The organism is Bradyrhizobium sp., assembly GCF_047605465.1.
Taxonomy (GTDB): Bacteria; Pseudomonadota; Alphaproteobacteria; order Rhizobiales; family Xanthobacteraceae; genus Bradyrhizobium.
In genome coordinates this window covers 1-50319 of the sequence record NZ_JASGFS010000049.1, presented here as the reverse complement: position 1 = coordinate 50319, position 50319 = coordinate 1, and the positions used below count along the sequence as shown (strand labels likewise).

The window sequence follows — 50319 nt, the reverse complement described above, 5'->3', positions numbered from 1 at the left end:
GCCGGCCTCGCGGCGCGCGCGGGTTGCGCGCGCCGCTGCGGTCTCCGGGCACGGAGATAGGGTTCGCGCCCGAAACGATCGCGCGTCGTCACGCGATCTGCCGCGCATTTTGTCGTCGAGGAGAAGACATGGCCGAATATCTGATATCGCTCGCGCTCGCGGGCCTGGTTGCCATCGTGCTGTGGGAGACGTTGTCTTGAGCGGGGAGATCGAACGCGCGCCCGCGCGGGTGACCGCGGCCCGGAAGACGTCGACGGCGCGCACGCTCACCGAGATCCGTTCGCTGGCGCGCAGCCATACCCAGACGGCCATCCGTGTCCTCGTCGGCGTCATGCGCAGCGACGAGGCGACGCCGGCGGCCCGCGTCTCCGCCGCCAACGCCATCCTCGATCGCGGCTGGGGCAAGGCCGCGCAGCCGATCGAGAACGGCGACGACATGGCGCTGGAATTGATTCACCGGATCGAACGCATCATCGTGCATCCCGCAAGCGCGAGCGGCACCGACACCGGGCACGATGCCTGAGTGTTTCGCAGGAGCGCGCGATCACGCGTGTCGTGCGATCAGCGGTTTGACACGTCGGGCAAAACACCGGCAGAATGGCAACATCGAAACGAGTTGGTCGAGCCCGCGCCGTGCCATCGGTCCGCGGGCTTTTCGTTTCCGCCGGCTTTTCGTTCCGTCGTTCCTTGACCGGGGTCGGCCGGTTTTCGCTCGGCTTGCGGGCAGGATATCCGGTCGATCAGTATTCGTTGAGCAAGTCGGCCGAACCTGCGGTCCGCGATGTGGCGCAGGCGTACGGGTCTGCTCCAGGCGAGCGAGCGCATGCATTGTCCATCCTGAAAATTCCGACGGCCAAGATCTTCGAGCCGCTGTTGAAGCCTGCGCGCTACAAGGGTGTCTATGGTGGACGCGGCTCGGGAAAATCGCATTTCTTCGGCGAGCTTCTGGTCGAAACCTGCCAGGCCGAACGCGGCACGCTCGCGGTCTGCATCCGCGAGGCGCAGCGGACGCTGGCGCAATCCTCGAAGCGCCTGATCGAGGGCAAGATCGCCGGTCTTCGCCTCGGCCATGGTTTCAGATTGTTCAGCGACAAGATCGAGACGCCCGGGGACGGGCTGATCATCTTTCGCGGGCTTCAGGATCACACGGCCGACTCGATCAAGTCACTGGAGGGATTCCGCATCGCCTGGATCGACGAGGCGCAAAGCCTGAGCGCGCGCAGCCTCGCGCTGCTCCGGCCGACGATCCGCGCGAAGGATTCCGAACTGTGGGCGAGCTGGAATCCGCGCCGCAAGAGCGATGCGATCGACGATTTCCTGCGCGGGCGCCGGCCGGATGGGGCGGTCGTCGTCGAGGCGAACTGGCGTGACAATCCCTGGTTTCCGGACGTGCTCGTGGAGGAACGGTTGCTCGACCAGAAACTCTATCCGGAGCGCTACGACCACATCTGGGAGGGCGACTATGCGCGCGCTTTCGAGGGCGCCTATTTCGCCTCGCTGCTGTCGCAGGCGCGTGCGCAGGGGCGGATCGGGAAAGTCGCGGCGGATCCGCTGCTGCCGCTGCGCGCCTTCATCGACATCGGCGGCGCGGGCGCCGCGGCGGACGCCTTCACGATCTGGATCGCGCAGTGGGTCGGCAGCGAGATTCGTATCCTCGACTATTACGAGAGCGTCGGGCAGGTGCTGGCGTTTCACGTCAACTGGCTGCGTGCGCGCGGCTACGACAACGCCATCCTTCATCTGCCGCATGACGGCGTCGCCGCCAACAACATCACCGGCAAGCGCTACGAGGATCATCTGCGCGAGGCGGGCTTCACCGTCGAGCCGCCCGTGAAGAACCAGGGCCCGGGCGCGGCGATGATGCGGATCGAGGCGCTGCGGCGGCTCGGGCCGCAGCTCTGGTTCAACGCGGACACGACGGAGCCCGGTCGCGAGGCCCTAGGCTTCTACCACGAGCGCCGGGACGAGACGCGCAACATCGGGCTCGGTCCCGAGCACGACTGGTCGAGCCATGCCGCGGATGCGCTGGGGCTGATGGCGATCTGCTACGAGCAGCCGGGCAGGGCGGCGGCCTTCAACCGGCCCATCCGTTATGCGGAGCAGGGGTGGATGTGATGCGCCGCATTTGTTCTATTCGGATTGGGTTCTACCTATGAGCGATCTTCATGAGGTCGCGTTGCCGTCGCGGCGATCTCGGGGCGGTCCGATCGTTGGCATGATCCGCGCGGGAGTAGCAGCTCGACGGGGCGACCTCGCATCGAACTGTGCTGACACGGCTAGGCGCGCAACCCGTGGAGACGCGTGCCGGCGGATCGATGCCTGGTTTCGGCGCGGGAGAGGCTGTGCGGACAACACCGCGGATCGCCGCTGACCAATTGGTGGCTGCGACCGATGGTTTCGACCGCTGCCTGGCCGGACCGAATTCCGGACGACTTCAGACAACAGACCGAGAAATGTCATGCCGAAAATGTCGATCTCCGAAGTGAAGGCGATGCTCGCCGCCGAGAAGGCCAATGCGCTCGCCGCGATGTCGGCGGCGCAGCTTGCGGAGGAGCGGGCCGATGCCATGGACTATTACCTCGGCGACATGAGCAAGGACATGCCGGCGCAGGACGGCCGTTCGCGTGCGGTGTCGACCGATGTCTCCGACACCATCGAAGGCCTGATGCCGTCGCTGATGGACATCTTCGCGGGATCCGACGAGGTCGTGCGCTTCGAGCCGGTCGGACCCGAGGACGTCGCAGCAGCGCAGCAGGAGACGGACTACGTCAACCACGTCTTCATGCAGCAGAACGGCGGCTTCATGATCCTCTATTCCTTCATCAAGGACGCGTTGCTGTCGTCACGGGTCTCGTAGGGGCGGTCTGGCTCGGTGTCAAAGTCATGCTGGGCAAGTGAGCACGGGCCTTCGATGATCGATTGCAAGCAAGGATTTTCCGCCAACACGGGTCATCCCATGTACAGAATTCGCGCCGTCGATGCAGACGACGATGAGGTCGCCGAAGCCTTGCGCGAGTTGCATCGCCAGACATTTTTTGATGGGGCTGCACTGCCGCGGTTTGATGTGGGAACGTGGTGGCTCGCTCATCGTGACAACCAGGCGGTTGCCTTCGCTGGTGTGGTGCCGTCGACGCATACCCGAAACGGCGGCTATTTCTGCCGGGTCGGGGTTTTGCAACGACATCGGGGACGGGGCCTTCAGCTTCGGCTGATGCGCGCCGTCGAGGCCAGCGGACGGCGCGTGGGTTGGGACAGCATCGTGTCCGACACGACCGACAACCCCGTATCGGCGAATAACTTCATCCAGGCGGGTTATCGGCTCTATGAACCCGACGCGCCTTGGGCCTGGTCGAACACGCTCTACTGGCGAAAGCGGCTACGCTGAATGGGACGAGTTTCCCGTGACGTGGAACTGCTGGTGCTGAAGGTAGACCCATGCGTGCGGGATGCGGCTCGGCCTTGAAGGATATTGGAACATTGAGGCCCGGCAGCTCGGTGCTGCCGGGCCGTTTTGTGTTTTGATGGGGTGCGTGAAAGACTTGCGAAGTGCGGCGCTCCGGGCTTTAAATTTGCACATGCAGGAAATTCGGCGACCACAAGCCGATGTAGGGGAGCGCAAGGATGTCGACCATGCCTCAATTGCCGGAGCGGTCACCGCGCGCGACGGGCGGCCCGAGCGCTCTCGATGGCCTGTTGGTCGTGGATTTCACACGTGTTGTCGCCGGCCCCGCCTGCACGCAAACGCTTGCCGACTTTGGCGCACGCGTCATCAAGATCGAGAATCCGGACGGAGGAGATGATACGCGCGCGTACGAGCACGCCGAGATCGGTGGTGAAAGCGCCGCCTATCTCAGCTTGAACCGCAACAAGCACGGCATTGCACTCGATTTCAGCGTGCTCGAGGCGCGCGAGATCGCGCGGGACTTGATCCGCAAGGCGGATGTGGTCGTCGAGAATTTCTCGAGCGGCATCATGAAGAAGTTCGGCCTGGACTACGAGGCGGTCGCGCCGCTCAATCCGCGGCTGGTCTATTGCTCCATTTCCGCCTATGGCCGGAAAGGACCCTTCGCCTCGCGACCCGGCTTTGATCCGATCACGCAGGCGGAAAGCGGGTTCATGTCGCTGAACGGGTTCGCCGATGGTCCGCCCGTTCGCACGGGCCCACCCATCGTGGACATCGCCACCGGCATGAGCGCATGCAATGCGATCTTGCTGGCTCTGCTGGCACGGGATCGGCTTGGTCGGGGGCAGCATGTCGAGGTGGCCCTGTTCGACATCGCCATGGCCATGACCAGCTTCTATGGGATGGCCTATCTGATCAACGGCCAGAATCCCGGCCGGTTCGGCAATTCGCCGAACGGATCGCCCGCCGTCGGCGTCTATGACGCGTCCGACGGGCCGCTCTACATGGCCTGTGCCAACGACCGTCTCTATCGGCGTCTGGTGGTCGAGGTCCTGAACCGGCCGGATCTCATCAATGATCCGCAGTTCGCCACGCGAAAAGCGCGCTCCGAGAACAGAGAACTGTTGCGCGCGGCAATTGCGGAGGTATTTGCGAGCGACACGCTCGAGAATTGGATATCGAAAATGAAGCTGGCCAACATCCCGGTCGGCTATCTCCGGACTGTCGAAGAAGGGTTCAACGCCCCTGAGGCCCGGAAGCGCGACCGCTTGAGCCGGATCTCTCATCCGACTGCGCAATGGGTCCCCAATATCGAAACGCCGATCACGATGAACCTGACGGCGGCGATCGATCCAGTCGCCGCACCGTTGCTGGGCGAACACACGGAAGGCGTATTGCGGGAGACGCTCGGCTACGACCAGCGCCGGATCAGCGAATTGTCGGAGAAGGGCGCCTTTGGCGCGAGCAAGCGCGTGACGTCGGTCTGAACAGTCCGCAGCTCCGATCGCAGGCAACGCGTTGCGCGCCTCTCCGGCTTGCCTCATCTTGATTTGGAGAGGTTCCCGCCGCATAACAGTCTGAACGCGAGGGACACGAATGGCGCCAGGTCAGGAGCCGAGCATGGGCCACCCTACGGGGACAGACCCCGGTGGACGTGCCTATGCGGCGATGATCGCAAAGGCCCGCGCACTCCTGCCGCAGTTGCGAGAGCGGGCGGGTCGAACCGAAGAGCTCCGGCACCTTCCGCCGGAGACGGAGCGGGAGCTGCACGACGCCGGCCTGTTTCGAATGCTGCAGCCGATGCGCATTGGCGGCTCCGAACTCGATTATGTGGCGCTCGTCGATTGTGCGGACTTGCTCGGACGGGCGGACGCATCCGTAGCCTGGAACCTTGCCAATCTGGCAAGCCACCACTGGATGCTCGGCATGTTCGAGCCAAAAGCGCAGGACCTGGTCTGGAGCAAAGATCCGGACGCCCTGATCGCATCGTCCTTTATCTTTCCCGCCGGCCGAGCCACGAGGGTTGAGGGTGGATATCGATTGCGCGGGAGTTGGCCGTTCTCCTCCGGTGTGGCCTCCTGCGAATGGAATATGCTCGCCAGCGTCGTCTCGTCCGATGATGAAGCTGACGGTATCGAATACCGGATCTTTCTGCTTCCGAAGGCCGACTACAAGATCCTCGACACCTGGAACGTCGCGGGCCTGCGGGGCACCGGGTCGTCCGACGTGGAGGTGAAAGATGCATTCGTGCCCGATCATATGACCGTGGCCGTGGGGGATCTTGCCGGCGGCCCGACGCCGGGCAGCAAGCTCAATCCAAACCCGCTGTATACGCTGCCTGTGTTTTCGCTGTTTCCTTACGTCCTGTCCGGTGTTGCGCTCGGCAACGCGCAGGCGTGCCTGGACGATTATGCGGACGTGGCACGTCACCGCATATCGACCTACAATCGCGCCAAGCTGAGCGATTTCCAGAGCACGCAGATCAAGATCGCCGAGGCCTCGGCCAAGATCGACGCCGCGCGTCTGATCATGCGTTCCGTCTGTATCGAGGCGATGGAGGAGGCCCGGCGCGGCGGCTTTCCAGACATGGCGACCAAGACCAGGCAGCGGCGTGATGGTGCTTTCTCGGTCAATCTGTGCACCGATGCCGTATCGATGCTGTTTGCGGCGAGCGGTGCGCGCGGTCTGTTCACGACGGGGGTGTTGCAGCGGCAATTCCGCGACGCGCATGCGATCAACTCGCATCTTGCGTTCAATTTCGATGCGGCCGGAACCAATTATGGACGTGTGGCGCTGGGGCTGCCGTCCGAGAATCTCACTCTGTGAGGCCGGTCGATGAATGATCTCCCGAAGCAGCCGGCCGCTCCCGATCCGGCCAACGAACTTGCCAGCGACAGCTCACCGATCGATCCTCGCGATTTCCGCAATGCGCTCGGAACTTTCGCGACCGGCGTGACGATCATTACGGCTGCGGCTGCTGATGGAAAGCCCTACGGCTTGACATGCAATTCGTTCGCCTCGGTCTCCCTCAATCCTCCGCTGGTTCTCTGGAGTCTCGTGGTCTATTCGTCCAGCCTGACCATTTTCCAGAACGCCAGCCATTTCACCGTCAACGTGCTCGGTGATTCGCAGCAGGCGCTGGCGAACAAGTTCGCGAAATCGTCCGACGACAAGTTTGCCGGCGTCGATTGGAGACCAGGGCTCGGCAACGCTCCGATCCTTGCCGAGAGCGTCGCCAACTTTCAGTGCCGCTCCGTCAATCGCTACTATGGCGGCGATCACGTCATCTTTCTCGGCGCGGTCGAGGCCTATGCCTACAACGCGAGCGAGCCTCTGCTGTTCGCGCGAGGGACCTATGGTCGGTTCGTGGTCGATGACGAACGCAAGAAATCGCCTTGATGCGCCGGGACTCGCGCGCTCCCGCTCAATCGTCCGCCGCTGAAAGCTTGTAGATCTCCAGCGCGTCCGCATCAGCCCCCCGCACTGTCCTGGCCAGCCTGAATAATTGTCCCGCAAGCGCAGCCATCGGGACCGGCGTCGATGTCGCTTGCGCGACATCGGCGATGGTATCGAGGTCCTTGAGCATCGTTGCGATATGGCCAAGCGGAGGTGCGTAGATGCCCTGGGCCATCCGCGGCACGAAAAGCTGAAGTGGAATGGAATCCGCAAAGCCGCCGGCGAGCGCTTCGGGCAATCGATTGGCGTCAATTCCGGAATTCACAGCAAGGCGGGTCGCCTCGGCGAGAACGGCCATTGCGCATCCGACGATCACCTGATTGCAGAGCTTCGTGGTCTGGCCGGCCCCGATGGGTCCCATGTGAGTGAACCTACGTGCCATCGCGAGGACGTAAGGTCGCACCCTCTCGATGTCGGCGGCGTCTCCGCCGGCCATGATCGCAAGTGTCCCTTCCTCGGCCCCCTTGGTGCCCCCGGACACCGGTGCATCAATCCAGTGGGCGCCGTTCGCGGCCTTCAGGCGAGTGGCGAGATCGCGCGCGGCATCCGGGTGGATCGACGAGAAGTCGACCACGATCTTGCCGGCGCCCGGGGCGGTTGAAATGCCGTCGGGGCCGAAGATCACCTCCTCTACCGCAGTCGCATCCGTCACGCACATGAAGACGATGTCGGAAGCAGCCAGCAGGTCGCGAGGCGTCTCGGCGCGCCTCGCGCCGGCCTCAACGAGCGGGGCCGCCTTGCCGAGCGACCGGTTCCACACGGCGACCTGATAGCCGGCTGCAAGCAGGCGCCGGGTCATGGGAGCCCCCATGAGTCCGAGGCCGAGATAGCCGACCTTCTCGACGCCCTGCGGGTTTGCCTTGCTCGCCTCAGCCATAGGTTGCTTCCTTCCATCGCAGCGCCATGCGGCGCGGCCGCGCTTTACCATACTTTGTGCGTAACGCCGAGAAACCGAGCCAATCTGCATGGCTTGCCTGATTGTTTGAACCATGAAAGATTTGCGCCGGTCGGGGTGGGCTGGCGCGGTCGGCGCCAAAGCAGCGGAGTGGCACGATGCGAACGGTCTCTAGGTGGATGCTGGCATTGGGGGCGGTCGCGGCCATGATGGCCAGTGCAACCGCGTCGCGGGCACAGCAGACAATCCGCGTCGGCTGGACGATTCCGGCTGAGGAATCCAAGTATTGGATGATGCGCCGGCCGGCCGAATTTCCCGACATCGGCAAAACCTACAACATCGAATGGACCCAATTTCAGGGCACCGCGCCCATGACGCAGGCATTGGCCGCCGGCGCCTTGGATTGCGCGACACAGGCGCCGCTATCGCTTGCCAACGGCGTCGTCGGCGGCAACCTCAAGGCCTACATCGTGGCGCAGCATGTGTTCGAGAAGCCCGGTGGCTTTTCGGTCTACTGGGCGGTCAAGGATGACTCGCCGATCAAGACGATCGCAGACCTCAAGGGCAAGACGGTCGGCATTTCCGTGATCGGCGGCGGCACCCAGGGGCCGTTCAACCTGCTTCTGAAGCAGAATGGCGTCGATCCCGCCAAGGATATCAAGCTGGTCGAGGTCGGCTTTGCCGTCTCCGAAGATGCGTTGCGTCAGGGGCGCGTCGATGCGGTCAATATGAACCAGCCGTTTGCCGCGCGCGCGGAAGCGAAGGGTGGCACGAGGAAGCTGTTCTCGCTGTCAGAGGCCATGCCGAACATCGTGCACATCCTCGAGGCGTGCCGTGCCGATTTCGTCGACAAAAATCCGGAACTGGTCAAGGCCTATGTGCGCGATATCACGTCTGGCATGAAGAAGGCGCTGGCGAACCGCGAAGAGACGCTGAAGGTCGTGTCGGAGGTGCTGAAAGCGCCCGTTCCGGTGCTGGATACGTATCTGCTCAAGGACAATGATTTTGGTCGCGATCCCGGCGCGGCGCCGAATTTCCCCGCGATCCAGAGGATGTTCGACATCTATGCGGAGACGGGAATGCTGCCGAAGCTGGATGCCGCGCAATTCAAGCATCCAACCATCGTCGCACCGCTCCAATAGTCGATCATTCGGTTTTTTCAACCTACGAGGTCCCGATGTCCCGCTGTGTGCGGGACATCGCATGAAGATGATGCTCCCATGAAGAAACTGCGATCACGGGTTACGACTGATGGCCTCGACCGGGCCCCCCATCGGGCATTCATGCGCGCGATGGGGCTGGATGATGCGGCGATCGCCAAGCCGATGGTGGGTGTCGTCAGCATGAAGGGCGAACAGACGCCCTGCAACATGACGCATGACTTTCAGGTTGCGGCTGCCAAGACGGGAATCGAGGAAGCCGGCGGCACGCCACGAGAGTTCTCGACGGTGTCGGTCTCCGATGGCATCAGCATGAATCACGAGGGAATGAAGTTCTCTCTTTTTTCGCGCGAGTTGATCGCCGACTCGATCGAGGCCGTTGTCCATGGTCTCGCCTACGATGCACTTATCGGATATGGAGGCTGCGACAAGACCCTTCCCGGCGTCATGATGGGTATGGTTCGTTGCAATGTTCCATCCATTTTCATCTATGGTGGAAGCTCGTTGCCGGGCCGTGTCGACGGGCGAACCTTGACGGTGCTCGACTCCTATGAGGCCGTCGGCAGTTTCATGACGGGCGAGATCGACGCTGCGACGCTCGAGCGCATCGAGCGCGCGTGCCTGCCGACCATCGGCGCCTGCGCCGGTCAGTTTACGGCGAACACGATGGGTATGGTCTCTGAAGCGATGGGCCTCACCATTCCCAACGTCTCTATGGTTCCGGGTGTCTACGCGGAACGCGCGCAGATATCACGGCGGGCCGGGCGGCTTGTCATGCAGATGCTCGAACAGGGCGGTCCATTGCCGCGCGAGATCGTGACACGGAAATCCCTGGAGAACGGGGCCGCCATCGTTGCTGCGACGGGTGGCTCGACCAACGCCGCGCTTCATCTGCCTGCGATCGCGAACGAGGCCGGCATCGCATTCACGATCGACGACGTCGGCGAAGTCTTTGCCAGGACGCCACTGATCGGAAATCTTCGCCCCGGCGGCAAGTACACGGCGAAGGATGTCTACGATATCGGCGGCGCGGCTGTCGTGATCCGAGAGCTGATCCGGAGCGGTCACATCGATGGCAGCTGCTTGTCCGTCACGGGCCGCACGCTTGCGGAAGAATATGGCGCGGCCAACGCTCCCGATGGTGAGGTCGTTTACGCAGCAGGAGCGCCGATCATGCCTGATGGTGGCGTAGCCGTGCTGAAGGGTAATCTCTGCCCGGATGGCGCGGTCATCAAGGTCGCAGGATTGAAGAACCAGTTCTTCGAAGGCGTCGCGCGCGTCTTCGAGGATGAGGAGGGATGTGTCGCAGCGGTTCGCGATCGGAGCTACAAAGCCGGCGAGGTGCTCGTGATCCGCAACGAAGGGCCGGTCGGGGGCCCCGGCATGCGCGAGATGCTCGGGGTGACTGCGCTGATCTATGGTCAGGGCATGGGCGAGAAAGTCGCTCTGATCACCGACGGCCGGTTCTCCGGAGCAACTCGTGGCATGTGCATCGGCTATGTCGCCCCTGAAGCTTTTGTTGGTGGTCCGCTGGCGCTTGTTCGCGATGGCGACAGGATCCGGATCGACGCGGCAGGGCGCCGAATGGACCTGCTTGTCGACGAGCAGGAACTCGCTGCACGCCGTCGTGATTGGAAGCCTCGCCCGCCACGCCACCGCGCAGGCGCGCTCGCCAAATATGCACGCTTGGTTGGCCAGGCCCCGCATGGAGCGGTTACGCATGAAGGCCCAGCCGAATGGCCCTGGTTCGAGTGATGCGTTCTGTTCGTGCGAAAACGGCCACCCGCTTGGCAGGTTTCTTGCTATGCTCGTGCCGCTGATGGAGGACTGTCAGCGGACCGTTCGCGCGCTGATCGCGCGCGAGTAAGGCGAGGGACGGAATGAAGGTAGTGCCTTCGAGATCGAGCGAATGGGTGAGCCCGGTGACATCACAAAAGCCGGCTTCTGCGATCATCGAGATCGACCGCGTCTCGCAGGTGTTTCAGACCTCGGCGCGCAAGGATCATCTGGCACTATCGGACATCTCCTTGACGATCGAAGAGGGCGCTTTCGTCTCGATCCTCGGCCCATCCGGCTGCGGCAAGTCGACACTGCTCTACATCGTCGGAGGTTTCGTCAGCCCGACCGGTGGTGTGGCCAAGATGAAAGGAAAGGCAATTACGGGGCCCGGCCCCGACCGCGGACCTGTGTTCCAGGAATTCGCGCTGTTTCCCTGGAAGACCGTGCTTGGCAATGTCATGTACGGACCGCGTCAGCAGGGGGTTCGGGCGACCGAAGCGGAAGCGCAGAGTCGGGCCCTGATCGAAATGGTCGGTCTCAAGGGGTACGAGAATTTTTTTCCCAAGGAGCTGTCGGGCGGCATGAAGCAGCGCGTCGCGTTGGCCCGGACGCTCGCCTACCATCCCGAAGTCCTGTTGATGGACGAGCCGTTCGGCGCGCTCGACGCGCACACCCGGACGCGCCTGCAGAATGATCTCCTGAATATATGGGAGCGGGACCGCAAGACGGTGTTGTTCGTTACCCATTCGGTCGACGAGGCCGTCTTTCTGTCAGACAAGGTCGTGATGATGTCGAAGTCACCCGGCCGTATCCGGCAGGTGATCGACATCGATCTGCCGCGGCCGCGGCGTCGCAATGAATTGCTGCTCGATCCGCGCTATCAGAAATATGTCGTCGACATCGAACGCATGTTCGACGAGAGCGACGAAGCCGGGTCTGCCTCATGATGTCCCCGGCAGTCTGGGCGAGACGCGCCGCCCCAGTGCTCGCCTGTATCGGTCTGCTGGCTGTGTGGCAGATGGCTTCGTTGGCACTGAAAAACGATAGCTTTCCGACGGCGATCGAAGCGATCCGCGCGATCCCGGACATCCTTGGCGACAAGGAGTCGCTCATCAATATCCTTGCCTCACTCCGCCGCATGGCGATCGGGTTCGGCATCGCGGTGCTCGTTTCGATTCCTCTCGGCTTGTTGATGGGGCGCAGCCGGGCTGTTGCGGCTTTCTTCAATCCGCTTTTGATGGTGATCTACCCGGTGCCGAAGGCGGCCTTGATGCCGATCATCATGTTGTGGCTGGGCGTCGGCGACGTCACGAAGACACTTGTGATTTTCCTGGGCGTCAGTCTGCCGGTGATCTATCACAGCTTCGAGGGTGCCAAGGCGGTCGAAGAAAAAATGCTCTGGTCGGGTGCCGCGATGGGGCTTTCGGCCATGCAACGACTGGTGCGGATCGTACTGCCCGCGGCGCTGCCGGAAATCCTGACGGGGTGCCGCACCGGGCTTGTGCTGGCGCTGATCACGATGATCACCAGCGAGATGATCGCCCGGCAGTCCGGGGCGGGGAACATCCTCTTCAATGCGCTCGATATGGGCCAATACGACACGGTTTATGCGATGATCATCATCGTCGGGGCGATGGGAATATGCCTCGATGCCATCTTCGAGCGGGTCCGCGCACGGCTTGTGCGCTGGTCGGAGCCTCAGTTCGACATGCCGCTGAGCTTCTCGTGATGTCGCGCCTTCTCTCCGCAAACGTCGTCCTCGGGCTTGCGCCGATCGTGCTCGTGATCCTGCTGTGGCAGGGTCTGGTCTCATCCGGACTTGCCCCGGCAGTGTTGTTGCCACCGCCCGGCTTCGTGTTCGGTCGATTGCTCCAGCAGCTTTTGACCTGGACGTTTCAGCAGGAGATCGCCGCGACCCTGATCCGGCTATTTGCCGGCTTCTCGATCGCGGTCGTGCTTGGTGTCAGCATCGGTATCGCCGCCGCAGCCAATCCGGTGATCAATGCCGTGGTTCGGCCGATCGTGCGCGTACTGGCCCCGTTGCCCAAGGTGGCACTCTACCCGGCGCTATTGCTTTTGCTGGGTTTCGGCCATGGATCGAAGATCACGCTGGTGGCGGCTGACGCACTCTTTCCCATCCTCCTTTCCACCTACTACGGCGCCTCGACCGTCGAGCAGAAATTGATCTGGTCGGCCATGGCGGCGGGAACACCACGGTATGAAATCCTGTTCAAGGTGGTGTTGCCGGCCGCGATGCCGTCGATCCTCACCGGCTGCCGGATTGGTCTTGTCATTTCCTGCATCGTGGTGTTTCTGGCCGAGATGATCACGTCCACGGACGGATTGGGCCACGCTCTCGTCACGGCAGCCCGGACCTTCCAGGCCGTGGACATGTTCGTGCCGCTGATTACGATCTCGCTGCTGGGTTTGATCCTGAATGGCCTGCTGGGGGCCTTGCGATCGTACCTCTTACGAGGCTTTCCCGAAGCGTGATCTGACCGAACAAGAAGCCGATAGACCGGGAGTGAACCATGCTGGCTGATCGCATCGAAGCAAAGTGGATCGACGCCTTCTGCGAGATTTTCGAGCGATGCGCGGTCAAGTCGGGAGATACCGCGGCAATCCTTTCGGAGACCCAGTCGCGCGCGCTCAATGTGCATCTGGCGGAGCTTGCTCTGCTGCGTATGGGCGCGCGGCCGTTCCATGTCGTCTTGCCGACTCCGCGCAACCGGCATGTGGTGCCGGTACGTTCGACGGGAGCGAGTGAGGCCATCCAGCGGTTGACGCCCGTCATCAGCGCGCTGCAGCAGGCCGGCTTCGTGGTCGATTGCACCATCGAAGGCCTGATGCACGCCGTCGAGACGCCGGAAATCCTCAAGGCCGGCGCGCGCATCCTGGTGATCTCGAATGAGCATCCCGAGGCGCTGGAGCGGATGGTGCCGGATCCTGCGCTCGAGAAACGCGTTCGTGCTGCGGCGAAGATGCTGCGCGGCACCAAGCGGATGCGGGTCACCTCGAAGGCGGGCACGGCGCTCGACGTCGACATGGTCGGCGCTTCGACGGTCGGCGTTTGGGGATGGACCGACAAGCCCGGGACGCTGGCGCATTGGCCGGGCGGCATCGTGGTCAGCTTTCCCAAGAGCGGGACGATCAACGGCACGCTGGTGATGGCGCCGGGCGATATCAATCTCACGTTCAAGCGCTACCTGGCGTCGCCGGTGAAGATGACCCTGAAAGATGATTACGTCGTCGAGCTGGAGGGCGAGGGGACGGATGCCGCAATGATGCGTGCCTATCTTGCCGCCTGGGGTGATCGGGAGGCTTATGCCGTTTCGCATGTCGGCTTCGGCATGAATCCCGGAGCGCGTTATGAGGCGCTTTCGATGTATGACCAGCGCGACACAAACGGCACGGAGATCCGCGCCGTCTCCGGCAACTTCCTGTTCTCGACCGGCGCCAACGAATTCGCCGGACGGTACACGGCAGGCCACTTCGACCTGCCGATGATGGGGACGACGATCGAGCTCGATGGCATTGTGGTCGTGCGCGAAGGCGTGCTTCAGGACGTCTTCGGCTAGCTGCCGTCGACGACCGGCGGGCGAGCCAAGCCGAAGTGCTGGAGCAGATCGACCATCGCCTGGAGGCGCTTGGTCCGATAGGCATCCACGTCGAGACCGGAATAGTCGAGAAAGCCTGCGCCCGTGCGGAGGCCGATCCGGCCTTCCTGCATGTTGCGCGAGATCACGTCCGGCGCCCGATATCGATCGCTGCCGAGCGCACCTTCGAGGTAACGGCTGGCATAGTAAAGGATATCGCCGCCACCCCAGTCGATGAATTCGAGCAGCCCGAGCACCGCATAGCGGAAACCGAAGCCGTAGCGGATCGCCTTGTCGATGTCCTCGGCGCTGGCAACGCCCTCCTCGACCATGCGGGCGGCTTCGTTCATCGCCAGCGCCTGAATGCGAGGGACGATGAAGCCGGGGGTCGCGGCGCAGACCACGGGCACCTTGCCTATCCCTTCAAGCAGTCTCTTGACCTCGTCGACGATGGCGGGGTCGGTAGCCTTGCCGGGCGAAATCTCGACCAGCGGAATCAGATACGCCGGATTCAGCCAGTGCACGTTGAGGAAACGGCGAGGGTTCTCGATGGCGCCGGAGAGGTCGTCGACGAGGATCGTCGATGTCGTCGATGCAATGATCGTGTCCGGGCTGACCTGTCTTGAAGCTGCTCCCAGCACGTCCCGCTTGAGCTCGACGACCTCCGGAACGCCCTCGAAAACCATGCCGGCTTCGGCCAGCGCTGTGCTGCTCTCGCCCGTGGGCACCACCGAAATGCGGGCGATCAGTGGATCAACGTCGGCCTCGGTCAGCAGTCCCAGCTTGGACAGGCTGGCAAAGGTCTTCCTGACCTCGTCGAGTGCGTCCGTCTTCAGCCTGGTGAAATCCTCCGCCGAACGGGCCTTGATGTCGATCATCGTGACTGCATGTCCGGCATAGGCGAATGCGACGGCGATGCCACGGCCCATCCGGCCGGCCCCAAGACAGGCAATGTTGGCGCGGCGGTTCATCGGTCAGAATCCCTCACGAAGCAGCGTCTGCAATTCGGCCTTGTGAAGCTTGCCAAGCCCCAGCGTTTCCAGCGTCCGGCCGTTCTTCATGAAATCTTCTCCGCAGATGGCGCCGCCGATGGCCAGGAACGCCTTGGCGAGCGGCGTGACCACGTCCGCCAGCCCTGCGACGGATACCAGCAGCGACAACCCAAGCCGCAAATCCTCGCGCATGTAACGGTGCTCTGTCAGCACGATCCGTTCCCGCCAGTCGCCGGAATCGGTCAGTCGATCGTGCGAGCCGCGGCCGTACATCCAGATCTCGCCTTCCTTGGCGTAGTGATGGGCGAGCTGGAAGTGCGGTGCGCCATATCCAAGCGCCTCGCGCACCGCGATCCGCTCGACATCGAGGGCGTCGGTCACCCGCCGGATCGCGGCTTGCGTTCCCTCCTTGTGAATGTCCCATCTCTCGAAATGTTCGATCGGACCCGCGTTCATCACGATCAGCGGCGGATGAATGATGCAGCCCGCATTCATCAGCGCACCGGACAGCGCGTCACCGCAGGGCTCGATCACCCCCGGGAAGGCGCGTCCGATCACCTCGAGTGCGTGCGGGGCCTGATCGAGCGGGAACACGCCGACCGGCAGGCGTTTGGCACGGATCGTGATCGCGACTTCGAATGGCCCGTGCTTGCGGGTGAGCCACGGCAGCGTGCCGGTTTCGGCAAAGCTGGCTTTGGCGCCATTGCCGGCTTCTCGCGCGGCCTGGGCGAAGATCATCGAGCCGAATGTCGCCGGAGGCAGAAACACGACCTGGCCGTCCCGCAGATGGGGGGCGAGCATGCGGGCGATGTCGAACTGCGCGAAGGCAGGGGCTGGACACAGGATCAATTCCGCGCCGCTGACGGCCTGTGCGATATCTGTCGTCACCAGCGCGAGAACGACGTCGTGGCGGCCGTTATGGTCCTTCACGAGGATGCGCGAGCCTGCGGCGCGATGGGCTGCGACCTGATCGGCGTCGCGGCGCCAAAGCCTGACGTCATGCCCTGCCAGCGCAAAATCGCCTGCGGCCGCGAAAGAGCCGTTTCCCCCACCCAGAACCGCAATCTTCAAGATGCTTCTCCTTGTGCGCGCGACTGCGCATCAAGCTGCTTCAGCAGGAAATGCTGAACCTTGCCCAGCGCGGTGCGCGGCAGGTCGGTGACGAAAATGATCTCGCGCGGAACCTTGTAGCGGGCGAGTTGCGCCTGGAGATGGGCCTTTAGCTCGTCTGCGCCGAGCCGACATCCGGAGCGTCTGATCACATAGGCGATGGGGACTTCGTCCCAACGTGGGTCCGCTCTTCCGATCACCGCGCACTCGCTGATATCCGGATGCTCGAGCAGAACGCGCTCGACTTCGGCGGGGTAGACGTTTTCTCCGCCGGAAATGATCATGTTCTTCTTGCGATCACGGACCCAGAAATAGCCGTCCGGGTCGCACAGGCCGATATCACCGGTCCGATACCAGCCGTCTTGCAGCGCATCGCGTGTCGCGTCGGCATTGCCCCAATATTCGAAGAAGACGTTGGGACCGCGCACCGCGATTTCGCCTGGAGCACCCGCCGGCACTTCGATGCCGGCCTGATCGATCACCTTCGCCTCGCAGCACAGGCCCGCAAGTCCGGTCGATCCCACGCGCGAAAGATCGCTGCCGAGACGCGTGTAGATCGCAACGGGGCACGTTTCGGTCGATCCATAGACCTGAAGCACGGGCACCCCCCGTGACACAAAGCGGTCGATCAGATGCGGTGGCACGATCGTCGAGCCGGTGGCAACGGCTTTCAATGAAGAGAGGTCGGCGCCGGTCCAGGCCGGATGATCGCTCACGGCCTGGATGATCGCCGGAACCATGACTGTCAGTGTGGGCCGATCGGTCGCGATGGCCGCGAGTGCCGTGTCCGGTGCGAAGCGAGCGTGGATCGTCACGGTCGCGCCAAGCTGCAGCGCCGGCGTGGTCTGGATGTTGAGACCGCCGACATGGAAGAACGGCAGCACCGTCAGCACATGATCGTCCGATGTCATGTTGTGCATGTGCTGGCTCATGACGCCGTTCCAGAATAGCGCCTCCTGGCGCAGCACGGCGCCCTTCGGCCGACCGGTCGTCCCCGACGTGTACACGATCAGGAGCGGACACAGGAGGTCGGTGTGCGGATTGCGGTCGCTGCCCTCATTGCGCGCCAGCAGGGCTTCGAATGTGACGCCGCGAGACGGCTCGAAATCGAGACCGACGACCGCTGTCCCCGGCAAGCTATGCTCCAGCCCGGACAGGACGCCCTCGAAAGCCTGCTCGAGCACCAGGACCTTGGCGCCCGCGTCCGTGAGAATGAAGAGCTGCTCGGCGACCGCCAGCCGCCAGTTCAGGGGCACGAGCATGGCCCCGAGCCGGGCGCAGGCGTAGAGCAGCACCAGGTAGTCCGGCCGATTCTGGCTGAGGATCGCGACGCGATCGCCGCGGCCGACGCCAAGCTCCCGCTTCAATGCCGTCGCGGTCCGCTCGATGCGAGCGGCGAACGCCGCGTAGCTCAGCCGTTGCCCCTCGAAGGCGATGGCTGTCTTGTCTGGCGCGAACGCCGCATTGCGGTCGATCAGACTGCAGAGGTCCACCGTCAATCGTCCGTTTCGCCGGCCTCGTACAGCGCCTCGCGTCCGATGCGGTCGAGGCAAAGTTCGGCCGTCCAGGGCAGCATCAGCGAGCCGCAGCGGCTGTCGCGATAGATGCGCTCGAGCGGCAGCGATCGAAGCATGGCCTGTCCGCCGCAAGTGCGGATCGCCAGAGCCGCGAGCTCGTTTGCTCCCTCCATCACCGAGTATTGGGCGGCGTATGCGCGCAATACCTGTTCCTTGCTGGGATTGGCACGAGCTTCCGTCACGGCCTGAAACCAGATCGCCTTGATCTGTTCGAGCTTGATCTGCATCTGCGCGACCGCGATCTGCTTGGTCGGATACATCCTGCGCTTGACCGGCGGCATGCCTGGCACCTCGCCGCGCAAGTAGCGTACCGTGAAATCATAGGCCGCCTGCGCCAGGCCCATATAGGTCGGCGACAGCGTCAGGAACATGTGCGGCCAGCGCATCGCAGCCTGGAAATAGACGCCGCGGGGCATCAGGGCCGCATCTTCCGGCACGAACACGTCCTTGAACAGGAGCGTCCGGGACACGGTTCCCCGCATGCCAAGCGGATCCCAATCGCCGACCACCGAGACGCCCTGCGACTTGGCGGGGATGGCGAGATAGAGGGTGTTGCGGCGCGAGGCCTTCTCATCTCCCTCGATCTCAGTGCAGAGCACGCCGTAATAGTCTGCATGACCGGAGAGCGAGGCAAATATCTTCTTGCCGTTGACGACCCAGCCGCCCTCGACGGGCCTTGCTTCCGTACCGAAAGCGACGCCGCCCGCGGCTGCGGCACCGCCCTCCGAGAAGGGCTGCGAGTAGATCGCGCCGTCGTCGATGATGCGCTTGTAGTGGAGCGCGCGGCGTCGCTCCTGCTCCGCGCGGGTTTCCACGTCCATGTCGAGATCGTCGGCCAGCGGTCCCGACCACAAGGTCGAGCAGACGTGCATGTTCCAGGTGAGCGCGGTCGCGCCGCAATAGCGCCCGATCTCGGCCGCCGCCAGCGCATAGGTCTGATAATTCGCGCCAAGTCCCCCATGCTTCTTCGGAATGGCGATACCGAGCAGTCCGACACGGTGCAGATCCCGATAGTTTTCGATCGGGAACGTCGCCTCGCGGTCGTAGGTCGCGGCGCGGCCGGCGAACACGCTTTGGCCGATCTCTCTGGCGCGCGCGATGATACCGGCCTGCTCGTCGCTCAAGCGGAACGCGACGGGGTCGAAGATCGGTGCATCGAGCGCGACCTTGCCGGTCGTGCCGATGGTCTTGCTGACTTGCATGGTCATTGCGCAGTCACCTGTGTTTTGCAGCGACGGTGTCCAGGAAGCGGCCGAGAGCCTGATCGAAGGCAGCAGGCCGTTCAAGATTCGCGAGATGACCGACGCCGGCAAGCTCGACATAGTCGGCCGCGGGAATGTAGGTCGCGGTCTTCGCCATCATGGGAGCCGGAGCATTGTTGTCCCGGGAACCGGACAGCAGCAGCGTCGGCACGGCTATGTTCTTCAGCGTGTCGCGCTGGTCGAAGCCGATCAGGGCGAGCATCATGGCGCGATAGCTCGCTTCAGGTACGCTCGCCATGCACTCTCGCGCGAGCTCCATCCCGCTCGGATCAGGATCGTCACCGACGAGCTCCTTCACCAGCGAGGGCGCCAGCGATTTCATTGTCTCTCCACGATCGAGCGGTCCGAGCCGCGCCGCGATGAACGACTTTTGCCAGTCGCCGTCGGCCTTGCCGAAAGCCGGGCTGGTTTGCGCAAGGACGACTGCCCGCGCCTGCGTTGGAGATTGCGCCAGCCATTTCTGGACGATCATGCCGCCGATTGAATGACCTACGAGGATCGGCCGTATCGCGCCGATCTGATCGATGAATTGCTGGAGAGCGTCTGCGAGGGCTGCGATGCTGACGCTGGGAAGCGCCGCGGATCCGCCGTAGCCCGGCATGTCCCAGGCTATCGCATGGAAGCGGTTGCCGAAGCCGGTGAGCTGATGCCGCCATCCCCGTGCCGCGCCGCCAATGCCGTGCAGGAATATCAGGGGTATCGCTGTTGGGTCGCCCGCAGCTTCATAGGCGAAGCGTCCGTCCCTTGTTATCATTGGCGCGGGTTGTGACACGCGACATCCTCTTGCTTGGCTCGGTGATGCTAACAGGCCTGCTGGCGATGGGAAGCGATAATTTCATACTTAAAGCAATTTCCGGGCCGGTCCCGAATGGGTGGTGCGTTCGCACGCCGCCGCGCTTCATTGCAAAAGTTTGAAGTTTAAAATATAGCGAAGTGGGATCGGCAGCGACGTCAGGGAGCCAGTGCAATGTCTGGATTGCCGCATTCGCCGCATGCGCTCGTGACTGGTGGTGGTCGCGGCATCGGCCGGGCCATTGCTGCGGCCCTTGTTGGCGCCGGTGCGACGGTAACCGTGCTCGGCCGGAATGCGTCAGCTCTCGAAGAAGCGGTCGGCGCCGGGGCCGCGCATTTTGCGACCATCGCGGACGTTTCGGACGAAGCCGCATTGATGGCGGCCATCGCGGAAGCGCATGCGCGAAGACCTATCGATATCCTGATCGCCAACGCCGGCAGCGCCGAGTCCGCGCCGTTCTCTAAATCGGACAGCGCGCTTTTTTCGCGCATGATGGACGTCAATTTCATGGGCGTGGTCCATGCCATCCGGGGTGTGCTGCCCGTGATGAAGGACCGCCCCTACGGACGCATCGTCGCGATTGCATCGACGGCCGGGCTCAAAGGCTATGCCTATGTCAGTGCGTATAGTGCGGCCAAGCATGCCGTTATTGGCCTGGTGCGCTCGCTTGCCCTCGAGATGGCAGGCACCCATGTGACGGTGAATGCGGTGTGCCCGGGATTCACCGACACCGACCTCCTGGCCGGGAGCATCGACAACATCATGAAGAAGACCGGCCGGAGCCGCGAGCAGGCGATTGCCGAACTCGCACGGCACAATCCGCAGGGGCGCCTGATCACGCCGCGGGAAGTGGCTGACGCCGTGCTCTGGCTATGCGGAGAGCAGGCCAGCGCGATCACGGGGCAGGCCATTGCGGTGGCGGGTGGCGAGATCTAGCGGGCGCCTGATCGTCACCGGAGAGGAAAACGAGGAGATCACATGAGCAGACCAGCCAATCCCGTGACCGTCCCGCTTGCGGATTACTCGCCGCAGCACTTCCTGCTGGCCGTGGTCGACGGCGTCGCGTCGGTGACGCTCAATCGCCCGGACCGGAAGAATCCGCTGACCTTCGACAGTTACCGGGAACTCACCGATTTTTTCCGGGCCTGCGCGTTCGATGACGAGGTCAAGGCCATCGTCATCACTGGCGCCGGCGGCAATTTTTCGTCCGGCGGAGACGTGTTCGAGATCATTGGCCCGCTCGTGAAGATGGACACCAAGGGCCTCACCGCCTTTACCCGCATGACCGGCGATCTCGTCAAGGCGATGCGGGCATGCCCGCAGCCGATCGTGGCTGCGGTCGAAGGTATCTGTGCGGGGGCCGGCGCGATCGTCGCGATGGCGTCGGACATGCGGCTTGCGGCGAGCGGCGCCAAGGTCGCATTCCTGTTCAACAAGGTCGGGCTTGCCGGCTGCGACATGGGGGCCTGCGCGATCCTGCCCCGGATCATCGGGCAGTCGCGAGCCTCCGAGCTCCTGTACACCGGCCGCTTCATGACCGCCGAGGAGGGCGAACGCTGGGGCTTCTTCAGCCGTATCGTCACGTCCGAGCAGGTGCTGCCGCAGGCACAGGCCCTGGCGAAGCAGATTGCGGAGGGGCCGACCTTCGCCAACACGATGACGAAGCGGATGCTGGCGATGGAATGGGCAATGTCGGTGGAGGAGGCGATCGAGGCGGAGGCGGTCGCTCAGGCCCTGTGCATGACGACGGCCGATTTCGAGCGTGCTTTCCAGGCCTTCGCCAACAAGGTCAAACCCGTCTTCAGGGGTGACTGAGCCGGACGGGGTCGTCGTCACCGGGGCCGCAACGGGACTTGCGCGAAATTATTTTAGGCTTAAAATAGTTTCAGTGCCGGGCAGATTGGCGAGGCTCCCATGAAAGTCGCGATCATCGGTGGCGGACCTGCGGGTCTCTACGCAGCGATCCTGCTCAAGAAGCAGCGTCCGGACGCGGAGATCAGCGTCTACGAGCGCAACCGCGCCGACGATACCTTCGGCTTCGGCGTGGTGTTCTCGGACGCGACGCTGGATAATTTCGAAAAGCACGATCTGCCGAGCTATCGCCGCATCACCGAGGAATTCGCCTATTGGGACGACATCGCCGTGCATTTCCGTGGCACGGTGCACCGGGTCGGCGGCAACGGTTTCTGCGGCTGTTCGCGGCGGAAGCTGCTCATGATCCTCCAGGATCGGGCGCGCGAACTCGGTGTCGCCCTGCATTTCGAGACGGACGTCGATGACGAGGCGCGCTTCGCCGATGCCGATCTGATCCTGCTCGCCGACGGCATCAACAGCCGCTTTCGCGAAAAGCACGTCGAGCATTTCGAGCCCGAGGTCGACGTCCGGTCCAACAAGTTCGCCTGGATGGGGTCGACCAAGCCGCTCGATGCCTTCACGTTCATCTTCCAGGAGACGGAGTGGGGTCCTTTCATCGCGCACGCCTATCAGTACGAGGCCGGGCACTCGACCTGGATCTTCGAGACCGATCCGGAGACGTTCGAGCGGGCGGGACTGACAGGATTGAACGAGGCTCAGTCAGCCGCCCGGATGGCCGACATCTTCGGTTGGTTCCTTGATGGACATCGGCTGCTGACCAATCGCTCGATGTGGCGCAATTTCCCCATGATCCGCAGCAAGCGCTGGGTCAAGGACAACATGGTCCTGCTCGGCGATGCGAAGGCCACCGCGCATTTCTCGATCGGCTCCGGTACGAAGCTCGCGATGGAGGACGCAATCGCGCTGGCCGACGCGTTGCAGCAAGCGCCGAGCATTCAGGCTGCGCTGGAGATCTACGAGCATGGCCGCCGAGAGGAGGTCGAGAAAACACAGCATGCGGCCGACGTCTCGCTGGTCTGGTTCGAGCACGTCGACCGCTTCTGGGACTTCGATCCCGTGCAGTTCGCATTCGGCGTCATGACCCGTTCGAAGGCGATCACGTACGACAATCTCCGGCTTCGCGCTCCCGATTTCGTCGCCGAGGTCGAGAAGTCGTTCGCCAGGCAGGTTCGCAGCCATGGTTTCGACGTCGATACCGACAAGCCCGTGGTGCCCTTGTTCCAGCCCCTTCGGTTGCGCGAGATGGAAATCGCCAATCGCGCCGTGATGTCGCCGATGTGCATGTACTCGGCGAAGGAGGGCGTGCCGACCGATTTTCACCTTGTGCATTATGGGTCGCGCGCCATCGGGGGGGCCGGCCTGATCTTCACGGAGATGACGTGTGTCAGCCGAGACGCCCGCATCACGCCCGGCTGCACCGGCCTGTGGAACGACGAGCAGGAGGCTGCCTGGCGGCGCATCGTGGATTTCGTCCACGGCAATTCGGCCGCTAAGATCTGCCTGCAACTGGGGCATGCGGGCCGCAAGGGCGCGACCAAGCTGATGTGGGACGGGATCGATCGTCCTTTGGAGAGCGGCGGCTGGGAGGTGTTCTCGGCGTCACCGCTGCCCTATTTCCCTGACAGCCAAGTACCGCGCGAACTCGACCGTGCCGGCATGAATGCGGTCAGGGAGTCCTTTGTCGCCGCGGCCGAGCGAGGCGACCGCTGCGGCTTCGACATGCTGGAGCTGCACTGCGCCCACGGCTATCTGCTTGCGAGCTTCATCTCCCCGCTGACGAACACGCGGACGGACGAATACGGCGGCTCGCTCGAAAATCGCCTGCGCTTTCCGCTCGAAGTCTTCGAGGCGCTACGTGCAGTGTGGCCTTCGCACAAGCCGATGTCGGTGCGCATTTCCGCGACCGATTGGGCTGACGGTGGTATCGGCGGCGACGATGCCGTGGAGATCGCAAAGGCTTTTGCGGACGCCGGGGTCGATCTCGTGGACGTCTCGACCGGCCAGACCGTGCGCGATGCGCAGCCCGTCTATGGACGCATGTTCCAGACGCCGTTTTCCGATCAGGTTCGCAACGAGGCGCGCGTGGCCACCATGTGCGTCGGCAATATCACGACGGCGGACCAGGCGAACACGATCCTGGCCGCCGGCCGGGCCGACCTCGTCGCGCTCGGCCGGCCGCATCTGGTCGATCCCTTCTTCACCATGAAGGCGGCAGCCTGGTACGGGACGGACGAGGCGTTCTGCCCGCCGCAATACATGCCCGGCAAGGACCAGGTTTTCCGCAACAGCGTCCGCGACCGGCAGGATCTCGAGGAGCTGAGGATCAAGGCCAAGCCGAAGACCCGCGCCGAGCTCAAGGCGGAGGCGACAAAGCCGCTTGCGGCGGAGTGAGGGCCCGTGCGACCTTAACCTCATTGCCTTGAGTGTTTCGAGTGGAGTGAGGGCGATGAAAGCGATAATCGTCGGTGGCGGTATCGGTGGTCTCACCACCGCGTTGATGCTGCGGGCCCGCGGCATCGGTTGCGAGATTTTCGAGCAATCCGATACCATCCGCGAACTCGGCGTCGGTATCAACACATTGCCGCATGCCATGCGCGAGCTGGCTGGACTTGGCCTGCTCCAGAAGCTGGACGACGTCGCCATCCGCACCGACCAGCTCTATTATCTCAATCGTCATGGCCAGGAGGTGTGGCGCGAGGCCCGTGGCGTGGACGCCGGTCACGACGTGCCGCAATTCTCGATCCACCGTGGCCGCCTTCAGGGCGTCATTCATCGCGCTGTCGAGGAGCGGCTTGGGCCGGACGCAATCCATACCGGCTGCCGGCTCGGCGCGTTTACGCAGGACGAAGGTGGCGTCACGGCCTATTTCTTCGACCGGACCGGCGCGCATATCCACACCGCGCGTGGCGACATCCTGGTCGGTGCGGACGGCATTCATTCGCGCGTCCGTGACACGTTGTTCCCGAACGAAGGGCCGCCATGCTGGAACGGTCTGATGCTGTGGCGCGGCGCGCGCGACTGGCCGCTCTTTCTCACCGGCAAGTCCATGATCGTGGCCGGTGGCCTCAATGCCAAGGTGGTGATCTATCCGATCGCGGAGGGATCGAGCCCGGCGAGCCGTCTGACCAATTGGGCCGTGCTGGTCAAAGTGGGCGAGGGCAATGTACCACCGCCGCGGAAAGAGGACTGGTCGAGGCCGGGCCGGCGTGAGGAACTGATGCCGCATGTCGCACGCTTTTCCGTCCCCTATATCGACGTGAGGAGCCTGATATCCGCGACGCCCGAGTTCTACGAATATCCGACCTGTGATCGCGACCCCTTGCCTTACTGGTCGTCGGGGCGGGTCACGCTGCTCGGCGACGCCGCGCATCCCATGTATCCGGTAGGATCGAACGGAGCCTCGCAGGCGATCCTCGATGCGCGCTGTCTTGCCGATGCTCTGGTTCGCGCCGAGCATCCGCGCCAGGCGCTGGTGGAATATGAGAAGAAGCGTCTGCCGATGACGGCGGACATCGTTCGCTCCAACCGGCGCGGCGGTCCCGAAGGAGTGATCGACGCCGTCGAGCAGCTCGCGCCCGACGGGTTCGACAACGTCGACAACGTGCTGAGCTATTCCCAGCGTGAAGCCATCGTGCGCGGCTATGCCACCAAGGCAGGCTTCGCTGCGGTGCCGGGACTTGCGGCGGTGCGCGCCTGATCTAGCCGCTAGCCGCCGGGAGGCGGCGGCAGGAAGTGGATGTTGAACTCGGCGGCCATCGCCACCACGTCTTCCGGCTTCTGCTCCTTCATGTTGTGAAGGCCCCAGAACAGGTCGAACAGCTTGCGGGTTGGCGAAACCCAGAACAGCACCTTCGCGGTCTGCTCCGACTTGTTGAAGATGCCGTGGGGCACGCCCATGCCGAGCCGGATCAAATCGCCGGGCGTCGCTTGCGCCTCGGAATTGCCGAGCAAGAAGTCGAGCTTGCCCTCCAGCATGTAGAGATACTCGTCCTGGTCGGGATGGATGTGCGGCGGCACGAACGTGCCCGGAGGCAGCGTCGCGTGCCAGGAAAAGCTGTGTTCGGTGTTGCTCTTCGGCACATAGGTCTGGCCGAGAATGTTCCAGGAAATGCCCTGAATACCTTCATTGGCTCTCGTGATGCCGGTGATTTCGCCTTTCATTGCTTCCTCCCGTAATTCTCGGCGGCTTAGTTTGTCGCCTTGCAATCCTTGGAATAGCGATCGCCGTAATTCTCGAAGACCTTCTGCACGATTTCGGTCTGGAACTTGCCGTCCGGACGCTTGGCGACCTTGGTCAGATAGAAATCCTGGATCGGATATCCGTTGGTGTTGAATTTGAAGGCGCCGCGCAATGAGGTGAAATCGGCTTTCTTCAAGGCGGTCGCGACCGCTTCCTTGTTGGAGAGGTCGCCCTTCACAGCCTTGACCGCGCTGTCGATCAGCATCGCGGCATCATATGCCTGGAAGGCGTAGGTGCCGGGCACGCCGTTATAGGCGGCCTCATAGGCCGCGACGAACTTCTTGTTCTGGGGATTGTCGAGATTGGGCGCCCAGTTCGCTCCGCCGAACATGCCGACGGCGGCATCCTGCTGTGCCGGAAGCGTCGATTCATCGACCGTGAAGGCCGAAAGCACCGGAATGGTATCGGCAAGGCCGGCCTGCCGGTATTGCTTGACGAGATTGACGCCGAGGCCGCCGGGCATGAACGTGAAGAGCGCATCGGGCTTCTGTGACGATATCTTGGAGAGCTCCGGCTGGAAGTCCAGCGTGTTGAGCGGCATGTAGGACTCTTCGACGATCTCGCCTTTGTAATCGAGCTTGAAGCCGGCGACCGAATCCTTGCCGGCCTGATAGTTCGGCACCATCAGGTACATGCGCTTGTAGCCGCGATCCTGCGCGACCTTGCCGAGGATCTCGTGGACCTGATCGTTCTGATACGACGTCACATAGAAGAACGGACTGCAGTCCTTGCCGGCATAGGTCGAGGGACCGGCATTCGGGCTGATCAGGAACACCTTCGATTCCGTGACGGGCCGGTGGATCGCCTGCAGGATGTTGGAGAACACCGGACCAACCACGAAGTCGACCTTGTCGCGCTCCAGCAGTCCCTTGACCTTCGTCACGGCCGCATCCGGTTTCAACTCGTCATCGGCGACGACCACCTCGACATCGCGGCCACCCATCTTGCCGCCAAGGTCTTTCACGCCCAAGGCAAAGCCGTCGCGGACTTGCTGGCCGAGCGCGGCTGCGGGCCCGGACAATGTCAGGATCACGCCGATCTTGATCTTTTCCTGGGCGGCGGCTGGGTTCAGTGCGGTGCCGAGCAGCAAGGTTGCCGCGGCCAAGGTCAGTTCCGTCTTCATGATCTGTCCCCCTGACTATCGGCTTGCATCGCAAGCCGTGTACGCCGATCGAAGCTTATGCCGATGATGGCTGCCCCGGCAAGGAAAGCTCGCGGCGCCGCCATCGCGTGAGCGGCGCATGCAAGCGGCGCGCCAATTATTTGAAGCCTAAAGAATCTCGCATGTGGTCGATTGTTGCAGCTTGGGACTTGCGGCCCGCGTGAATATATTTGAAGCTCAAAACGTTGGGGAATCCGCGCCGGCGCCAATGCCAGCCGTGAGTGATTGCATCAAGATGCTCGATTCCGAGACCAAGGCCGTCGAACTTCCCGAGGATCACGCTGAAGAGCTTCGGCTGTGGTTGCGGCTGTTGACCTGCACGACCCTGATCGAGGGCGAGGTTCGCGGCCGGCTGCGGCAGCGGTTCGACGTCACGTTGCCACGCTTCGACCTGATGGCACAGCTCGACAAGGCATCCGACGGCATGACCCTGTCCGACGTCTCCAAGCGCATGATGGTGTCCAACGGCAATGTCACGGGTCTCGTCGAGCGTCTCGTCGAGTCCGGCCATCTGGATCGTCGTACGTCGGAGACGGACCGCAGGGTCCAGGTGATCCGGCTGACCAAGCTTGGCCGTGCGGAGTTTCGCAGGATGGCAGCCGAGCACGAAAGCTGGATCGCCGACCTCTTTGCCGACCTGACTCCGAAAGATGTCCGCGAGTTGATGCGGCTTTTGGCCAAGACGAAGGCGTCGGCGCAGAAATCGGCTGCGCGCCGCCGGCCCTGAAAGCCCGGGGCGCTCGCCAGCTTCCTTGTCCGCAGAAAAAGCACGGCCTGCCTAAAATCCGCTATTGCGCCAAATTGTTTTAAGCCTAAAATGTTTCACATAGAGTGCTGCCGGGTGCTTTCCATGCTGAAAGGAGCGTGCGATGGCCAACGCCGCCAAGGTGCAAGTGTCGGGTTCGGGTGACGGCAACGCCGCGACGGCCCATGCCGATACATTCGCGCGGCAGCATCTGCCGCCGCGTGATCTCTGGCCGGACTTCATTTTCACGCGGCCCGAACTGCACTACCCGTCGCGCTTGAACTGCGTCGGCTATTTTCTCGATCGCTGGGTCGAGCAGGGCCATGGCGACGCCCCTTGCGTGATCAGTCCCGCCGTCAGCTACAGCTATCGCGAGCTGCAGGAACTCGTGAACCGCATCGCCAACGTGCTGGTCGGCAAACTAGGTCTGGTGACCGGCGGGCGAGTGTTGCTGCGTTCCGCCAACAACCCCATGATGGTTGCGACCTATCTCGCCGTGATCAAGGCCGGCGGCATCGTCGTGGCGACGATGCCGCTGCTCCGTGCCAAGGAGCTGTCATATCCGATCCAGAAGGCGGAGATCACGTTGGCTCTCTGCGACGGAAAACTCTCGGAAGAAATGGAAAGGACGAAGGCGGCGGCTCCGGGCCTGAGGCAGGTCGTCTATTGGGGCAACGGCGCTGCGGACTCGCTCGAAGCGCTGGTCGCGGACGCAAGTCCTGCGTTCGACGCCGTCGATACGGCTGCGGACGACGTCTGCCTGATCGCCTTCACATCGGGTACGACCGGTGATCCCAAGGGCACCATGCATTTTCACCGGGACATGCTCGCGGTCTGCGACGGCTATGCGCACAATATCCTGCGGGCCGAGCAGAAGGATCGCTTCGTCGGCTCGGCGCCGCTCGCCTTCACGTTCGGTTTCGGCGGCGTGCTGTTTCCCATGCACATCGGCGCGTCCTTCGTCGTGCTGGAGAAGACGACGCCGGACGACATGCTGTCGGCGATCGAACGATACAAGATCACGGTTTGCTTCACCGCCCCGACCGCTTACAGGGCGATCATCGGCAAGCTTGCGGGGCGCGACATCTCCTCTCTCCGCAAATGCGTCTCGGCCGGCGAGACTTTGCCCAAGCCGACCTTCGATGCCTGGCTCAAGGCCACCGGCATCAAGTTGATGGACGGCATCGGCTCGACCGAGATGCTGCATATCTTCATCAGCGCGACCGAGGACGAGATCCGGCCAGGTGCGACCGGCAAGCCCGTGCCGGGCTATGAGGCCAAGATCGTCGATGACGAGGGCAACGACGTGCCGCCGGGCACGATGGGGAATCTCGCTGTACGCGGGCCGACGGGCTGCCGCTATCTCGCGGACGAACGTCAGCGCAAATACGTTCGGAACGGCTGGAACATCACCGGCGATACCTATCTGATGGATAGCGACGGCTATTTCTGGTACCAGTCGCGCTCCGACGACATGATCGTGTCGTCCGGGTACAATATCGCTGGTACAGACGTCGAGGCGGCGCTGTTGACGCATCCATCCGTCGTCGAATGCGGCGTCGTAGGTGCGCCGGACGAAGCGCGCGGAATGATCGTGAAGGCCTATGTCGTCGTCGCACCCGGCGTCACGCCGGACGTTCAGCTCGCGGCTGAATTGCAGGAACATGTCAAACGCGAGATCGCGCCTTATAAGTATCCGCGCGCCATCGAGTTCGTGACGCAGTTGCCGAAGACCGAGACCGGCAAGTTGAAGCGCTTTGCCTTGCGGCAACTGGCGCAGGTTGCGGTGACGTCATCGGGCGTCGCAGCCGAATGAGAGAAGGATAGGGAATTGTCCGCAACGACGCCGAAGAGCCCGCAGCTTGCCGTGCTTCCGACCGCAGCCGATGGCGCGCCGCGGGGCGCTCAGGTCCTCCAGCCGTCCGGCTGGCCGATGCCGAAAGGCTATGCCAACGGCATCGCCGCGGAGGGGCGCATCGTCGTCACCGGCGGCGTGATCGGCTGGGATGCGGAGGAACGTCTGGCGGACGGCTTCGTCGCGCAGGTGCGCCAGACGCTGAGCAATATTGCCGCGATCCTCGCCGAGGCCGGTGCGCGGCCCGAGCACCTTGTCCGCCTGACTTGGTACGTCGTCGACATGGACGAATACCTGGCCAGCCTGAAGGAGCTGGGCCAGGCCTATCGCGCGACCTTCGGTGCTCACTATCCCGCGATGGCGCTGGTCCAGGTCGTCCGCCTGGTCGAAAAGGCGGCGCGCGTCGAGATCGAGGCCACCGCCGTTATTACTCGCTGATCTTCCCTCAGCTTCTCATCTGCCCCTTCCTCGGCTCGGGAGGGCTCAGCTTGCCTTGGCGAGATCATCGTCCTCGGGGGAGTTCAGGTAGACGCCCGACACGGTGTCCACCCAGCAGAGATGGTCGTGCACCTTCTTCACGCCCTCGACATTCTCCGCCGCGACGATCGCCGCCTGCCGTGCGCGTTCCTCGGTGATGACGCCGCTGAGGTGAACGATGCCGTCGCGGACGATGACGTTCAGCCCGAACGGGCACCAATCGCTCTTCTCCATGACATCGATGATCCGGCTGCGCACGTGGTCGTCGTCGGCCGTCGGATCGGGCACCTCTCGGGCAAGGCCGGCAACGGCCTGAAGCAGGTTGGCACGCGAGACGATGCCGACGACCTTGTCGGCCCGGACGACCGGAAGCCGCTTCACGTTGTGCCGCTCCATGAGGTCGACGATCTCCGCGAGCGCGGTATCATCGGTGATGGTCACGGGCGAGGCGGTCATGACCTCCGAGACCTTGCGTCCATGTTCGTGGACGAAATCGCTGGCTGATTTGCCGGGGCCGAGGATGAATCTCAGCCAGCGGCCTCGCTTGCGACCAGTGCCGATCTCGCTGCGCCGGATGAAATCTCCCTCCGAGACCACGCCAACGAGCTTGCCGGCCTCGTCGACCACCGTCAGGCCGCTGATGTGCCGCTGCAGCATGATGTTCGCGGCCTCGACGATACTGGTATCGGGGGTAACCGAGATGACCGACCGGGTCATGATCTGGTGGGCTCGCATGGAGAAACTCCGCAGGTTTGACGAATTTCGATCGGATCAGCTTAGGTCCGGCGCCGGGGCGCGGTTTGATGCAGGTCAAGCGGCCGCGGCCGGCCGTTCTCGTTTGAGCAATCGTGATTGTCTTTCCGAGTTGATTCAGCTCAACGCCCATCCGAAGCGCGCGGCCATATTCCGGGACGGATACAGTCCAGAAGCGCGCGGGAACTTCGATCATGAGCGTCGTGCACAAATTTCCACGGACAGAGCCGCCGGCTCCGGTACTCTCCGCCGATCCCGCCACCAGCGTCGAATCTCCTCGGGGAAGCCCCGAAGCGCCGGCGCGAGAGGCGGCCACCGACGCTGATCCTCCGGCGGAGCCGTATGCTCTCGACCGCGCATCTCATGCGGTGCTGGCGCGGCTCACCGGCGGAATTTCGCCGGTGGCACTGTCGCTCGCCTATCTCGATTGGATTTCCCATTTCGTGGCGGCCCCGCAGCGCCGAATGGAGATCGCGCGCGATGTCGTTCACGAGAGTGCCCGTTTCGTGGAGGCCGCGTTGCATGTGACGTCGCCGGATCACATACCCTGGTCCGTGATCCGGCCGCAAGCGCGGGATCGCCGCTTCAAGGAGCGACCATGGGAGACCGCGCCGTTCAATCTGCTTGCACAGGCGTTTCTGCTCGGAGAGCGCTGGTGGCACGATGCGACCACAGGCATCCGCGGTGTCTCGCGCGCGAATGAAGCCATGGTCGAATTCTCGGTGCGTCAGATGCTCGATATGTGGGCACCCTCGAATTTCGCTGCGACCAATCCGGAAGTGCTCGAAAAGGCCTTCCAGAGCGGGGGCGAGAATTTTGTCTTCGGCTGGCAGAATTGGTGCAGCGACTTGATCCGCCTACTGTCAGCAGCGAAGCCGTCAGGCGACGAGCAGTTCGTGGTCGGAAAATCGGTCGCGGCCTCGCCGGGCAAGGTGGTCTACCGCAACGATCTGATCGAGCTGATCCAGTACCAACCGACGACCGAGACGGTCCGGCCCGAGCCGATCCTGATCGTGCCGGCCTGGATCATGAAATACTACATCCTCGATTTGTCGCCGCGGAATTCGCTGGTCAGCTATCTGACCGGCCAGGGCTTCACGGTATTCGCGATCTCCTGGCGCAATCCGGGCGCCAAGGACCGGAACGTCGCCTTCGACGACTATCGCAAGCTGGGCGTGATGGCCGCGCTGGACGTGATCGGCCGGATCGTGCCTGGCCGCAAGACACACGCGCTCGGTTACTGCCTGGGTGGCACCTTGCTGTCGATCGCCGCCGCCACGATGGCCCGTGACGGCGATGATCGCCTTGGCACCGTCACGCTTCTGGCGGCTCAGACGGACTTTACGGAAGCGGGCGAATTGACCCTTTTCATCAACGAGAGCCAGATCAGTTTTCTCGAAGACATGATGTGGGAGCGGGGCTATCTCGATACGACGCAGATGGCCGGCGCCTTCCAGTTGCTTCGCTCCAACGACCTGATCTGGTCGAGGCTGTCGCACGACTACCTCATGGGAGAGCAGGCGCCGCCGAGCGACCTGATGGCCTGGAACGCCGACGCCACGCGGCTGCCCTATCGGATGCATTCGGAATATCTGCGCAGGCTGTTCCTTGACAACGATCTGGCCGAAGGCCGCTACCGCGTCGGCGGCAGGAGCGTTTCGCTGTCAGACATCCATACGCCGATGTTCGTGGTTGGAACGCTGGGAGATCACGTCGCGCCGTGGCGATCGGTCTACAAGATCCATTATCAGGTCGATGCCGATGTGACCTTCCTGTTGACCAGCGGCGGTCACAACGCCGGAGTCGTCGCACCGCCGGACGAACCCGGACACAGCTATCAGGTCATGACCAAGGCCGCCGATGAGCCCTATGTCGGCCGGGAGGAGTGGCTCGAGCGGGCGCCGCATGTCCAGAGCTCATGGTGGCCGGAATGGACGAAGTGGCTTGCCGCGCGCTCTGGCGCAGCCTGCGCGCCGCCGGGGATCGGCCTCGGAGACGTCGACAGCCTGCCCGATGCGCCGGGAGATTACGTCCACAGCTAGTCGTCGGCTTCCAGAGCGGGTCCGAGGTCGGACGAGCGGAAAGGCTTGGTCTTGTCCAGCTTCCGGTAAGCGGCCATCGCGGTTCTAAGCAGACGCTTTTCGCGCTTGCGATCGTGGAAGTGAGCGGCCGCGTCGGGACCGGCTCCATTCAGGGAGGCAGCGAGGGCCTGGCCCCGCGCATCGTCGTTCAGCTGTCCGAGGCACCGCTGCGCCTTGCGCAACTGTTTGAGAACGGCCTTCTGCTTCTCCAGCGATTTGTCGGCGAACAGGTCTTCCACCGATTCGATCGAGTAGGTCAGCCGCTTGTTGAGCAGCCGCAGCTTGTGCCGTTTCTCGATGTCGAGCTTTGCCAGCTTCCGGGCCTTCTTGAGCAGCGTCTTTTCCCATTTCGCCAATTGGGCCGACGCGTGGTCGGCAAGCGAGCAGCGACGCAGCCTGATGGTCTCCTTGCTGCGCCGGGTCGACCATGGGCCGCTCTTGATCCAGGCCGAGGTCTGATCGATCAGGCGGCGGTATCGCGCCGATTGCAACGCGCGCGTCAGGAGGCGGTGGCTTTCGGCGCGCTTCTCGTCCCAGGCCCGGAGCTCGGCGATCACGGCAAGCTCGTTGCTGGTCGCAGCGACGACGCGTTCAATCGCGACGTCGAGGTCGCGCACCATGCCGAGCTGGTTGTTCAGCCACCTCAGTTCTGCCCAGACGCCGGCTCGCAGCGCGTCGTCGACCATGGGCGAAAAGAAGCGAATGGCCGTTCGCAGATGCGTCAATGCGATTCGGATCTGGTGCAGCGCCTCGGGATCGCCGCGGCACGTGCCGTCATGCTGGGCGATGACGGCGTCGAGGTGACGACGGGCGATGATCCGAAATGCCGTATCGCAGGCCATTCCCGGGCTCAGGCGGCCCGGCAGAGCATTGCGCCGCGCCGCCGGTCGGGTGTGAGCGGTCGCCGTCGGGGTCGTGGTGGGTCGCGACATCCTTGCCCGCGCCAATCAGATTGCCTTGCCTACTTCAGCGATCGCGTCCCGGCAGTGCTGCAGGGTCCGCTCGGGTGTCCCGGATGCATCGATCGTCGCCCAACCGACATGGCCGATATTATAGTTCTCCTGCAGCGCGGCAACCTCTTGCGTCGCGTCCGATGCATCGCCCTGGCGGTTACCGATTCGCGCCTGCCTCGTCGCAAGATCCGCGACCAGGAACAGACCGTGCAGGGGCGCATTGTGCTCTCGGGCCAAGGCGGCAAACGCGTCGCGTTCGAACTCCTGCGCGAAGACTGCGTCGACGATCACGGAGTGGCCTTGCGCGAGCACCTGCCGGGCGCGCTGCGCCAGCGTCTCATAGACGCGTGCCGTGACGTCGGGCCGGTAGGTCGACGGCGGCAGCCGTTCCGTGTGATTGACCCGAAACAATTGCTTGCGAACGATGTCGCTGCGTAGCACCACGGCCCCCGGCTGCGGAGCCACCGCGGGCGCCAGCGCGCGGGCAAGGACGCTCTTGCCGGTGCCTGACAGTCCGCCGACCGCGATGAGACGCGGGGCGGCAGGATGGATCAGCGTCACGGCCAGCTTGAAATAGCGGTCGGCCTCGTCCTGGATTCGGGGGCCGTCGGCATCGGCCCGTTGCAGCCGAGCCAAGGCGACCTGGGCCCGGATCGCGGCGCGAATGGACATGAAGAGAGGAAGCGTGCTCAGCGCATCGAGAGTCTCGATGGGGGCCGCGATCAGATACTGGTTCAGGACGATATTGGCAGCCTCGGTCCGGCCATGGAACACAAGGTCCATGATCGTGAATGCGAGGTCGTAGAGCACGTCGACGGTTGCAAGCCGTGCGTCGAACTCGATGGCATCGAACAGCACCGGAGTCCGGTCGACCAGCACGATATTCGCAAGATGCAGGTCACCGTGGCAGCGGCGGACGAAGCCTTGCCGTCCGCGTCGCTCGAGCAGGGAGCGGGTGCGCAGAAACGCCTTGTGCGTGGCATCGCCAAGCCGATCGACCTCTGCCGCGTCGAAATGGTTGCCGTTCCGCAAACCCTTGCTGTTTCCGTCGATCAGGGCAGGGATGGAAGAGACCCATGCATCGCCGTCGGCGCCGGGCGCCGATGCATGCGAAGCCGTGATCGCCTCGGCAATGGCCGAGGCGAGAGCCGAGTCCAGCGGGCCGGCCTTGGCCAAATGGTCCAGCGTCCGGCTCTCATCGAAGCGAGACATGTCGACCGCATATTCGATCGGTTGGCCGGGGCCGTCGATCTCCACCGATCCATCAGCCTCCCGTGTGATCGCCACGACGCGATGATAGATTTGCGGCGCAAGGGGGCGGTTGATCCTGATCTCCTCTTCGCAGGCCGCCTTGCGCCTAGCGAGGGTGGAGTAGTCGAGGAACGGAAACCGGACCGCGCGCTTGATCTTCAGCGCGCGCGATCCCTCGAGGAAAACCGAGGCGGCGTGCGTATCGATCCGGATCGCGCCCGGATGCCTGGCGGGCTCGGTGAGCGCCGCGAAGACCCGTTCCTGTGTCGCAGAATCGTCCGTCATCCCTGGTGGCGTGGTTCGATGCGTCGGCAAGCGGTCCGGACCGCGGATCATTTTAACCCTAGGACATGACTGCGACGAGTCCTTGACTTCCATCAAGTCCTGTCGTGGGCTGGCAGGATGGCGTTTCCCATGCTTGAGGCGGATCAAGCATGTCGGCGGCAAAGCCGCCTATGCTGGCAGGCGAGGAGAATTCCGATGCCCATCAAGGACGTCTTTCTGCCGCTCGTCGGCCAGCCGCGCGCACCGGTACTTGCCGCGATCGACAAATGCGTGGCTGTCGCCGCCGACCTCGGAGCCAGGATCACAGCGCTGGCGTTGGAGGACGATAAGTTCGTACGACCGAAGGTCGTATTTCCCGATGGTCCGGATATCGCGGAGCCCAATGGCGCGCCCGAGCTGGGCGACATACAGCTTCTCCTGAACGCCTTCGACAACGCGTTGTCCCGAACCAACATTCGCGGCCAGAGCCGGTCAGGCAGGGTGCCGGCGGACCGGATCGCGTCGACCTTGGCCGAACATGCGCGGTTCAGCGACCTCACGCTGATTCCCGTGAAGCCGCATGACAGCCGCACCGAGAACCTCGTCGAAACGTTCCTGTTCGAATCTGGTCGGCCGCTGCTGCTCTGTCCGGAACGTCACGTCGAGACGCTACGCCCCGAATTCGAGAACGTCATGATCGCCTGGGATCACTCCGCCCGGGCCGCGCGGGCGGTCGGCGATGCGCTGCCGATCCTTCAGGCGGCGACCGCGGTCCGCGTGATCAGCGTGGTGGACGACAAGACCGAGGCGGTGATGCAGTCGGGCACGAGCCTCGTCGATCATCTGAGGGAACATGGAGTCTACGCGTCTTTCGAAACGGTGAAAGGCAGCGGGAGCTCGATCGGCAAGGTGCTCGGAAGCTGGGCGCAGTCCCACGCCATCGACACCATCGTGATGGGTGCCTACCATCATTCGCGCCTGAACGAGATCGTCTGGGGCGGTGTGACGAAGACCGTCATCGGCGAGCCACCGTGCTGGGTTATGATGTCGCACTAGGTGCCTTCGCCCCATTTTCGAGCGCGCTTTCAACTATCGGACCGGACGTCCGATCGGACGATTTGCCATCATGTCGACCTACCGCTTGAAAAACTTGTTGTCGCCTCAGTCCGTGGCTCTCGTCGGGGCGAGCCCGCGCCAGGGCTCTGTGGGGCGTGCCGTTCTGGAGAACATTCGCAAGGCGGAGTTCAAGGGACCGTTCGGCCTGGTGAATGCCCGTCATTCCGAGATCGGCGGCGTTGCCTCCGTGAGCAGCCAGGACAAGCTGCCATTCGTGCCCGAGCTTGTGGTCATCACAGCGCCCGCTGCCGAGGTTCCCGGCATCGTCGATCAGGCCGGACAACGTGGGTCGGCTGGTGCGCTCATCGTCTCGGCCGGGTTGGGGCATGGGCCGGGATCGCTGCACGAGTCTGCAATCGCTGCGGCCCGCAAACACGGCATGCGGCTGATCGGTCCGAACTGTCTGGGCATCATGATGCCGGGCGTCAGTCTCAACGCCAGTTTCGCCGCGAGCATGCCGCGTGCCGGAAACCTCGCGCTGATTTCGCAGTCGGGCGCGATTGCGGCCGGCATGGTGGATTGGGCGGCGCAGCGTGGCGTCGGTTTCTCCGGCATCGTGTCGATCGGTGATCAGATCGACGTCGATATCGCCGACCTGCTCGATTATTTCGCGATGGATCACAAGACCCGCGCGATCCTGCTCTATATCGAGGCGATCAAGGACGCGCGCAAATTCATGTCTGCCGCGCGCGCGGCGGCGCGCGTGAAGCCGGTCGTCGTGGTGAAGTCCGGCCGCATGGCGCAGGGTGCGAAGGCGGCCGCCACGCATACGGGTGCCCTCGCGGGCTCCGATGCCGTCTACGACGCGGCGTTCCGCCGTGCCGGCGTTCTCCGCGTCGCCGATCTGCGCGAGTTGTTCGATTGTGCCGAGACGCTCGGCCGCGTCGAAGACCCGACCGGCAAGCGGCTGGCGATCCTCACCAATGGCGGCGGCATTGGCGTGCTGGCTGTCGATCGGTTGGTGGAACTCGGCGGTATCGCGGCGCCCATGACGGCGGATACGCGCAGGAATCTCGATGCGGTGCTGCCCGCGACCTGGTCCGGCGCCAATCCCGTCGATATCGTGGGTGACGCGGATGCATCGCGCTATGCGGCCGCGCTGGAGGTGTTGCTCGACGATCCCGGCAACGATGCCGTCCTGATCCTCAACGTGCAGACCGCGATTGCCTCGGCCGCCGACATCGCCAGGACGGTGACCGAGCGCGTCAAGGCCTATCGCGACAAGCATCGCAGCTGGGCCAAACCGGTGCTCGCCGCCTGGGTCGGCGCGGATCAGACGATCATCGAAACCCTGTCCGGCGCAGGAATTCCAAACTATCCGACCGAAGACGACGCGGTGCGCGGCTTCATGCATCTGGTCAGGCACCGCGAGGTGGTGGAGGAACTGAGCCAGGTCCCACCGGCGATGCCGGATACGTTTGCGCCGGATGTCGCGGCCGCGAGACGCATCGTCGCCTCCGCGATCGCTGATGGCCGCAAATGGCTCGAACCGGTCGAGATCAAGCACCTGCTCGAAGCCTACGACATCGCGATGGTGCCGACCTATGCGGCGACCGATATCGAAGAAGCCGTAGCCTGTGCGAACGAGATGTTCGCGCAAGGCGCGACGGTCGTGCTGAAGATCATGTCGCGCGACATCGTGCACAAATCCGATGTCGGTGGCGTCGTTCTCAACCTGACCACAGCCGATGCCGTCCGGGCGGCCGCATCCGACATTCTCGCGCGGGCGAAGAGGTTGCGTCCGGAAGCCCGGATCTCCGGCGTCATCGTTCAGGCCATGGTCGTCAAGGCGAAGGCGCGCGAGTTGATCCTGGGCCTTGCCGACGATCCGACCTTCGGTACGGTCGTCGTGTTCGGCCGGGGCGGGACGGCAGTGGAAATCATCAATGACAAGGCTCTCGCGCTCCCACCGCTCGACCTGCAGCTGGCCAGTGACCTGATCGACCGAACCCGCGTCTCGCGACTGCTGCGTGCCTATCGGGACGTGCCGGCGGTCAAGCAGGACGCAGTCGCCCTGGTGCTGGTCAAACTCGCGCAGATGGCCGCCGATGTTCCGGAGATCCGCGAGTTCGACATCAATCCGCTGCTGGCCGACGAAACCGGAGTGACGGCGGTCGATGCACGCGTCGCGGTGGGGGTGCCGCAGCGGAAGTTTTCCGGCTCTGGCCCGGCCAATTTTGCCGTTCGGGCATATCCGTCGCGGTTGGAGCGTCATATCGAGCTCAAGGACGGTTGGCGAATCTTCGTCCGGCCGATACGCCCCGAGGACGAGCCGACCATCCACGAATTCCTGCGCCATGTGACGGCCCACGATCTCCGTCTGCGGTTCTTCGCGCCGATGAAGGAATTCACCCACGAATTCATCGCTCGCCTGACCCAGCTCGATTATGCGCGCGCGATGGCGTTCATCGCGTTCGACGAGGCCACCAGCGAGATGGTGGGCGTCGTCCGGATCCATTCGGACTCGATCTACGAGAGCGGCGAATACGCCATCCTGCTGCGTTCCGATCTCAAGGGCAGGGGGCTCGGATGGGCTCTGATGCAGCAGATCATCGACTATGCGAAGTCGGAAGGGCTGAAGACCATATCGGGCGACGTGCTCAAGGAGAACGTCACGATGCTCGATATGTGCCGGCAACTCGGCTTCGAGGTGAAGCCGGATCCGAGCGAGCCCGACGTCTGCGACGTCAGGCTGAGGCTTTGAACGAACGCGTTATGAGTGAACTCCGCGGGACGCCGTTGCGTCACCGGCCGCGGAGCCTTTGGCCGCGCTCCGCAAATTCTTCACGATGATCGCGATCAACGGGATCAGCACCGGCACGACGGTGCTCAGCGGATGGTGGACCGCGCCTGCGACCTGGGCCTGAAGCGCGCATGCTTCCCGTTGAAGGGCTTCGATGGAGGCGTCGTGAATTTCATTGGCCAGCTCGATGTCGCGTCCCGAAGGCGGGCGATTTGCGGCGAGGAGGAGGACCGCTGCGAGGGCGAAATTAACAACGCCGAGAATGGCAGCCGCGGCGATCGCACTCCAGATCTGGACCAGGGCGAAATAGGCCGACAGTTCGAGCATCAGGAGCCCGAACGCGGCGATCAGAGCGGCGAAGGCGCGCAGGCCCATCCCGGCCAGCAGATGGCGCAGCTTGATATCGGCGATGATCCTGTCGGTGCGCCAGAGCACGCGGAGGTGTTTGACGATATTTTCCGTGCTCACCTAGTGTCTCCTGAGCATGAAGCCGACCACGACGCCGAGCGCGAATGCCGAGGCGAGCGATGCGACCGGGCGCTCGGTGACGAGGCCGTGGAGTTGCTCCCGCTCGTCGCTGACGGTCTCGCCGAGCTCGGCAAGCGCAGCCTTGATCTGTTCGGCCAGCGCCTCGGCGCGGTCTTTTGACGCATCGAGCATTTCGTCGCCGGCGGTGCTCAGCAAACGAGTGACGTCGATCTTGAGCGCTTTCAACTCGTCGCTCAGCCTGCCGGTGTCGAACATTGGCGGTCTCCGTTGAACGAAGAAACCCTAAGCGTGCCTGTCCTGGCGGTGATTGATTTGCGTCAAGAAAGCGACGGGACCGTGTTTGAGCCAAGTCAATCGGACGGCCTCACGATGGCCTAGAAGGGGACCAGTCGTCCCACGAGGATAAGCGCGTGAATTCAGAACCCCTGCTGCTGGCAACGCCGTCGGGCGATGCGCTCGAATTGCGTCCGGAAGGGTCATGGGTTGCCGCCAACGTCTCGACGCTCGAATCGTTGTCCCGATCGATCGGGAGGGATCTCGAGCGATCGCGAAGCGTGACGCTGGACATGTCAGGAATCGGCGCGCTCGACACGCTCGGCGCCTGGGTCCTGGAAAAGCTGTCGCGCAAGGCCGCATCGTCCGGCACACCTGCCGAGATCGTCGGTGTCGCTGACCGGTTCAGTGGGCTGATGGAAGAGGTTCGTCAGGTCAACCGCCACACGCCGCCATCGGCGCCGGCCTTCAATCCGGTTCTGCTCAGGCTGAACGATCTCGGCAAGTCCACGGTTGCTGCGCGGGAAGATGTCGCGATCTTTCTTCAAATGCTCGGTGCATTGTTCGTGTCTGTGATCGGCATCTTGCGCCGGCCGCGATCTTTGCGGATGACATCGCTCGTCTACCAGCTCTACCGGATAGGCTGGCAAGCCATTCCAATCGTCCTGCTGATCACTTTCCTAATCGGGGCGATCATCGCCCAGCAGGGCTTCTTCCATTTCCGCCGGTTCGGAGCCGAGTCCTACACCGTCGACATGGTCGGCATTCTCGTGCTGCGCGAATTGGGCGTGCTGATCGTCGCCATCATGGTCGCGGGCCGCTCGGGAAGTGCTTACACCGCCGAACTCGGCTCCATGAAGATGCGGGAGGAGATCGACGCGCTATCGACGATGGGCCTCGACCCGATCGACGTGCTGATCCTGCCGCGAGTGGCCGCCTTGGTCATCGCGCTGCCGATCCTCGCCTTCATCGGGTCGATCGCCGCGCTCTATGGAGGCGGCATCGTCGCGCAGTTCTATGGCGATATGAGGCCGGCGATCTACCTCGCGCGGCTGCGTGAGGCCATTTCCGTGACCCATTTCGAGGTGGGCATCCTGAAAGCGCCGTTCATGGCGCTGGTAATCGGGATCGTCGCCTGCAGCGAAGGACTGCGGGTGAAGGGCAGTGCCGAGTCGCTGGGCAGGCAGACCACGACATCGGTGGTGAAGTCGATCTTTCTCGTGATCGTGCTCGACGGCCTATTTGCCATCTTCTTCGCTTCGATCGGAATGTGACGATGCCTGAATCACAACAGGAGTTCGCGATCCGCGTCCGTGACCTCGTGGTCGGATTCGGCCGCCAGACCGTGCTCGACCAACTTTCGCTCGACGTCCGCAGAGGCGAAGTCCTCGGGCTGGTCGGAGCCTCCGGGGGCGGCAAATCGGTCCTGATGCGCACCATCATCGGGCTCATTCCGCGGCGGAGCGGAACGATCGAGGTGATGGGGCGGCCGATTGGCGGCACGCATGATCGCGGCGCGGCCGGGAAGTGGGGAATCCTGTTCCAGCAGGGCGCCCTGTTCTCGTCGCTGACGGTCCGGCAGAACGTGCAGTTTCCACTCCGCGAAAACCTGGTCCTGTCGCAGGAGCTGATGGATGAGATCGCGACCGCCAAGTTGGAGATGGTCGGGTTACAGGCGGAAGATGGCGATAAATACCCCGCGGAGCTGTCCGGTGGGATGACCAAGCGCGTGGCGCTGGCGCGCGCGCTCGCGCTCGATCCTCCGATTCTCTTCCTCGACGAGCCGACTTCCGGACTCGATCCCATTTCTGCCGGTGATTTCGACGCACTGATCGGGACGCTGCAAAGGACCTTGGGGCTGACCGTGTTCATGGTCACCCACGATCTCGCGAGCCTGACCACGGTCTGCGACCGCGTCGCCGCGCTCGCGGACGGCAAGATCGTGGCGATCGGCCCGATGCGCGAGCTGCTTCAATCCGAGCATCCCTGGGTGCGCGCCTACTTCCACGGCAAGCGCTCGCAGATGCTGCAACCCCAGATGAGATGAAACATGGAAACCCGCGCTCCCTACGTGCTGATCGGCACCTTCGTGCTGGCCGCGATCGTCGCGGTCTTCGGCTTCGTCTATTGGCTGAACAACACCGGCGGCATCGGGCCGCGCACGAGTTACCATATGCAATTCCAGGGGCCTGTGCCGGGCCTGCTCGTTGGCGCGGGGGTGCTGTTCAACGGCATTCGTGTGGGCGAGGTCACGGAATTGGGTCTTGCTCCGGACAATCCGCGTTTCGTCAATGCGACGATCGCGGTCGCCTCGACCACGCCGGTGCGTGCCGACACCAAGGTCGGGCTCGATTTCCAGGGCCTGACCGGTGTGCCGGCGGTGGCGCTCGAGGGCGGCACAATCGTCGCCGCATCCGGCGAGCCCCGGACCCTGATCGCTGATGCCGGCGCGGGGCAGAGCATGACGCAGGCGGCGCGGGATGCGCTGCGGCGGGTTGATTCCGTGCTGGAGGACAATTCGGGTCCGCTGAAGGATACGATCGCGAATTTCAAGACGTTCTCCGACGGGCTTGCGCGCAACACCGGTAAGCTCGACGGCATCCTGGCAGGCCTCGAAAAGATGACCGGGGGTGGGACGCCCGTGCAGAAGATGACCTATGACCTGCGCACGCCGCAGAATTCCGGTCCGGTCGGCAAGACGCTTTCCGCGTCCTTGGCCATCCCCGAGCCGACCGCCGTCGCGATGCTCCAGACGCAGCGCATGCTGTTCTCGCCGGTCGGGGACAATCCCGGCTTTGCAGATTTCCTCTGGGCCGACAGCATTCCAAAGCTGGTGCAGGCGCGGCTGATCGACAGTTTCGAGAACTACGACATCGCCCACGCGCCATTGCGCACGACCGATCTCGGACAGACGGATTATCAGCTGCTGATCGACATCAGACGCTTTCGCATTGCTACGGAGGGAGATCCGCAGGTCCAGATCGGGCTGTCGGCCAGGATCGTCGACAAGAACGGCAAGGTGATCGCGTCACGCCTCGTCGAGACCAGCGAAAAGCTGGACAAAGTCGAGCCCGCGGCCGCGGTCGCCGCGTTCGACGCGGCATTCGCGCGCATAGCCAGGGAGTTGATCGAATGGACTGTGCAGGCGGTCTAGAGCGCTTGCGCGGGTCATCCGGATCCTCGCTGATGCCTTCGAACTTGATCTGCGTCAATTGGCTTTGGCGCGATGCGGTAAAATACACGCGCGCGGTGGGCTCGGCAGGACGCGAAAGCCGGTCGGCGCTTGGAGCTGTGGATGAAACCTTCCGTGGTTGCGATTGAGGCGAGCGGGCATTTCTGCAGTGATTGTGCGGTACGCGAATTCGCGGTCTGTTCGTCGCTGACGGCCGCCGAACTCAGGGAGTTCGAATATCTCGGGCGCCGGGTGCATTTCGACGCGGGCGAAACCGTGTTCTCCGAGGAGGACACCACGACCTCATTCTACAACGTTCTCGAAGGCGTCATGAGGCTTTACAAGCTGTTGCCCGACGGCCGGCGCCAGATCGTCGGCTTTGCCCTGCCAGGCGATTTCCTGGGGATGAATATTTCCGGCCGGCACAATTTTTCGGCCGATGCGATCGGCGCGGTGACCGTATGCCAGTTCGCGAAGGCTTCATTTGGCCGCTTCATCGAGGACCGGCCCCATCTGCTACGTCGCATCAATGAACTGGCAATTCGCGAGTTAAGCCAGGCGCGCGACCATATGGTCCTGCTCGGCCGCCGCTCGGCTGAGGAGAAGGTTGCGACCTTTTTGCTCGGCTGGCGCGAGCGGCTGCTCGCGCTCAAGCGCGCCTCGGACAGGGTTCCTCTTCCGATGAGCCGTCAGGACATCGCAGACTATCTCGGCCTGACCATCGAAACCGTCAGCCGCACCTTCACCAAGCTGGAGCGGCACGGCGCGATCGAGATCATCCAGGGCGGCATCAGCTTGCGCGATGCCGCGCTGGTGGAAGCCTTGGCCGCAGCGTGATGCGGGCTCTGCCGGATTGCTCTCCCATTATTGATCCGGATCAATGACACCGGTTGTCGGTCGCGAATAATCCCCTCAAACAATGAGGGAGGGGATGATGCCGACTGACGCACTGCTGGTGACGATCGCCGTCGTGGCCGTATTTGTTACCTTTGCCGCGACCTTGGCCTGGGCGGATCGGCAGACCAGCGCGGGCCGTCGCGACGTCCGCTGATATTCCCCCGATCACAGCCACATCTGGGCATCCGGCTTGGGTGCACTTGTGGCGAGCCTCTCGGCAGTCCCTATCGCGGCTCCGATGGCGCACGTGTGCAATTGCTGGTTATTAGAATGATTCTATGCGCCTTTTAGGTGTGGCGCCCCGGCCTGACCGGGGCATTTGCCTAAAACTGTCGGTCTGCTTTCCGGTTGAAATACGCGGCAACGTTGACTACGCAGGAACCTCAATGCCTCGCAGTCTTAGGAGTCCCGCGGCGTGCCTCAGGACAAGACAGGCGACCCCCGACAATCGTCGGGCAACAAACTATTGGTTTTGCGCAAGCACCCGATCTTCGCGGATCTCGAGCCGGATGCGCTGGATCAACTGTGCCGTTATGCCAAGCACACCACGGTCAAGCGTGGTGCGACGATTGCTGCCAAGGGCGATCCCGGCAACAACCTGTTCGCGGTGATCTCGGGCACGGTCAAGATATCGTCCTCGTCGCCGGATGGGCGGAACGCGATCCTCAATCTCATTGGGCCCGGAGAAATATTCGGAGAGATCGCCGTTCTCGACGGTGCGCCGCGCTCGGCTGACGCGACCGCGAACACCAATTGCGAGCTCTACATCATCGATCGTCGTGACTTCCTGCCGTTCGTGAAGAGCCAGCCGGCGCTGGCGATGAAGTTCATCGAACTGCTCTGTGCGCGGCTGCGCTGGACCAGCCAGCAGGTCGAGCAGGTGATCCTGCAGAATCTGCCGGGGCGGCTCGCGAGCGCGCTGCTTGGTCTCACCGAAGAGCGCAAGCTCGACTCCGGCAGTGGAACGCTTGCCATCACCCAGCAGGAGATCAGCGAGATGGTGGGCATGACGCGCGAGAGCATCAACAAGCAATTGCGCGCCTGGTCGGGTCGCAACTGGGTGCGCCTCGAACATGGCGCCATCGTCGTGCTCGATACCGATGCGTTGCGTGAACTGGCCGAGAGCGGCCTCGACGGCGAGTGACGTCGTTCTCCTAATCGTCGATGATCGCGACCGCGCGGGTCCACCCGGCGGAGGCGCGTTCGATCTTCACCGGGAAGCAGGAGACCGTAAATCCGGTCGGCGGCAGCTTGTCGAGATTGTGCAGCTTCTCCAGATGGCAATAGCCGATGTGCCGTCCCGCCTTGTGGCCTTCCCAGATCAGGGCCGCATTTCCCGACCCCGCGTACTTCTTCGCGGTGTGGATGAACGGCGCGTCCCAGCTCCAGCCGTCGGTTCCGGTCAGACGCACGCCGCGTTCCAGCAGATACATGGTCGCCTCATAGCCCATGCCGCAGCCGGAACTCACATAGTCAGCGGCGCCGAACTTCGCGCCGGCGCTGGTATTGACCACGACGATCTCCAGCGGCGAGAGCGTGTGGCCGATCCGTTCGAGTTCCTTCTTCACGTCGCCGGCCGTTGCCACGTAGCCATCGGGCAGATGCCGGAAGTCCAGCTTCACGCCGGGCTGCAAGCACCACTCCAGCGGCACCTCGTCGATCGTCCATGACCGCTCGCCGCGATTCATGGTCGGGTGGAAATGCCAGGGCGCGTCCAGATGCGTGCCGTTGTGGGTCGATAGCGAGACCTGCTCGACAGCCCAGCCCTGGCCGTCCGGCAGGTCCTCCGCCTTGAGGCCGTCGAAGAACTGCAGCATGCGCGGCAGGCCCTGCTGGTGATCGATGTACTGGATCGTCGGGTGGTTGCCCGGCGGATCGGCCGGCACGTCGTTCTGCAGCGGCACGGAAATATCGATCAGCCTCCGTGGCATGGCGTTCCCCTCGCGACGTTGTTTCCGCACATCTTGCAGATGGCGCGCCCGCGACGTCAAGCCGGCGCGAGGAGCTTCATCGCAGCACCATGCGCGGCAGCCAGAGCGAAATCTCCGGCAGGTAGGTGACGAGCATCAGCACGAACAGCATGACGCCGTAGAACGGCCAGATCTTGCGCATGACCTCTTCGAGCGTGACCTTGCCCACCGCGCAGCCGACGAACAGGATCGCACCGACGGGCGGATGGCACAGGCCGATTCCGAGGTTCAGCAGCATGATCATGCCGAAGTGCACGGGATCGACGCCAAAGTTCTGCATCACCGGCAGAAGGATCGGCGTGGCGATCAGGATCGACGGAGCCATGTCGAGCAGCGTGCCGAGCAGCAACAGCAGCACGTTCAGCAGCAGCAGGATGACGTATTTGTTGTCGGAGATCGACAGGAAGAACGCCGTCATCTTCGCCGGCATCTGCGTCAGCGCCATGATGTAGCCGACGGCCGAGGCGCAGGCGATCAGCGTCATCACCATGGCGACGGTGCGCAGTGTCCGGTGCAGCAGCACCGGCAGGTCGCGCCATCGATAGTCGCGGTAGATGAACATCGTGACGAAGAACGCCCAGATGCACGCGACCGCGCCGGCCTCGATTGCGGTGAAGATACCGCCCAGGATGCCGCCGAGGATGATGACCAGCGTGATCAGGCCCCAGGCCGCGTCGATCGTGATCCTGATTGCATCCTTTGCCGGAACGGTCCGGCCGTGCGGATGGCCTTCGCGATAGGCGATCACGAGGCACAGGATGATCAGCGAAAATCCGATCAGCAGCCCGGGGAATACGCCGGCCATGAACAGCGCGCTGATCGAGATGGTGCCGCCGGTCGCGAGCGAATAGAGCACGGCATTGTGGCTCGGCGGCACCAGCAGCGCCTGCACCGACGACGAGATGGTCAGGTTGGTCGCGAACACGCGCGGATAACCGTTCTTCTCCATCTGCGGGATCATCACCGAGCCGATCGCGGAGGTGTCGGCGACCGCCGAGCCGGAGATGCCGCTGAGGAACGTCGTCGCCAGCACGTTGACGATGGAGAGACCTCCACGGAGCCGGGTGAGACCGACCAGCACGTCGGCGAAGGCGACGAGCCGACGTGCCATGCCGCCTTCCGCCATGATCGCGCCGGCGAGCACGAAGAACGGGATTGTCAGCATCGCGACCTTGCTGACGCCGTCGGAAATCTTCAGCATCAGCGCCTCGGGCGGGATGCCGACCGACACGGCGCCGGCGATCGCGGCCATCGCAAGCGAATAGGCGATCGGCATGCCGATCAAAAAGCAGAAGATCATCGTGCCGAGCAGGATGAGGATGTCCATCTCGATCTCTCCCGGCTCACTCGAAGGCCGCTGGTTCGGAATGCTTTCCGAGCGGATCCGGCGGTACGCCGAGGAAGATCCGCTCGATCACGAAGAGCAGGAGGCAGGCACCGCCGACGGGGATGGGCAGGTAAGTGACGCCGACCGAGAGCGAGGGGAAATCCGCGATGGTGTTGTACCAGGTGATTTCGACGAGGCGCTCGCCCCAGATGACCATGAACAGCGCGATCAGGGCCATCAGGAGCTGGACGAGGAGGTCGGTCGCCCGTTGCAGGGGCGGGGGAAGCTTTTTGGCGAAATAGGCAACGCTCATGTGCAGATTGAGCCGGTAGCCTGCGGCGGCGCCGATGAAGGTCAGCACGATCGTCAAAAGCACGGCCATCGGCTCCGGCCATGAGGCCGCGCTGTTGAGCACATAGCGCGTGAACACCGCCCACGGGATCACGGCGGAGATCGCGACGAGCGCGACGCAGCCGACGATCACGCACAGCAGGTAGAGGTAATCCATCGCTCGGCGAAACAGTGCGGCCATGCTCGGGTTTCCCGTTGTGTCGGCGTTCGCCTAGAGCGCCTTGATGCGCTGGATCATGCTCTGGTACTTCGGACCGTATTTGTCCCAGACCGGCTCGACCGCGCTCTGGAATGGCGCCTTGTCGGCGATCTCCACGATTTCGCAGCCCGCGGCCTTGGCCTTTTCCATCGCCGTCTGCTCGTATTTCTTCCAGAGCTCGCGCTCCTCGATCTGGGCTTCGCGCGCGAATTTCTTGACGAGGGCCTGATCTTCGGCGGACAGCGACGTCCACGCTCGCTTCGAGAAGCAGAGGATCTCCGGAATGATGAGGTGTTCCGTCAGCGAGAAATACTTGGCCGCGGTGTAGTGATTGCTGAAGACGTAGCTCGGCGGGTTGTTCTCCGCGCCGTCGATCACGCCGGTCTGCAGCGAGCTGAACACCTGATCATAGCCCATGGCGATGCCGTTGCCGCCAAGTGCCTTCACCATGTCGATGAAGATCGGATTGCCGATCACGCGCAGCTTCAGGCCCTTGACGTCGGCGATCGACTTGATGGGATGCTTGGTGTTGTAGAAACTGCGCGCGCCGGAATCCATCCAGCACAGTCCGACGAGATTCGCATTCGGGCTCGCCGTGATCTTGTCGAGCAGCTCCTGGCCGATCTCGCCGTCCATCATCTTTTGGGATTGCGCCACGTTCTTGAACAGGAACGGCATGTTGACGACGTTGATGTCGTCGACGATCGGTCCGACCGCGCCGGCGCTGACGCGCAGCATCTGGATCGCGCCGATCTGGGTCTGCTCGATCGTCTCCTTCTCGGCGCCGAGCTGCGCAGACGGATAGGTCTGGATCGAGAGCCGGCCCTGGGTCGCCTCGGCGAGCTTCTTGCCCATGCTTTCGACGGCCGCGACGGTCGGATAGCCGGTCGGCTGCACGTCGGAAGCCTTGAACACGGCCTTGGTCTGCGCGCGTCCGGACGACAGGGGTGCGAGCGTTGCTGCCCCGAGCCCGGCGCTCAACTTGATGAAATCACGGCGTCGCATTGTAATCCTCCCTCATTCCTTCTTTGTTTGTGTCGTTGTGTCGTCATTCCGTGCTTGCGAAAAACTCCGGATTGGTATGCTGGGTCTCCGATATGTCGCGGAGCAGCCGGTCGAGATGTCGCTCCATCGCTATTCCCGCCCGTTGCGGATCGCGAGCCTCGATCGCCGCGAGGATCGGCTCGTGCTCGGCGATCACCTGCGACATTCGGCCGGCCACAGGCAGCGTCAATTGACGATAGCGATCGACATGCACCTTCACCTGCATGATCAGGGTCCAGATGCCGGGATGGCTCGCAACATCGGCGATGGTGGCGTGAAACAGTTCGTCCGCCTGATGAAACGCGGTGCGGTCGCCGGCTTCATCGGCTTCGCGCTGGCGCTCGACGATCGACCGCAACTGCAGGATCTGGCTCGCGGTGGCGCGTTCGGCCGCAAGCCGCGCGGTGGTTTCCTCCAGCGCCTTGCGGATGATGATGGCTTCGGGCAGGGCAGCGAGCGGAATGCGGGAGACGAAGATGCCCGATTGCGGGAAGACGTCGAGCAGGCCTTCGTCGGCGAGCTTGAGGATCGCCTCGCGCACCGGCGTTCGGCTGACGCCGTAAGTGAGGGCGATGTCCGCCTCCGAGATCACCTCGCCGGGCCGGCGCCGCATCGACACGAGCTCGCCGCGGAGCTCGCTATAGATGCGCGCCGAGGCAGTCGCCCGCTGCGGCGGCTTCCCGCGACGGGGAGCCGTCGCCGCCGGGGCGACTGCATCCTGGGCTTTCCTCGTGATGCGTGTGGACATGCTTTTGGTTGAAATTGATATATTAGTATACGAGACAAACTGCGACAAAAAGTCAATCGAGGATGTTGGCTTGTTGTGCGGCGCAACATAGGAGGACTGGTTCGTGACGGACTATCGCAAGCTCTTCGACCTCGGCGGCAAGACCGCGGTGGTGCTCGGTGCCGCATCGGGCATCGGCAAGTCCTCGGCGGAAGCGCTCGCCGATCTCGGCGCCCGCGTCGTGTGCGCCGACCGCGCGCGCGAGGCGGCAGAGGCGACGGCGGCCGGCATTCGGGACCGGGGCGGCTGGGCGGAAGCCGCCGCCTGCGACG

At 63.4% G+C, this 50319-nt stretch carries 48 protein-coding genes; 30 read left to right on the top strand and 18 right to left on the bottom strand.

Annotated elements, in window-relative coordinates:
* The 8 genes from QM712_RS27165 to QM712_RS27130 form a co-directional block, all read left to right on the top strand.
* Positions 1–200, top strand: a 200-nt coding sequence (locus QM712_RS27165) for a hypothetical protein (protein ID WP_415026228.1), incomplete at its 5' end; no start/stop codon positions are given.
* Complete coding sequence (locus tag QM712_RS27160; protein ID WP_415026227.1) at positions 197–523, top strand: hypothetical protein; 327 nt, start codon at positions 197–199, stop codon at positions 521–523. The genes QM712_RS27165 and QM712_RS27160, both read left to right, overlap by 4 nt.
* A gap of 305 nt (positions 524–828) precedes the next feature.
* Entirely contained in the window at positions 829–2115 is a 1287-nt protein-coding gene (locus QM712_RS27155) for a PBSX family phage terminase large subunit (RefSeq protein WP_415026226.1), read from the top strand.
* 343 nt (positions 2116–2458) lie between these two features.
* The gene (locus QM712_RS27150) at positions 2459–2857 is read left to right on the top strand and encodes a hypothetical protein (protein ID WP_415026225.1); all 399 of its coding nucleotides are present in this window, start codon (positions 2459–2461) and stop codon (positions 2855–2857) included.
* Between the two features lie 99 nt (positions 2858–2956).
* Complete coding sequence (locus QM712_RS27145; protein WP_415026232.1) at positions 2957–3385, top strand: GNAT family N-acetyltransferase; 429 nt, start codon at positions 2957–2959, stop codon at positions 3383–3385.
* A 236-nt stretch (positions 3386–3621) separates the two neighbouring features.
* A complete protein-coding gene (locus QM712_RS27140; RefSeq protein WP_415026224.1) occupies positions 3622–4890 on the top strand; it encodes a CaiB/BaiF CoA transferase family protein in 1269 nt (422 codons plus the stop codon).
* A 109-nt stretch (positions 4891–4999) separates the two neighbouring features.
* Positions 5000–6229 (top strand): acyl-CoA dehydrogenase family protein, encoded by a 1230-nt coding sequence (locus tag QM712_RS27135; protein WP_415026223.1) that lies wholly within the window; start codon positions 5000–5002, stop codon positions 6227–6229.
* Between the two features lie 9 nt (positions 6230–6238).
* Positions 6239–6802, top strand: coding sequence for a flavin reductase family protein (locus tag QM712_RS27130; protein ID WP_415026222.1), 564 nt, complete (start codon positions 6239–6241; stop codon positions 6800–6802).
* Positions 6803–6827: 25 nt separating this feature from the next.
* Here the strand turns inward: QM712_RS27130 and QM712_RS27125 are convergent, their stop codons facing one another.
* Complete coding sequence (locus QM712_RS27125) at positions 6828–7736, bottom strand: NAD(P)-dependent oxidoreductase (protein WP_415026231.1); 909 nt, start codon at positions 7734–7736, stop codon at positions 6828–6830.
* Between the two features lie 176 nt (positions 7737–7912).
* Here QM712_RS27125 and QM712_RS27120 point away from each other — a divergent pair, with 176 nt between their 5' ends.
* The 6 genes from QM712_RS27120 (at position 7913) to QM712_RS27095 (ending at position 14271) form a co-directional block, all read left to right on the top strand.
* Positions 7913–8896 carry an ABC transporter substrate-binding protein gene (locus QM712_RS27120; protein ID WP_415026221.1) on the top strand — a complete coding sequence of 328 codons (984 nt, stop codon included), beginning with the start codon at positions 7913–7915 and terminating at the stop codon, positions 8894–8896.
* A 78-nt stretch (positions 8897–8974) separates the two neighbouring features.
* Positions 8975–10669: a dihydroxy-acid dehydratase gene (gene ilvD / locus QM712_RS27115; RefSeq protein WP_415026220.1), complete on the top strand. Its 1695-nt coding sequence runs from the start codon at positions 8975–8977 to the stop codon at positions 10667–10669.
* Between the two features lie 125 nt (positions 10670–10794).
* Entirely contained in the window at positions 10795–11640 is an 846-nt protein-coding gene (locus QM712_RS27110) for an ABC transporter ATP-binding protein (protein WP_415026219.1), read from the top strand.
* Complete coding sequence (locus QM712_RS27105; protein ID WP_415026218.1) at positions 11637–12422, top strand: ABC transporter permease; 786 nt, start codon at positions 11637–11639, stop codon at positions 12420–12422. Before QM712_RS27110 ends, QM712_RS27105 begins: the two co-directional genes overlap by 4 nt.
* Entirely contained in the window at positions 12422–13186 is a 765-nt protein-coding gene (locus tag QM712_RS27100) for an ABC transporter permease (RefSeq protein ID WP_415026217.1), read from the top strand. The genes QM712_RS27105 and QM712_RS27100 overlap by 1 nt, the downstream gene beginning before the upstream one ends.
* Before the next feature lie 38 nt (positions 13187–13224).
* Positions 13225–14271, top strand: a complete 1047-nt coding sequence (locus QM712_RS27095; RefSeq protein WP_415026216.1) for a peptidase M29 — start codon at positions 13225–13227, stop codon at positions 14269–14271.
* Here the strand turns inward: QM712_RS27095 and QM712_RS27090 are convergent.
* Genes QM712_RS27090 through QM712_RS27070 form a run of 5 tightly spaced genes read right to left on the bottom strand, consistent with a single transcriptional unit; the run spans position 14268 to position 19984 of the window.
* The gene (locus tag QM712_RS27090) at positions 14268–15260 is read right to left on the bottom strand and encodes a 3-hydroxybutyryl-CoA dehydrogenase (RefSeq protein ID WP_415026215.1); all 993 of its coding nucleotides are present in this window, start codon (positions 15258–15260) and stop codon (positions 14268–14270) included. The genes QM712_RS27095 and QM712_RS27090 overlap by 4 nt on opposite strands.
* A gap of 3 nt (positions 15261–15263) precedes the next feature.
* Positions 15264–16352 (bottom strand): NAD/NADP octopine/nopaline dehydrogenase family protein, encoded by a 1089-nt coding sequence (locus QM712_RS27085; RefSeq protein WP_415026214.1) that lies wholly within the window; start codon positions 16350–16352, stop codon positions 15264–15266.
* Complete coding sequence (locus tag QM712_RS27080; RefSeq protein WP_415026213.1) at positions 16349–17884, bottom strand: class I adenylate-forming enzyme family protein; 1536 nt, start codon at positions 17882–17884, stop codon at positions 16349–16351. Before QM712_RS27080 ends, QM712_RS27085 begins: the two co-directional genes overlap by 4 nt.
* Before the next feature lie 2 nt (positions 17885–17886).
* Positions 17887–19176 (bottom strand): acyl-CoA dehydrogenase family protein, encoded by a 1290-nt coding sequence (locus tag QM712_RS27075; RefSeq protein WP_415026212.1) that lies wholly within the window; start codon positions 19174–19176, stop codon positions 17887–17889.
* 7 nt (positions 19177–19183) lie between these two features.
* A complete protein-coding gene (locus QM712_RS27070; protein WP_415026211.1) occupies positions 19184–19984 on the bottom strand; it encodes an alpha/beta fold hydrolase in 801 nt (266 codons plus the stop codon).
* Positions 19985–20197: 213 nt separating this feature from the next.
* Between QM712_RS27070 and QM712_RS27065 the strand changes: the two genes are divergently transcribed.
* The 4 genes from QM712_RS27065 (at position 20198) to QM712_RS27050 (ending at position 25595) form a co-directional block, all read left to right on the top strand.
* A complete protein-coding gene (locus QM712_RS27065) occupies positions 20198–20959 on the top strand; it encodes an SDR family NAD(P)-dependent oxidoreductase (RefSeq protein WP_415026210.1) in 762 nt (253 codons plus the stop codon).
* 42 nt (positions 20960–21001) lie between these two features.
* A complete protein-coding gene (locus QM712_RS27060; protein WP_415026209.1) occupies positions 21002–21838 on the top strand; it encodes an enoyl-CoA hydratase family protein in 837 nt (278 codons plus the stop codon).
* 99 nt (positions 21839–21937) lie between these two features.
* The gene (locus QM712_RS27055; RefSeq protein ID WP_415026208.1) at positions 21938–24289 is read left to right on the top strand and encodes a bifunctional salicylyl-CoA 5-hydroxylase/oxidoreductase; all 2352 of its coding nucleotides are present in this window, start codon (positions 21938–21940) and stop codon (positions 24287–24289) included.
* 55 nt (positions 24290–24344) lie between these two features.
* Positions 24345–25595: a flavin-dependent oxidoreductase gene (locus QM712_RS27050; protein WP_415026207.1), complete on the top strand. Its 1251-nt coding sequence runs from the start codon at positions 24345–24347 to the stop codon at positions 25593–25595.
* Positions 25596–25603: 8 nt separating this feature from the next.
* Here the strand turns inward: QM712_RS27050 and QM712_RS27045 are convergent, their stop codons facing one another.
* Together QM712_RS27045 and QM712_RS27040 are read right to left on the bottom strand one after the other, a co-directional pair.
* Positions 25604–26059 (bottom strand): cupin domain-containing protein, encoded by a 456-nt coding sequence (locus QM712_RS27045; protein WP_415026206.1) that lies wholly within the window; start codon positions 26057–26059, stop codon positions 25604–25606.
* 26 nt (positions 26060–26085) lie between these two features.
* Complete coding sequence (locus tag QM712_RS27040) at positions 26086–27261, bottom strand: ABC transporter substrate-binding protein (RefSeq protein ID WP_415026205.1); 1176 nt, start codon at positions 27259–27261, stop codon at positions 26086–26088.
* A 247-nt stretch (positions 27262–27508) separates the two neighbouring features.
* Between QM712_RS27040 and QM712_RS27035 the strand changes: the two genes are divergently transcribed.
* From QM712_RS27035 to QM712_RS27025, 3 genes are all read left to right on the top strand, one after another.
* On the top strand, positions 27509–28027 hold the full coding sequence (locus tag QM712_RS27035; protein ID WP_415026204.1) for a MarR family winged helix-turn-helix transcriptional regulator: 519 nt from the start codon (positions 27509–27511) through the stop codon (positions 28025–28027).
* Positions 28028–28169: 142 nt separating this feature from the next.
* Positions 28170–29861 (top strand): benzoate-CoA ligase family protein, encoded by a 1692-nt coding sequence (locus tag QM712_RS27030; RefSeq protein WP_415026203.1) that lies wholly within the window; start codon positions 28170–28172, stop codon positions 29859–29861.
* Between the two features lie 15 nt (positions 29862–29876).
* A complete protein-coding gene (locus QM712_RS27025; protein ID WP_415026202.1) occupies positions 29877–30338 on the top strand; it encodes a RidA family protein in 462 nt (153 codons plus the stop codon).
* Positions 30339–30383: 45 nt separating this feature from the next.
* Here the strand turns inward: QM712_RS27025 and QM712_RS27020 are convergent, their stop codons facing one another.
* Positions 30384–31112, bottom strand: a complete 729-nt coding sequence (locus tag QM712_RS27020; RefSeq protein WP_415026201.1) for a CBS domain-containing protein — start codon at positions 31110–31112, stop codon at positions 30384–30386.
* 212 nt (positions 31113–31324) lie between these two features.
* Here QM712_RS27020 and QM712_RS27015 point away from each other — a divergent pair, with 212 nt between their 5' ends.
* Entirely contained in the window at positions 31325–33172 is a 1848-nt protein-coding gene (locus tag QM712_RS27015; protein ID WP_415026200.1) for a PHA/PHB synthase family protein, read from the top strand.
* Here QM712_RS27015 and QM712_RS27010 read toward each other — a convergent pair.
* Positions 33169–34143 (bottom strand): CHAD domain-containing protein, encoded by a 975-nt coding sequence (locus QM712_RS27010; RefSeq protein WP_415026199.1) that lies wholly within the window; start codon positions 34141–34143, stop codon positions 33169–33171. The two genes, QM712_RS27015 and QM712_RS27010, sit on opposite strands and share 4 nt — an antisense overlap.
* A gap of 15 nt (positions 34144–34158) precedes the next feature.
* Entirely contained in the window at positions 34159–35700 is a 1542-nt protein-coding gene (locus tag QM712_RS27005; protein WP_415026198.1) for an AAA family ATPase, read from the bottom strand.
* Positions 35701–35895: 195 nt separating this feature from the next.
* Between QM712_RS27005 and QM712_RS27000 the strand changes: the two genes are divergently transcribed.
* The gene (locus QM712_RS27000) at positions 35896–36735 is read left to right on the top strand and encodes a universal stress protein (protein ID WP_415026197.1); all 840 of its coding nucleotides are present in this window, start codon (positions 35896–35898) and stop codon (positions 36733–36735) included.
* Positions 36736–36805: 70 nt separating this feature from the next.
* Positions 36806–39499 (top strand): GNAT family N-acetyltransferase, encoded by a 2694-nt coding sequence (locus tag QM712_RS26995; RefSeq protein ID WP_415026196.1) that lies wholly within the window; start codon positions 36806–36808, stop codon positions 39497–39499.
* A gap of 9 nt (positions 39500–39508) precedes the next feature.
* On the opposite strand, the gene QM712_RS26990 is transcribed toward QM712_RS26995, so the two are convergent.
* Both QM712_RS26990 and QM712_RS26985 read right to left on the bottom strand, forming a co-directional pair.
* Positions 39509–40006: a phage holin family protein gene (locus tag QM712_RS26990; RefSeq protein WP_415026195.1), complete on the bottom strand. Its 498-nt coding sequence runs from the start codon at positions 40004–40006 to the stop codon at positions 39509–39511.
* Positions 40007–40282 carry a hypothetical protein gene (locus QM712_RS26985; RefSeq protein ID WP_415026194.1) on the bottom strand — a complete coding sequence of 92 codons (276 nt, stop codon included), beginning with the start codon at positions 40280–40282 and terminating at the stop codon, positions 40007–40009.
* Between the two features lie 155 nt (positions 40283–40437).
* Between QM712_RS26985 and QM712_RS26980 the strand changes: the two genes are divergently transcribed.
* From QM712_RS26980 to QM712_RS26960, 5 genes are all read left to right on the top strand, one after another.
* Positions 40438–41574 carry an ABC transporter permease gene (locus tag QM712_RS26980; protein ID WP_415026193.1) on the top strand — a complete coding sequence of 379 codons (1137 nt, stop codon included), beginning with the start codon at positions 40438–40440 and terminating at the stop codon, positions 41572–41574.
* A gap of 2 nt (positions 41575–41576) precedes the next feature.
* A complete protein-coding gene (locus QM712_RS26975) occupies positions 41577–42347 on the top strand; it encodes an ABC transporter ATP-binding protein (protein WP_415026192.1) in 771 nt (256 codons plus the stop codon).
* Positions 42348–42350: 3 nt separating this feature from the next.
* Entirely contained in the window at positions 42351–43454 is a 1104-nt protein-coding gene (locus tag QM712_RS26970) for an ABC-type transport auxiliary lipoprotein family protein (RefSeq protein WP_415026191.1), read from the top strand.
* A gap of 141 nt (positions 43455–43595) precedes the next feature.
* Complete coding sequence (locus QM712_RS26965; RefSeq protein WP_415026230.1) at positions 43596–44309, top strand: helix-turn-helix domain-containing protein; 714 nt, start codon at positions 43596–43598, stop codon at positions 44307–44309.
* Between the two features lie 475 nt (positions 44310–44784).
* Positions 44785–45513 carry a Crp/Fnr family transcriptional regulator gene (locus tag QM712_RS26960; RefSeq protein WP_415026190.1) on the top strand — a complete coding sequence of 243 codons (729 nt, stop codon included), beginning with the start codon at positions 44785–44787 and terminating at the stop codon, positions 45511–45513.
* A gap of 10 nt (positions 45514–45523) precedes the next feature.
* Here the strand turns inward: QM712_RS26960 and QM712_RS26955 are convergent, their stop codons facing one another.
* From QM712_RS26955 to QM712_RS26935, 5 genes are all read right to left on the bottom strand, one after another.
* Positions 45524–46300: a cyclase family protein gene (locus QM712_RS26955; protein ID WP_415026189.1), complete on the bottom strand. Its 777-nt coding sequence runs from the start codon at positions 46298–46300 to the stop codon at positions 45524–45526.
* Positions 46301–46376: 76 nt separating this feature from the next.
* Positions 46377–47666 carry a TRAP transporter large permease gene (locus QM712_RS26950; RefSeq protein ID WP_415026188.1) on the bottom strand — a complete coding sequence of 430 codons (1290 nt, stop codon included), beginning with the start codon at positions 47664–47666 and terminating at the stop codon, positions 46377–46379.
* 16 nt (positions 47667–47682) lie between these two features.
* Positions 47683–48198: a TRAP transporter small permease gene (locus QM712_RS26945; RefSeq protein WP_415026187.1), complete on the bottom strand. Its 516-nt coding sequence runs from the start codon at positions 48196–48198 to the stop codon at positions 47683–47685.
* Between the two features lie 30 nt (positions 48199–48228).
* The gene (gene dctP / locus QM712_RS26940; protein ID WP_415026186.1) at positions 48229–49221 is read right to left on the bottom strand and encodes a TRAP transporter substrate-binding protein DctP; all 993 of its coding nucleotides are present in this window, start codon (positions 49219–49221) and stop codon (positions 48229–48231) included.
* A 43-nt stretch (positions 49222–49264) separates the two neighbouring features.
* Positions 49265–50008: a GntR family transcriptional regulator gene (locus tag QM712_RS26935; protein WP_415026229.1), complete on the bottom strand. Its 744-nt coding sequence runs from the start codon at positions 50006–50008 to the stop codon at positions 49265–49267.
* A gap of 103 nt (positions 50009–50111) precedes the next feature.
* On the opposite strand from QM712_RS26935, the gene QM712_RS26930 reads away from it, so the two are divergent.
* A partial coding sequence (locus QM712_RS26930) for an SDR family NAD(P)-dependent oxidoreductase (RefSeq protein WP_415026185.1) occupies positions 50112–50319 on the top strand: 208 nt, incomplete at its 3' end.

Excerpts from the sequence above, each read along its gene's own strand:
- QM712_RS27055 (WP_415026208.1), top strand. The coding sequence starts at position 21,938 with ATGAAAGTCGCGATCATCGGTGGCGGACCTGCGGGTCTCTACGCAGCG.
- QM712_RS27145 (WP_415026232.1), top strand. The coding sequence starts at position 2,957 with ATGTACAGAATTCGCGCCGTCGATGCAGACGACGATGAGGTCGCCGAA.
- QM712_RS26985 (WP_415026194.1), bottom strand. The coding sequence starts at position 40,282 with ATGTTCGACACCGGCAGGCTGAGCGACGAGTTGAAAGCGCTCAAGATC.
- QM712_RS27040 (WP_415026205.1), bottom strand. The coding sequence starts at position 27,261 with ATGAAGACGGAACTGACCTTGGCCGCGGCAACCTTGCTGCTCGGCACC.
- dctP (WP_415026186.1), bottom strand. The coding sequence starts at position 49,221 with ATGCGACGCCGTGATTTCATCAAGTTGAGCGCCGGGCTCGGGGCAGCA.
- QM712_RS27005 (WP_415026198.1), bottom strand. The coding sequence starts at position 35,700 with ATGACGGACGATTCTGCGACACAGGAACGGGTCTTCGCGGCGCTCACC.
- QM712_RS27065 (WP_415026210.1), top strand. The coding sequence starts at position 20,198 with ATGTCTGGATTGCCGCATTCGCCGCATGCGCTCGTGACTGGTGGTGGT.
- QM712_RS27105 (WP_415026218.1), top strand. The coding sequence starts at position 11,637 with ATGATGTCCCCGGCAGTCTGGGCGAGACGCGCCGCCCCAGTGCTCGCC.
- QM712_RS27120 (WP_415026221.1), top strand. The coding sequence starts at position 7,913 with ATGCGAACGGTCTCTAGGTGGATGCTGGCATTGGGGGCGGTCGCGGCC.
- QM712_RS27110 (WP_415026219.1), top strand. The coding sequence starts at position 10,795 with ATGAAGGTAGTGCCTTCGAGATCGAGCGAATGGGTGAGCCCGGTGACA.
- QM712_RS26945 (WP_415026187.1), bottom strand. The coding sequence starts at position 48,198 with ATGGCCGCACTGTTTCGCCGAGCGATGGATTACCTCTACCTGCTGTGC.
- QM712_RS27035 (WP_415026204.1), top strand. The coding sequence starts at position 27,509 with ATGCCAGCCGTGAGTGATTGCATCAAGATGCTCGATTCCGAGACCAAG.
- QM712_RS27010 (WP_415026199.1), bottom strand. The coding sequence starts at position 34,143 with ATGTCGCGACCCACCACGACCCCGACGGCGACCGCTCACACCCGACCG.
- QM712_RS26975 (WP_415026192.1), top strand. The coding sequence starts at position 41,577 with ATGCCTGAATCACAACAGGAGTTCGCGATCCGCGTCCGTGACCTCGTG.
- QM712_RS27095 (WP_415026216.1), top strand. The coding sequence starts at position 13,225 with ATGCTGGCTGATCGCATCGAAGCAAAGTGGATCGACGCCTTCTGCGAG.
- QM712_RS26970 (WP_415026191.1), top strand. The coding sequence starts at position 42,351 with ATGGAAACCCGCGCTCCCTACGTGCTGATCGGCACCTTCGTGCTGGCC.
- QM712_RS27020 (WP_415026201.1), bottom strand. The coding sequence starts at position 31,112 with ATGCGAGCCCACCAGATCATGACCCGGTCGGTCATCTCGGTTACCCCC.
- QM712_RS26955 (WP_415026189.1), bottom strand. The coding sequence starts at position 46,300 with ATGCCACGGAGGCTGATCGATATTTCCGTGCCGCTGCAGAACGACGTG.
- QM712_RS26995 (WP_415026196.1), top strand. The coding sequence starts at position 36,806 with ATGTCGACCTACCGCTTGAAAAACTTGTTGTCGCCTCAGTCCGTGGCT.
- QM712_RS27030 (WP_415026203.1), top strand. The coding sequence starts at position 28,170 with ATGGCCAACGCCGCCAAGGTGCAAGTGTCGGGTTCGGGTGACGGCAAC.
- QM712_RS27150 (WP_415026225.1), top strand. The coding sequence starts at position 2,459 with ATGCCGAAAATGTCGATCTCCGAAGTGAAGGCGATGCTCGCCGCCGAG.
- QM712_RS27070 (WP_415026211.1), bottom strand. The coding sequence starts at position 19,984 with ATGATAACAAGGGACGGACGCTTCGCCTATGAAGCTGCGGGCGACCCA.
- QM712_RS27075 (WP_415026212.1), bottom strand. The coding sequence starts at position 19,176 with ATGACCATGCAAGTCAGCAAGACCATCGGCACGACCGGCAAGGTCGCG.
- QM712_RS26965 (WP_415026230.1), top strand. The coding sequence starts at position 43,596 with ATGAAACCTTCCGTGGTTGCGATTGAGGCGAGCGGGCATTTCTGCAGT.
- QM712_RS27000 (WP_415026197.1), top strand. The coding sequence starts at position 35,896 with ATGCCCATCAAGGACGTCTTTCTGCCGCTCGTCGGCCAGCCGCGCGCA.
- QM712_RS27050 (WP_415026207.1), top strand. The coding sequence starts at position 24,345 with ATGAAAGCGATAATCGTCGGTGGCGGTATCGGTGGTCTCACCACCGCG.
- QM712_RS27125 (WP_415026231.1), bottom strand. The coding sequence starts at position 7,736 with ATGGCTGAGGCGAGCAAGGCAAACCCGCAGGGCGTCGAGAAGGTCGGC.
- QM712_RS27045 (WP_415026206.1), bottom strand. The coding sequence starts at position 26,059 with ATGAAAGGCGAAATCACCGGCATCACGAGAGCCAATGAAGGTATTCAG.
- QM712_RS27130 (WP_415026222.1), top strand. The coding sequence starts at position 6,239 with ATGAATGATCTCCCGAAGCAGCCGGCCGCTCCCGATCCGGCCAACGAA.
- QM712_RS27135 (WP_415026223.1), top strand. The coding sequence starts at position 5,000 with ATGGCGCCAGGTCAGGAGCCGAGCATGGGCCACCCTACGGGGACAGAC.
- QM712_RS26935 (WP_415026229.1), bottom strand. The coding sequence starts at position 50,008 with ATGTCCACACGCATCACGAGGAAAGCCCAGGATGCAGTCGCCCCGGCG.
- QM712_RS27090 (WP_415026215.1), bottom strand. The coding sequence starts at position 15,260 with ATGAACCGCCGCGCCAACATTGCCTGTCTTGGGGCCGGCCGGATGGGC.
- QM712_RS27015 (WP_415026200.1), top strand. The coding sequence starts at position 31,325 with ATGAGCGTCGTGCACAAATTTCCACGGACAGAGCCGCCGGCTCCGGTA.
- QM712_RS27140 (WP_415026224.1), top strand. The coding sequence starts at position 3,622 with ATGTCGACCATGCCTCAATTGCCGGAGCGGTCACCGCGCGCGACGGGC.
- ilvD (WP_415026220.1), top strand. The coding sequence starts at position 8,975 with ATGAAGAAACTGCGATCACGGGTTACGACTGATGGCCTCGACCGGGCC.
- QM712_RS26950 (WP_415026188.1), bottom strand. The coding sequence starts at position 47,666 with ATGGACATCCTCATCCTGCTCGGCACGATGATCTTCTGCTTTTTGATC.
- QM712_RS27060 (WP_415026209.1), top strand. The coding sequence starts at position 21,002 with ATGAGCAGACCAGCCAATCCCGTGACCGTCCCGCTTGCGGATTACTCG.
- QM712_RS27100 (WP_415026217.1), top strand. The coding sequence starts at position 12,422 with ATGTCGCGCCTTCTCTCCGCAAACGTCGTCCTCGGGCTTGCGCCGATC.